The organism is Rhodococcus sp. IC4_135 (genome assembly GCF_011602025.1).
In the GTDB taxonomy this organism is placed as follows: Bacteria; Actinomycetota; Actinomycetes; order Mycobacteriales; family Mycobacteriaceae; genus Rhodococcus_F; species Rhodococcus_F baikonurensis.
On sequence record NZ_JAAOLG010000010.1, the window covers coordinates 170,181 to 227,851 of the forward strand.

Sequence of the window (57,671 nt, forward strand, 5' to 3'; positions counted from 1 at the left end):
GTCCTCGACGTGGTGTCCGCGAGTTTCGGCCGATTGCTGAGGGCGGCCGGAGTTTCCGCGTCACCGGCCGAGGTCATCGAAGTTCGGCGTGTGCTCGCGATGGTGGGCGCTTCGGATCGTGAGACGTTGCGAGCCTGCCTTCGGGCAGTGTGCGCCAAGTACTCTCACGAGCAGGCCGGTTTCGAGCGGGCGTTCGACGCGTTGTTCCGGCCGCCTGCGGAGAAGGCCCACGCCGAGCGGATGGCGTCGCGAGCCGAAGTGGCGGACGGTCTGCCCACCGCCCTCGGGATCGACGAGGATCAAGAAGTAGGCCGGTATGCCGAGTACAACGAGCGTGCAGCCGAGGTCGGCGACTACTTCGACACTCCGGAGGCGGAGAAGGGGTTCAACCCGCACAAGGACGACGACGATGTCTCGATGACATCCAGCGATGCGGAACTGTCGGTCGATACCGGTTCGGAGACAGGCCGGCGGGGAGTCAGTTACACGGTCGACGTTGATCGTGCCGCGTCGGCAGTGGTCGGTGACCTCAGCACCAGTGTTGCTGCAGCAGTGGTCGGCTCGTTGTCCTGGGACGATCCGACGTCCATCCTCGCCTGGTTGGATGCCTACGACCCGAGCAAAGCGTATGCGGACGTCTCCGACGACGGGCCGCTCACGCAAGCGCAATTGAACCGGCTCGTCGAGGCGGTCGAAGCGTTCGTGCAAGCACTTTCGGCCGCTGCACTCGCCGAATCCGCTCCCGACGCGCCCGACAGTGAATCTGCTGCAGGCGCAACGCACAACGACATCGAACTCGCGTGCCACGAGGTGCTTCGGCGGATGAGAGGACCGTCCAGGCCTCGTCCTCGGGAGCGCTCTCGAGGACATCTCGACATGCGACGCACGGTGCGTTCGAGCCTGCGCACCGACGGGATGCCCTTCCATCTGGTCGTGAAAGCTCCTCGCCCCGATCGAGTCCGACTACTTTTGATCGCAGACGTGTCGCTGTCCGTGCGCCCCATCACCGCGTTCACTCTGCGCTTGGCTCAGGCAATGCATCGTCGGGCTGATCGTTGTGAAGTTCTCGCGTTCGTCGATCGTCCGGTCGACGTGACCGACACCCTGCTCGCCAGTAGTGGTGACGGTGCATTGGCAGCGGTGCTCGCGCACCCGGGCCTGGATCTGGAAGCCAGCAGCGACTACGGGCGGGTGCTCACAGAATTGTTGGACGAACACGGAAACGCCTTGAACTCGAGGACTTCCGTCATCATCGTGGGCGACGGTCGGTGCAACGGGTTGCCCCCGCAGGTGGACAAGCTGGAAGAGGTGCGACGCAAGGTCCACCGTCTTGCTTGGATCACGCCGGAACCACAGCGCTACTGGAACCAGGCGGCGTGCGCGATGCCGGAGTATTCGGAGATCTGCGACGAGGTTGTTGTTGCCCGAGATGCCGCGCAACTGATGGCAAAGGCGGCCGAACTAGGGCATGCACTTCGCTGATGTCAACGCACTTCACTGATGTCACTGCACTTCACTGATATCACTGCGATCTGTCGTGAACTAGTTTGATCTCATGTCTGAAATCAGGGGATCGATCTGGCGACCGATCGCGGCACTGACCGTGCTCGGCGCCGTGTGCGGGCTGGTGGCGCTCGGCGTGTTTCAGTGGTGGTGGAACTCGTTGGCATCACCTCACATTCTGACCGGCGGATCCTGTCGGGAACCGTTTTCCGAACCGACGTTCACCGGACCCGATTTCATAGACCTCTTTCCGGCAGAGCCTGCCCCGTGGCTGTATTCGGGATTGGTTCTCGGTCCGACAGCGGTCGGCTTGCTTGCCGGGATCGTGTTCGTGGTGTTCGCCCGGCGTAATCGCGCGCAGGACCGCGCGATTACGCCGGACGATCGATCAGAGCGCTAGCAATGCTCGCGAGCCCAGTCGGGGATCCGCCAACGGGCGTAGCGCCAAGCGCAGCAGGACCAAGGCGTTGTCGTCGCCGGCGATCCTGTTGACTTTCAACGCATTGCACTCGACGCACTGGTGAACGAGCATCCATTCACCGTCTCGCCGGACCGACAAGCACAGCGCCGCCATGGCACCTCTGCACTGTTGTGCTCGGTCGCCCGGAACGCGACCATCCACGTGGCGGCTGGCCAGGCAGTTCGGGCAGTGGTTCCGATGAGCGGTACCCGGCGCCTCGGTGGAGATGTCCAAACGGCATGTGAGACAACGGAAACTCGATCCGTGCTCGCCACCTGTTCCGTGTAATACGTGTTTGGTGCGTTGCGGCGTCCGCCGGGACCGGGTGGTGGGGTTCCTACGTGGCATCTGCGGTTCACCCCTCACAGGTCGCCGAAGGCTTCGAGCGGGAAGGGCGGTTGCGCGAGAGGACGCACTGCCATTCTCATCAACAACAACTGGTTGTCGTCTCGGCTGACGGGGTTGGAGGTGAGCTCTAGGCACTGTGCGCAGCGGTGGATGATCATCCAATCGCCACTGCGCAGCACAGCGATCGAAATGGGAGCCATGCGCATGCCGCAGTCTGACGGCCCACCGTCCACCTGGTCGAACAGGTGTAAGGAATGCAGGCAACTGGGGCAATGGTTTCGGCGATCGCCCTCGGGGCCGTACGTCATGACGGTGAGTCCGCACTGTACGCAGGAGAAGGTGTCGGTTTTCGAGATGGATTTGTGTGATTGAGGCACTGGAGAACTCCTAGCTGAGTGAACAAGGCAGGTAGGAGCAGGCCGAGGGGCCTCGCGCTGTCAGTCCGTCGTCTCGGGGATCAGCAGGTGAGGGTCGAGGTCGCGGACTGTGCAAAGGCGGGAGGCGCGCTCGGCGCGGGCTGGGTCATAAACACCTTCTGGATCGGTACTGCGGACCGCTCTGGCCGCAACCGAAAGTACAACGCGACCCGATCGCCGCGCCATCTATTTTTCGGCGATGTGTACCTGCCCGAACGGGTAGGTAGGCGCCTCTCCTTCGGTGGGTGTGCGGCGACTGACGTCCGCGTAGGCTCGGGGCCAGCGATTGTAAGGTGAATCACACCTGTTGGTGCACGTGAGAGCTGATGCACTGAGAGCGACGGACGGAAAGTCCCGAGCGGAGATCTCAGGGCAGCGAGAGGAGAGTGGGGTCGTGTCCGTGGCATATCCGGATGCTGTGAACCACGGTGTTCATCGCCGCGGCACTGCTGCTCGACTGGTCAAATTTCACGCCCCCGAGATCGTCTTCGGTATCGGTTCCCTGGTCGAGGCAGCACACGCGACTCTGCGGTTCGGCGGGTTCCGCCCGTTTCTGGTCACCGATCCCGGCTTGATCGACGCGGGATGGGTCAGCGAACTCGAGGACCATCTCACGGAGCAGGGATTGACCGCGACGGTGTGGTCAGGGCTGACACCCAACCCCAAGGACTTCGAGATCGCGGCCGGATTCGAGGTGTACCAGGAAGGTGAGTGTGACGTCATCATCGCGCTCGGTGGCGGTTCCGTCATCGACGCGGCTAAAGGTGTCGCCGTCCTCGCTGCCAACGGCGGCAACATCCTCGACTACGAAGGCGTCGATCAGGCGACAAAACCGATCCCGCCGTTGGTGATGGTTCCCACCACGTCCGGCACCGGTGCGGACGTGTCGCAGTTCTGCATCGTCACGGACACGACCCGCGGCACCAAGATCACCATCATCGGCCGGGCGCTGGTGCCAGATGTGACGGTCATCGATCCGCGGTTGCTGACGACGATGCCCGAGTGGCTCAATGCGGCAACAGGATTGGACGCACTGACGCACGGAATCGAAGCCTTCGTATCGCTGGCGCACAATCCTTTGACCGATCATCACGCGCTCCGCGCTGTCGGCCTCGTGACGGAGAATCTGGTGCACACGATCCAGGACCCGATGGAGATGGAAGCGCGGTCTGTGATGGCGCAGGCCAGCCTCGAGGCCGGTTTGGCGTTCACCAACGCGATACTCGGCGCCGCGCACGCCATGAGTCATCAGGTGGGCGGCATGCTCGACCTGCCGCACGGCGTCATCAACGGGATTCTGTTGCCCCACGTCATCCGGTTCAATTCCACGACGGACGCCGCCCCCTTCGTTGCCATCGCTGCTGCGTTGAGTCTTCCCGAGCAGCGCGGCACCCCGGAGGAAGCAGCGCTGGCAGTGGCCGACCGGGTCGAACGGCTCGCGCGCGAGGTCGGCGTGCCGAAGGGGCTGGGGGAGTTGGGTGTTCGCGAGGAAGATCTGAGCAGGCTCGCCAGCTTCGCGTTGCTCGACGCCTGCATGTCCACCAATCCCAGGGAAGCGACGCAGGAGCAGATGGTGGCGTTGTTCCGAGGTGCCTTGTGAAGAAGAGGTGCGTTGTGAATCGGTGCGGACGATGACCGCGGACCTGTCCAGGCTCACCGGATTACGGTCGGGGAAGAGTTCGTTCTATCCGCAGTATCGCGGTGCGGCGGAGCGCCTCGAACGCGTCGTGCATGCGTTGGAGTTGATCTCGCGGGCTTTGGTGCGAACCGTCGAAGGGCCGGAAACCCTGGTCTGCGCGGTCGCGGAAGCTGCCCGCGCTCATCTGAGTGCCAACTGGATAGTGTTCGCCTTGGCCGACGGGACCTTGCCGGACGCCGGGCCACGCCGATTGGTTCTCGGTCCGGATGCGACGCCGTTCCTGGTCGACAACGTGGAGGGACCACCGCTTCCGGAGGACGTCGTCGAATGCCTCGACGACATTCGGTACGGGAGAATCGAGTCCAACTCGGTGATCGACGCACACTATGCGTTTGTGCCGATCGTGCTCGGCGGCGGCGTGGTCGGAGCTTTTGCAGCCTGGACACCGGCCAACCGGACGCTCGACACGACGGACGGAGCCGTGCTGAGCATTTTGGCCAGCCAAACTGCCGTGGCTCTGCAGAACTCGGCGCTCTATCAGCGCGGACAACTACTGCTCGAACGAGCCGAGGATGCGTACGCGGAGGCGAATCGCACTGCAGCCGACCTCGCGGTGCGCAACAGCGAATTGGAGTCCACGCAGCGTCAACTCGGTGTGGCGCACCGGCATCAGGTGGTCGACGACGAACGGCACCGGATCGCCCGCGAACTTCACGACAGCGTGACACAGGCCGTGTTGTCGGCCGGCATGCAGATCGAGGTCTGCCGCAGCGACATCCCGGAGGCGGAACGCAGTGAAAGACTGGACTTGGCCAAGGATTTGACCAGGCGTGCGGTCGAGCAGCTTCGCTCGGCGATCTACGCTCTCAATCATTCCTCGGACGCGGACCGGACGTCGCTGCCCGAGATGCTCGAGCAACTCGGCGTGGTTCACATGCCGGACGAGTTGGCGGTCAGCGTTCGCGTCGGCGGTACCCCGACGGAGCTTCCGGGCGATGCCGAACATGCCCTTCTCCGGATCGCCGGAGAAGCCCTGTTCAACGCAGCGGTTCATGCTCATGCGAATCGGGCGGTGCTTCGTCTGACCTATCGCGCGGACTCCGTGTTGCTGTCGGTCTCCGACGACGGTGACGGCGACCCCGCGCGAATGCGTCTGATCCTCAAACTCGCAGCCACCAACGATGTCGACGGTCGCCACCGCGGACTGGCGAACATGCAGGCGCGAACCTCGGAGTTGGGTGGCGCGTTGGAAGTGCGGCGGGCACGGATCGGCGGGATTCAGATTCTCGTGCGACTGCCACTACCGCTACCGCAGGCGCCGCCGCTGGACTCGGGCATGGAAAACCTTTGCTCTACACCTGAAATCGAGAGCGAGGAATCATGACCACTGCTCGTCCCGTCGTCACCCGTGGAACGTCGCCGGTTCAAAGTTCGGTTCGCATAATCCTGGTCGACGACCACGCGATACTTCGGCAAGGCCTCCGCTCGGTGCTCGAGCGCGAAAGCGACCTCGAGATCGTGGGGGAGGCGTCGTCCCTGGCCGAGGCGCTCGCGGTGGTCGACAAGGTCGGCCCGGACATCGTCCTGATGGATCTCAAACTCTCCGCCAGTTCCGATTACGAGGGGCTGACCCTCTGCGGTCAGCTGTCCTCGGCACATCCCGGACTGGGACTGTTGGTTCTCACCACCTTTCTCGATGATCAACTGGTGGTGCGAGCGGTGCACGCAGGCGCTCGTGGCTACGTCGTCAAGGACGTCGACACCACCGAACTGGTGCGTGCGATCAGGGCGGTCTCGCGGGGTGAGAGTGCGTTCGACTCTCGCAGCGCATCTGCTGTCGTCCGTTCGCTCAACGGGCAATCGGCAACCAAGGAACGGTTGACCGATCGCGAACTGGAAGTATTGCGGCTTCTCGCAAACGGTCTGTCCAACATCAAGATCGGTGAGCGATTGTTCATCTCACCGACCACCGTCAAGTTTCACGTCAGCAACATCATGCGCAAACTCGAGGTGAGCCGTCGAGCAGAGGCTGTCTACGCCGCGAGTAAGCAAGGTCTGATCTAGCTGCGCTCGGAGACGGTCCAGGCGCGCAGTGCCTGATGCTGTACGAGCAGCACTCTCGATCGAGTCGTGCGCAGAGTCGACGCGGTCATCTCGGCAGTCAGACCCACTGCGATTCGCAATATGAGAACCTCACGTTGGTCGTCGGTCAGGCGGCGCGGGCGTTTGAATCGCCCGTCGGTGTTGTGTGACTGGGGAATTGACGCAATCCGTCGAGAGGCCAACTCGTAAGCGAAGGTCTCGATGCGCGTGTCGGCGGAGATCGTGTCGGACATTCGTGTGACGACGTCCAGGGTGCATTGATGGGCGAGATCGTCGGCGAATGTTGCTACAGACGTCCCGAGGAGCCTGGCGCGATAGTAGAGAACGACGCGAGGGTGCACGCGGGCCAGGAGTTTCGCGAGCGCTCGGTGGTCGCCGGCGAATGCCTCGGCGGCGGTGCGGTTCAAGGAAATCGATCGTTCACAGATCTCGGGTGAAGCGGTACGTACTGACGGTGAAGTCGGTGAAGTGTTCGCGCCCCTGATCGACAGCTTCATCAGCAACTCCTCGAGTACGCCGCGCCTCACCATGCTGGAACGAGAATTGAGGTACCCCGCCGAAATTGCGGGTAAACCTGAAGTTACCTGCCAGGTGTCCGGTCTTTTCGCCGGGAGCGCCAGTCCGCGAGCATGCGCGGCATTTCCGCGGCCATGAAGTCGAAGAAGTCGCGCAGATCTGCCATACGATCGCCGGCCGTCGTTCCTTCACCGAGGACCCGAATGCCCTCGTCCGCCACTGCCGAGACCTGGTAGAGCGAGGACTGTTTCGTGACAAACGCGTCGGCCCACATGTCGACGCTGACGCAGTAGTGCTGACGCCTCGATCCGGGGACGGCCACACGCTCGATCAACCCGACTTGCTGGAGGTATCTGACGGCACCGGAAATGGCGGCGGGGCTCACACCCAACCGAGATCCTAGATCTCCTGGCGTGGACGAGGGCGTCTCGCTGGTCATCAATGCGGCCCAGACGCGGGCGGGCATCGGCGGAAAACCCATGTCGCTCAGTACGAGTGAGAGTCGCTCGACATAATGGCGGCTCTCGTCCGGTGCAACGGTATGGCTGGTGTCGGTCATCGGAACCCTTCGATCTTTCCTCTTTTTCTATCTTCACACATTTGTGAAATCGGCGTACGGTCAAGTTCATGGGTGCGGCGATTTCAGTGAAGAACCTCGTCAAGACGTTCGGTACCACCCGCGCGCTGGATGGCCTCGACCTCGACGTCTCGACGGGCGAAGTGCACGGATTCCTGGGGCCGAACGGCTCCGGAAAATCCACCACCATTCGGGTACTCCTCGGCCTGCTCCGCTCTGATTCCGGAGACGCAACCGTCCTCGGTGGCGATCCGTGGCGAGACGCCGTGACTTTGCATCGACGTCTCGCTTACGTGCCTGGTGACGTGAACCTGTGGCCCAATCTCACCGGCGGGGAGGCCATCGATCTGCTGGCCGGTCTGCGTGGTGGCCTCGACCGAAAACGTCGAAGCGAGTTGCTCGAGCGCTTCGAACTCGACCCGACCAAGAAAGCGCGGACGTACTCGAAAGGTAACCGGCAGAAGGTTGCACTCGTGGCGGCGTTCTCGTCCGACGTCGACCTTTACGTCCTCGACGAACCGACATCGGGGCTCGACCCGTTGATGGAAGCGGTGTTTCAGGATTGCGTCGAGGAGGTAGCTCACGCCGGGAAGACGGTCCTGCTGTCGAGCCATATCCTCGCCGAGGTCGAAGCGCTGTGCGATCGCGTGAGCATCATCCGCGACGGGCGGACGGTGGAAGAGGGAACGCTGTCCGAACTCAGACATCTCACGCGCACGTCTGTCTCGGCGGAGACGCAGCGACCGATCGGTAGCCTGGACGGGCTCGGCGGTGTCCACGACGCGGTGATCGACGGGAACCATGTCACCTGCGAAGCCGACAGCGCGCAACTCGGACCTCTCATGACGTACTTGGTCGGCTTCGGGATCGTTGCGCTCAGTTCCACTCCGCCGACACTCGAAGAACTCTTCTTGCGGCACTACGGTGACGAGCGGGCAAGGGAGACTTCGGTCCACCTGCGAGCCGAGACCGGAGTACGGCCGTGACCGTCGTCGAGGCCGCTCCACCGGTACCGGCGTCGGCGAGCCAATTCACCGGTACGCGCCGACTGGTCCGGCTCGCTTTGCGTCGGGACCGAATTCAGCTTTCCGTGTGGGTCATCTCGATCGTCTTGTTCATGTTGCTCGTCGTCGCCAGTGTGACCGGGCTGTATAAGACACCCGAGGAATTGCGAAACATCGCAGTCAGTTCCGCGGTCTCGCCGGTGGCGCTGGCGACCAACGGAATCGTGTCCGGCGATTCGCAGGGCGCGATAGTCGCCAGTCAGTCGGTGCTCGTGTTCGCGTTGGTGGCGGCATTGATGAGCACGCTTGCGGTGGTTCGTCATACGCGACAGAACGAGGAGACCGGCCGCGCCGAGATGATCGGTGCAGCGGTGGTTGGTAGACGAGCGCTCCTCACCTCCGCGCTGATCGTCACGGTCGGTGCGAACGTCGTTCTGGCACTGGGAATCGCGCTGGGGGCGATGGCCGTCGGTCTGCCGGTCGGTGGTTCGCTTGCGCTGGGTGCCTCGGTTGGCGGTACCGGAATCGCGTTTGCCGGTGTGGCGGCGGTGACTGCGCAGATCACCGACGGTGCTCGCACGGCCAACGGTCTGGCGGGTGCCGCGATCGGCGTTGCCTTCATGCTGCGCGCGATCGGTGACGTGAACAGTACGGTCGTCGACGACGGAACTCGCGTGGTGAGCGGTTGGTTGTCGTGGCTCTCGCCGATCGGATGGGCACAACAGATCAGACCGTTCGACGACGACGCCTGGTGGATCCTGTTGTTGCTGATCGGATTTGCGGCCGTACACGTGGTGGTGGCGTTCGTTCTCATCGGTCATCGCGATCAGGGAGCGGGACTCGTTCAGCCCCGTCCCGGCCCACCGACCGCGGCATCGTGGTTGCCTTCCGCCTGGGGCCTGGCCTGGCGGATGCAACGAATGACGATGTTCTGGTGGATCTTTGCCGTTGTCATTCTCGGGTTCGCGTACGGCGCCGTGGGCAACGAGATCGACGCGATGGTGGGATCGTCGCAGCAAACCGCGGAGATGTTCGAGAAACTTGGTGGCGGCGGAACGGATCTGGTGGATTCCTACCTGGCCACTGCTCTGGGGCTCACGTCGATAGTGATCGCGGCGTATTCGGTCCAGAGTCTTCTCCGGATGCGGGGCGAGGAAACATCGGGACGGCTCGAACCGTTGCTGGCAACCTCCCTGTCTCGGTGGAGGTGGATGCTTTCCCATCTGGGTGTGGTTGGTGGCGGTGTGGTTCTTGCGCACGTCCTGATGGGTGCCTTCACCGGATTTGCCTTCGGGCTCGTCACGGACGACATCGGCGGCAACACACTCCGAATGACCGGCGCTGCCTTGGCCTATCTGCCTGCGGTGCTCGTAGTCGTGGGGTTGGTGTCGTTGGCTTTCGGACTGTTTCCGGCCTTCGCATCGGCGCTCTCCTGGGGAATCCTGGCGGCATGCATCGTGCTCGGGCAACTCGGCACGTTGCTGAAGCTTCCGCAGGTAGTGCTGGATCTGTCGCCCTTCACCCACGTGCCGGGTGCCCCTGCCGAGCCGGTGACAGTTCTACCCCTGCTGGCAATGATCGTTGTGGCAGTATCACTTTCGACAGCATCGCTTGTTGCTTTCCGTCGTCGCGACATCCAGGTGTAGGAGAGCTGAACTCAACTCAGAATTCGACGAAGCTGGCGAGCCCGAGCAGCGAGCCGTCCTGCGGCGTCGAATAATTCGGTTTCGTCGACGCAGAGTGTGTCGGTTGCCCACACGGTGCCATGACGCAGGCGATACCACTGGGACGGTGAGTGATCTGCCGTGACGTACTCCGGCATGAAATGCGCGGTGAACTCGACGGTGGGAATGGCCACGGGCGTCGTCAGCGTCGCGAACAGTCCGGGCGGAAGCGCGTCGAGCAGAACGGCGGCGCGCTCCTGGGCCGTGAAATCGAGGTCGGTCAACAATCGGATCCAGACGTCGAATTCCGGGGAGTCGCCACCGGCGAACGGCCTCGCGGAATTGATCGGACGGATGTCGAGGTGCTGGGAGAACGGCACGAAGTCCACCGGGATCTCCAGCGGTGGCAGGGTTGCCGGGTCGACCGGACTCGGCTCGATTCCGGGGGCGGACAGCGTCGTGGCTCCTGTGTCGCGGGCCAACCGAACGAGGGCGGATCCCGCATCGGTCAGCGTGACGTGGCAACTGACAGTCCGCCCGCCCCGCATCTCGCCGACGGTCAACTCGGCCGGCCCCGGAGGGACGGGGCGGTCCAGGTGTGCCGTGACCGCCATAGGTTCGGCTCCGGACGCGTCGGCGGCAACTCGCAGCATCCGTGCTACGGCGAGTCCGCCCTGAATGCCGTCGAAACTTCGCCAGCTGGAGTCGAACTCGGTGTGATGACGCGCTGCGTCGATTGACGGCGCGGCCGTCACGGAGACCTGACTAGTAATTGTCATAGTCAGCACAGTAGATGCTGACTATGGCAATGGCAAGCTAGGGTCTACTCGGGAGTGCTGGACGACCCACCGAAGAGCATGTAGATGAGGATCTGAAGAATGCCGAGGGGATTGATCTCGCCGAGGCTGCTCATGTGTGAGGAACTCCTGTTTGCGGGGATGGGTATTGTTGCGTCGCAACGTCACTGAAAGTACGGCAATTCAGGCATTGCGGTGCGGAATTTACCGATAATTCACTGTCCGCGAGTCGGGCGACAGTGCAGGTAGGCGTCAGTGACCACGTCGAGAACGCGATTGCCGTGTGCATCGACCAATTTCGCTGTGATGGTGACCAATCCCCGCGCGCGATTGTCGAACACGACGTTGTCGACGGTGACCATTCCGCTGAGGGTGTCACCGGGGCGAAGTGGACGTAGGAAGCTCACGTCGCGCATGGTCTTTCCGGCGATCACGTTCCATTGGTCGTAGAGGCCGGCGACCACCAATTTCTGGCAGATCGACAGGGTGTGCAGCCCGCTGGCGATCAACCCGCCGAAGACACCGGACCCGGCGGCTTCCTTGTCGATGTGAAACCACTGGGGATCCCACTGGGTTGCGAACTCGACGATCTCCTCTTCGGTCACCGAATACGAGCCCAAAGGGATCACTTGGCCGATCTCGAGATCCTCGGCGAACACTGTGCGTTTGTGAAGGGCGGCCGAATCGTTCATGGTTGTGCAAATCTCCTGCGTGTTACGGGTGTACTCGGAACATACTCCCGCAGTGTGTTCGGCTCCTTCGCAAGTCCTTGTCCAGGGTCACTAGAATCGCCACATGGTTGACGACGCGAAGATCGAGCCGAGGGCGCTGGCAGGGACGTGGCACTTCGAGCGCGACATCGTCGACCGCCTTTCCGGTTCCACCAAGCAAGTCTTCGGCGAGACCACTATCTCCGACGCCGGTGACGGTCGGATGCGCTGGTACGAGAGTGGCACTCTGCGTGACGGCGATGTGGAACTGCCCGTGTTCCGGACTCTGTTCATCGCGAAGCGCGGCCTCGAGTGGGCCGTGACCTTCGAAGACGGCAGAGAGTTCCACGACTGGGCGCCGGGAGAGGAAGTCGAGCACCTGTGTGGTGCGGACACCTATCGCGGGCGGATCGACATCACTGCCGTGGATGGATCGGCTTGGGCTGTGGTCTGGACCGTGACGGGGCCGAGCAAGGACTACACGATGACCACGCATCTCACTCGGCCCTGAACGGCGGTCGTGCCAGTTATTCGACGCCGATCGTCACCTCTGTGGACTTCACGAATACCGTTGCAGCTTGGCCTGGTTCGAGGTCGAGATCCAGCGCGGCATCGCGGGTGATCGACGAAGTCACGATCTGGTTGCCGCCGTCCAATTTCACCTTTACCGTTGCCATGACGGTGCCGAGGTTGACCTCGGTGATGGTGCCGGTGAGTTGATTTCGTGTGGACAGTCGCATTGCTGAACTCCTGTGCTCTCGGGCGGGTGTACGTCGACCATAATCCGACGGTCGCGTATCTACCCAGCGATTCCGCAGGTGCGGACATGCGGTCGCCGTCGGTGCGCGAATATTGTCGGGCGGTGGAGGTAGATTCCGGTCATGACTGAACCCGTGAAAGGCCCGGCGTCGTATTTTCCGTCGATCGAGAAGAAGTACGGTCGGCCGATCGGTGAGTGGCAAGAGCTGATCAGAAGCTCAGACCTCACCAAGCACATGGAATTGGTGAATTGGTTGAAGTCGGAGCACGGTATGGGTCATGGACACGCGAATGCCCTTGTCGCGCATACCTTGAAAGAAGGGTGAGTCGCCTCAGGCGGCAGCAGCGTCCAGCACCAACCAGCCGCCGTGATGCTCGAATACCTCGAACGGCACACCGGTCTGCCGGCCGACCGCCTGCAGTGACTCGAGATCGAAAGTGCGGATGTGGCCGTGGCACGCGGTGGCTTCGTCCTCGAAGGGGACGGCTATGACGACCCGCTGACGTGCGATTCGGAGTGCCTGCGCGATCACGGCCTCGCCGACTGCGTCGTCGACGTGCTCGAGGAGATGAATCGCGGTGACGGTGTCGGCGCTGTTGTCCGGTGCCGGTACTTCACCCGCATCGCAGATCACCGTGTCGATCGTGATGCCGAGTTCGGGGGCTACCGCGTCGAGCAGGATCATCGTTCCGGGCAGGATGTCCGTGGCGGTCACGTCCATTCCGGCGCGCGCGAGCCGTAGTGGCAGGAAACCGAAGCAGGAACCCAGATCGAGCACGGAACCGCGAACCAGTTCTTCGGCTTTGTCGTGAATCGGCGCGAAATCTGCAGTGCCGTCCAGTAGTTCGGCAAGGGAGTTCCGGTAGTACGTGGTCCAGGATTCGAGAGCGCCGTCCACGGTGGAGCGAACCAGGCCGACCATCGTCAACTCGAATTCGTCCTGACCGAACTCCGCGTCCTGGATCGACGAGGTGACTCCGGCGACGAGTCGCTCACTCAGATCGGCGGGAGTAAGGGAGTGTCTGACGTGGAGGCGACCGCCCCGGCGATCCAGCGAGATCGGACCGGACTCGACGCGTTCGACGGTGACATGCCCGAACGACCACAAGCCCGGCGTCGACGGTGCCAGTGAATCCAGGACCGGTTCGTTCGTGGTGGTGGACATGATCGCCTTTCTCAGGTGGTGATGCTTTCTCAGGTGCTGATGCCGGTCCGCAGGGACTGCGTACCCGTTTTCAAGAGTTCCGGTAGCTCGAGTGAATCGTCGGTGAGCCACTGCTCGTACGCCGACATGGCCACCCCGAGCAGAAGATAGCCGACCGTGCGTGGGCCGTGATCGGTCGGCTCGAGATCCATTCGGCGTGCGACGTAGTCGGCGACCACCTGCCGCCAACCTTCGTACATCACCACAGAGTATGCCTGAAGTGTCGGAACTTCGAGGATCAATTCCATCCGTTTGCGATGTACCGCAGTCTCTTCCGGTGGGAAGGTGTTGAACGTCAGCAATGCGGATTCGAGTGCGTCTACCAACGGGATGTCGGCGGGCAGTGAGTCCAGGTGCTCGCGCATCTCGTCGAGATGCCCGTCGAAGTCTCCCCAGGGAACTGCGTTCTTGGACGGGAAGTAGCGAAAGAAGGTCCGACGCGCGATGCCGGCGGCGTCGGCTATCTGGTCGACGCTCACCTCGTTGAAGCCGACTGTGGAGAACAGTTCGATGCCGATCGTGCTGATTCCCTCCTTCGTTGTGGAGGGGCGACGACCTATCCGAGCGGACGGTTTCTTGCGGCTACGCATACTTTTTTCGCTCCATGTGTGTCATTCTGCACTCGATGCCATTACAGTGGTGAACCGAGTCACAGTGAAGTCCCACTAGTGACCACCAACTCCCAGGTTGGAAGTCTGATCTACAGACTTCCAGACGGAGTGCGACCGCAGGAGGAATCCATGTCAGATCGTGACAACAAGGCGCTCGAGAACGACCTCGTCGAGGAGTCCCTCGTGGAGGAAGTTTCCATCGACGGCATGTGCGGCGTGTACTGACCGTGTCTGCTTTGGATCTCGATGCGGGGTGGAAACTCCACCCGCAGGTAGCGCTTCGCCCCGAACCTTTCGGGGCGTTGCTCTACCACTTCGGAACGCGCAAGCTGTCGTTCCTGAAGAACACGACCATCGTTGCGGTGGTCAAGGCGTTGCCAGACCATCCTGATGTCCGGTCCGCACTACGTGCGCAGGGCATCGAAGATGACGCGGCTCCCCAATATGCCCGCGCGCTGAGCACTCTCGCCGATTCGCACATGATCGTGCCTGTCTGAGCCAGACGCTCGCCCCCACGTGCGGAACAGCCCTTCTGCACGTTCGCCCGCTTCATTTCTTCGCGAGGACACAGCCATGACCTCAGTTCTTGAACAGCCCTCCCCGCCCGCCAAGGTGGGTCGCCTCGTCGATCAGTTCGAACTCGGACTCGACGCCCCGATCTGCCTGACGTGGGAACTCACCTACGCCTGCAACCTGTCCTGCGTGCACTGCCTTTCGTCTTCGGGTCGTCGTGACCCCAACGAGCTGAGCACCGAACAGTGCAAGTCCATCATCGACGAGCTGCAGCGTATGCAGGTTTTCTACGTCAACATCGGTGGCGGCGAGCCGACGGTACGCTCCGACTTCTGGGAGCTCGTCGACTACGCGACGGACCACCAGGTCGGTGTGAAGTTCTCCACCAACGGAGTGAAGATCGACAAGAAGGTCGCGGCGCGCCTCGCCGCCAGTGACTACGTCGACGTGCAGATTTCCATCGACGGTGCCACCGCTGAGGTCAATGACGCTGTGCGCGGGCCTGGTTCGTTCGCGATGGCTGAGCGCGCTCTCGCGAACCTGAAGGAAGCCGGCTTCAAGGACGCCAAGATTTCGGTGGTCGTCACGCGGCACAATGTCAGTCAGCTCGACGAGTTCAAGGCTCTCGCGGACAAGTACGACGCGACCCTGCGCATCACTCGACTGCGTCCTTCGGGCCGCGGCGCCGACGTGTGGGACGACCTGCACCCGCGCCCCGAGCAGCAGCGTGAGCTCTACAACTGGCTGGTGGCCAATGGTGAAGGCGTCCTGACGGGCGACTCGTTCTTCCACCTCTCCGCCTTCGGCGATGCACTGCCTGGTCTCAATCTCTGTGGTGCGGGCCGAGTCGTGTGCCTGATCGATCCGGTCGGTGACGTGTACGCGTGCCCGTTCGCGATTCACGAGCAGTTCCTTGCCGGAAACATCGTGAAAGACGGTGGATTCCAGGAAGTCTGGCAGCACTCGGACCTGTTCGAGGAGCTGCGCTCGCCGCAGACCGGTGGCGCCTGCAGCAAGTGCAACCACTACGACTCCTGCCGCGGCGGCTGCATGGCGGCCAAGTTCTTCACCGGACTGCCGATGGACGGACCTGACCCCGAGTGCGTCATCGGCAACGGTGAAATGGCATTGGCGTCGGCTGGAGAGGTCCCGAAGTCCAGTGTCGATCACTCCCGTTCCGGTCAACGTAAGACCCCACGTGCATCGGTGCCCCTGACACTGATGATGCGTCCGCCCGCCAAGATTTGTGACGAAAACCCGCTTGCGGGAATGCAGTAACTACTGCGCGATACCGACAGTGCGGCGAAAGCTGCACCCCAGAGAGGTCAGTTCAATGGCTAAGAATGCTTTCTTCGAGACGGTGGCAGAAGCACAGCGCCGTGCGAAGAAGAGGTTGCCCAAGTCCGTGTACGCGGCGTTGGTGGCGGGATCCGAGAAAGGGCTGACTGTCGACGACAACGTCGCGGCATTCAGCGAACTGGGTTTCGCTCCCCACGCTGCGGGACTGTCGGACAAGCGCGAGATGTCCACCACCATTATGGGCCAGGACATTTCGTTGCCCGTCATGATTTCACCGACCGGTGTGCAGGCAGTGCACCCTGACGGTGAGGTAGCTGTAGCTCGTGCGGCTGCAGCACGGGGAACAGCCATCGGACTGAGTTCTTTCGCCAGCAAGTCCATCGAAGAAGTTGCCGCGGCCAACCCGCAGGTCTTCTTCCAGATGTATTGGGTCGGCAGCCGCGACGTGCTTCTCCAGCGTATGGAGCGCGCTCGCGCTGCCGGTGCCAAGGGCCTGATCATCACTACCGACTGGTCCTTCTCGTACGGTCGCGACTGGGGCAGCCCGTCCATCCCCGAGAAGATGGATCTCAAGGCGATGTTCCAGTTCGCCCCCGAGGGCATCATGCGTCCGAAGTGGTTGCTGGAGTTCGCCAAGACCGGCAAGATCCCGGATCTGACCACACCCAACCTCGCGGCTCCCGGCCAGCCGGCACCGACGTTCTTCGGCGCGTACGGCGAGTGGATGCAGACTCCGCTTCCGACGTGGGAAGACATCGCCTGGCTGCGTGAGCAGTGGGGTGGACCGTTCATGCTCAAGGGCATCATGCGCATCGACGACGCGAAGCGAGCTGTCGACGCCGGTGTCTCCGCTATTTCGGTCTCCAACCACGGTGGTAACAACCTCGACGGCACCCCGGCGCCGATCCGCGTGCTCCCGGGCATCGCCGAGGCCGTGGGCGATCAGGTGGAAGTTGTTCTCGACGGCGGTATTCGACGCGGCGGCGACGTCGTCAAGGCGCTCGCACTCGGAGCCAAGGCCGTCATGCTCGGGCGCGCCTACCTGTGGGGTCTCTCGGCAAACGGCCAGGCCGGTGTCGAGAACGTGCTCGACCTGATGCGGATGGGCATCGACTCGGGGCTGATGGGCCTCGGCCACTCGTCCATCACCGAGCTGAGTCCGGCGGATCTGGTGATCCCGGAAGGCTTCACCCGCACGCTGGGTGCGAGCTGAATCTCCGACTCTGATCGAGCTGTGAGTTGAGCCTTCACGAACACACAACCCTGGCTGGACGCAGAGTCCGGTCCAGGGTTGTTTTCGGTCCGCACGAGACCAATCTTGCTGTGGGGCGCTCGCTTTCCGATCGGCACCGGGCGTATTACCAGCGCCGCGCCGAAGGCGGTGCCGGGATCGTCGTCACCGAAGTGGCGTCGGTACTTGCCGACGACTGGCCGTACGAGCGGGCACCGCTGGCGTCGCAATGTGGCCCGGGGTGGCAGTCGATCGCGACTGCGTGCGCTCCGTACGGAGCGTTGGTTCTTGCCGGGCTGGGGCATACCGGGATGCAGGGTTCCAGTGCATACTCTCAATCTGTGCTGTGGGGACCGTCAAGAGTGGCCGACCCGGTGACTCGCGAATTGCCGATGGCAATGGGGCAGCCGGAAATCGACCAGCTGATCACCGGCTTCTGCGAAGCGTCGGCGCTGGCCGTCGCTTCGGGAATGGACGGAGTGGAACTCGATGCCGGCCCTCGAAGTATTCTGCGGCAATTCCTTTCGGGCCTGACCAACACTCGGCACGACCGATACGGTACTGATCGCGTTGCCCTTGTTCGCGAGATCCTTTCGGCCGTGCGTGACGAACTAGGACCGGATCGCGTTGTCTCCTTGCGGTTGTCCTGCGACGAGGAAGCGCCATGGGCGGGCCTGACGCCCGATCTTGCCATCGGTATTGCGCGTGAAGTGTCTCCGCTCCTCGATCTCCTTGTTGTCGTTCGTGGCGGACTCTATTCGTCTGACAGGTACCGCCCCGACTTTCACTGCCCGACGAACTTCAACCTCGACCTGTGCCGTGAGATCAAGGCCGCGGTGTCGATTCCCGTTGTCCTGCAGGGGAGCGTCGTGGACATCGCCGACGCTCACGCAGCGCTGGAAGTAGCCGAGTTCGTCGAGATGACCAGGGCCCAGATCGCAGACCCGGACCTGGTCGTGAAAGCTGAGCGCGGCGATCGCCCCCGGCCGTGTGTGCTCTGCAATCAGACGTGCCTCGTGCGTGATCCTCGAAATCCTGTCGTGACGTGCGTCGGGAATCCGAGCGCGGGTTTCGAGACGGTGGACCTCGATGAGCGAGAGCAGATTTCGACACCGGGAGCCGTGCTGGTCGTGGGGGGTGGCCCCGCCGGGATGGAGGCGGCGCGGATCTCGGCGGTGGCGGGACACTCGGTCACACTCGTCGAGAGTTCATCGCAGTTCGGCGGCATGATCCGAACTTTTGCGCGAGGTGACGGCCGCGGCCGGTTCGCACTCCTCGCGCAGTGGCTCGAGGACGAATGCCGTCGCAGCGGCGTGACGATGCGGACCGGGGCGGCGGTCGACTCGCAGGACCTGGGCGAGGCACGCCGTCGGGGCGAGCTGGTTGTGGTTGCCACCGGTAGTGCTGCGCGGCCGCCGACGTATCCGGTCGACGACTCGGTTCGGTGGCTGGATGCGTCGGAAACCTTCGAGAAGTTGAGCCCCGTGGGGCCGGGTCCGGTCGTGCTGATCGATCCGCTCGGTGGACCGGTCGCAGTGGCCCTCGCAGAAGCACTCGCGGCCCAGGGCGCTTCCGTCTCGATTGTCACCCCGGACAGCATCGTCGGCTCGCGGCTCGGCGCGAGTGGGGATCTGGTCGGCGCCAACACTCGCATCCAGCGGGCCGGGATCACCAGGGTGCTCGCGTCGCGTGTCGTCGAAATCGCCTCAGGGGCCGTCTGCGTCGAGCACGTTCATACCGGTGAGCGCTCACAGCTCGAGTGCGAAGTGGTGATCGACTGTTCGCCTCGTCTGCCGAACGAAACGCTGGGGGAGGCGGCCGACATCCAGGTGGGTGACTCGGTTGCTCCGAGAACTGTTCTCGAATCCATCCGCGAAGGGCGGTGTGCAGGGTTTACTACTAGAACGAGTTTCAATTCTGCAGAGAGGGCTATCTCATGACACAGGGTTCAGTTCGTTCGCTCGAAGGCCGAGTTGCTTTCATCACCGGCGCAGCGCGCGGTCAAGGACGTGCGCACGCGGTCAAGATGGCGCGCGAGGGAGCAGCGATTATCGCAGTCGACGTGTGCGCGTCGGTGGCGTCGGACAATTCTTACGACGCAGCAACTTCCGAGGACTTTGCCGAGACGATACGTCTGGTCGAAGCGGAGGGTGGGAAGATCCTCGCTCGCGAGGTCGATGTCCGTGACGGTGCAGCGCTCACCGCGGTGGTCAAGGACGGTGTCGAGCAGTTCGGACGTCTCGACATCGTGGTCGCCAATGCCGGGGTCTGTAACTGGAATCGATTCTGGGAAATGTCGGACGAGCAGTGGGAAACCCTGATCGACATCAACCTGACCGGAGTCTGGAAAACCCTCAAGGCCTCGGTACCGGCGATCATCGAAGGTGGGCGCGGTGGATCGATCATCGTGGTCAGTTCGGTGGCAGGACTCAAGGCGCTGCCCGGGCAAGCGCACTACGCGAGCGCCAAGTTCGGTCTCGTCGGTCTGACGCAGGCCGCGGCAAAGGAACTGGGGGAGTACAAGATCAGGGTCAACTCGATCCATCCTTACGGAGTCAATACGCCGATGGGTGTCGACCAGGGTGCGCTCGAGGTGTTTGCCAAGTTCCCGCAGTACCTTCCCAACTTCACTCCGATCCTCTCGGACATCGCGTTCGCCGAACCCGACGAGATCGCCGACACCGTCCTGTGGCTCGCCGGTGACGGTTCACGCACCGTCACGGCAAGTCATATCGCGCTCGATCAAGGAAACTCCAAGGTCTGATGACGCCGTACCCGCGCCTCTTCGCGCCACTGCGCCTGGGCAACCTGACACTCCGCAATCGGGTCGTGTTCTCCGCGCACCTGACCAATTACGCGGAGAGCGGGTTGCCGACGGAGCAGCACGCGAGCTACTACGAGGCGCGGGCACGCGGTGGTGCGGGTCTGATCATCACCGAGGAGCACTCGACGCATCCTTCGGATCGACCGTACGAGAAGATGATTGCGGGCTATCGGCCCGAAGCGATCGATGGATACCGGCGGATCACCGACGCCGTTCATGCACATGGTTCATCGATTCTCGCGCAGATCAACCACAATGGGGGTCAGGGCGCTGGAACCTACTCACGATTGCCGCTGTGGGCGCCGAGCGCCGTCGCCGATCCGTTGTTCCGCGAGGTGCCCAAGGCTGTCGACGACGCGGACATCGCCGAGATTCTCGAAGGGTTCGCCCTTGTTGCGCGCAACTGCGTCGCCGGTGGCTTCGACGGGGTGGAACTGCAGGCGTCGCAGTCGTCCATCGTGCGCGCGTTTCTCGCATCCTCGACCAACCTGCGCACCGATCGCTACGGCGGGGGCGTGGCACATCGTGCGCGTTTCCTTCTCGAAGTGCTCGGGGTACTGCGTGAGGCCATCGGTCCGGATCGTGTGCTCGGCGTGCGCCTCAGTGGGTACGAAGGAACGCGGGGTGGGATCGAACTGTCCGACGCAGTAGCCACCGCCCGACTCGTCGAAGCTGGCGGTCACGTCGACTACATCAACACCACCGTCGGAATGGCCACGGAAACATTGCATCTGGTCGAAGCGTCGATGGCGGTGCCCACTGGCTACGCCAACTTCGTCCCGTCTGCGATCAAGGAAGCGGTCGATCTTCCGGTCGTCGGTGTCGGCCGTTTCAAGACACCAGAGCACGCTGAAGCTGCGCTCGAGGACGGTGTGTGCGATCTGGTGGGCGTAGTTCGCGGGCAGATCGCCGATCCGGATTTTGTGAACAAGGCGCGTGCCGGACAATCGGCACAGGTGCGAACCTGCCTGTCCTGCAACCAGGAATGTGTCGGGCGGATGGGTCTGGGACGTTGGTTGGGGTGCACGGAAAACCCGCGCGCTGGTCGGGAATCGGTACCGCTGCCGATGCCGCGGCGACGAGGTCGCACTGTGCTGGTGGTCGGCGGAGGCCCGGCCGGCCTGCAAGCTGCGGCCACCGCGGCCCAGCGAGGTCATGCGGTGACGCTGTTCGAGCGTGAACGAAGACTTGGCGGACAGATTCTCACCGCCTCGGTGGTATCGGCTCGCCGCGAGCTCGCCGACCTCGTCCGGAATCTCGAATCGGAGTGTCGCCGAAGCAGTGTGACGATCGAGCTGGGTGCTGGAGCTGATCGCGCGATCGTGGAGGAGCAGGCGCCCGACGTGGTCGTGATTGCAACCGGAGCGCGGCCTGTGCGACCGGCCTGGGGGCGTGGATCAGAACGTGTGGTGAGTGTTCGAGACGTTCTCGACGGCAGGGTTCTGCCGAGTGGAACGGTGCTCGTGTACGACGAGTTGGGATTCCATCAAGGCACGTCGGTGGCGGAATTCCTCGCTGATCGAGGTTGCACTGTCACGATCGCGACCAACGGCATGGTGGTTGCCCAAGATCTGAGCATCACCCTGGATTTCGAGGGGTGGAACCGCCGGGCGTTCGAGAAGTCGATCATGCAACGGACGGATCTGATGGTGACGTCGGTGAGCGGTGGAGCTTCGCCGCTCGTGAGCTTGGTTCACCTTCCGACGGGGGTGGTCGAGGAAGTTGCGGTCGACTGGGTGGTCTTCGCGACACAGCAGGAACCTGTCGACGATTTGTGGAACACCTTGCAGGGATGTTCTTTCGAGATATTTCGCATCGGTGATGCGTTGTCCCCGAGACGTTCACATGCAGCCGTCATCGAGGGGCATCGGGCTGCGTTGGCGATATAAGTCGTCCGATATGTCCCTGGTTATCGAAAGTATGTTCGATTAAACTTTGGGTATGGACGGTCGGGATGCGTGGCAGCTGGATGGTGAGGACCTCAAGGGTGAGGTTCTGGATCTGGTGCGTGTCCGTCACGAGTTGCAGTCGCGGTTGGTGTTGTTGATCGTGGAGATGTTTTCCCGTGACGTTCTCGGTGGGAAGGGGTTTCGGGCGACCGCGCAGTGGTTGCATGGTTCGACGAATTTGGAGATCGGTGAGTGCAGTCTGTTGGTCGGGTTGGCGCGGTTGTTGATGCTCGAACCTGTGGTGGGCGATGCGTTTCATCGGGGTGATGTGGATGCGCTGAAGGCCCGGCAGGTGGCGTCGTTTTGTCAGCATCCGCCGAAGAACATGACGCCGGCGGATGTGGACAAGGCTCGCGGGATTTTGCTTGATCTGGCGTCGAAGAGTATTGCGGATTGTGATGCGGTGCGGGTTGCGATTCGGCGGATCGAGAAGCAGTACGGCAAGCGTGAGGACGGTGTTCCGGTCGGGGAAGATTCGGAGCGCAATGAGTTCTATGCCTCGAAAGGCTTGTACGGGCGTGTGTCTGTGAAGGGTGATTTGGATGCGGTGAACGGGGCGCGGTTGATCACGTTGTTGTCGAGCCTGTCGGCTCCGACACCGGAGAAGGACGGCGTCAAGGACACGCGTACTCCGGCTTTACGGCGTGCGGACGGGTTTTGTGAACTACTGCGCCGGTACGAGCGGGCGGGGTTGGGTCCGATCGAGGGTGGGGTGAAACCGCACGTCACGGTCACCGCCAGCGCAAAAGACATGACAGACCTCAAAGCATTGAAAGACCTCCTGCCGTCGACTCAGGAGTTGGGGTTCGCGTGGACGGATTGGGTGGGCCCGATCAGTATCGACACGGCCCGGATGCTCGCCTGCGACTGCACGGTCACGCGGATCTTGTTGGATGAGTATGGTGTTCCGCTCGACTGCGGTAAGGAAGCGAGAACAGCGACGGTGCCGCAGCGGCGGGCGTTGGCGGTGCGTGATGGTGGGTGTGCGTTTCCGGGGTGTGGGACTCCGTCGGGGTGGTGCGATGCCCATCATATTGTTCATTGGAATGATGGTGGCCCAACGGATCTCGACAATCTGATCTTGTTGTGCGGCCACCATCACCGGACGCTGCACCACACGCAGTGGAGAGTGGAAATCGGCCCCGATCGAAAGACGGTGTTCTATCCACCCATGTCGATCGATCCGTATCAGCACCCGATCAGTGGCAACAGTCCACCGGCAGCGGCCTGAACGGGCATATTTGAAAATGGCAGCGTGTGTACCGGGGACGAGTCATGCCCCGGAGCACACGCATGCTGTGTTTCGGGGTGGTAGAGCCGGGGTCAGGCTGTACATGAGCGATGAAACGCAAGGGGCCATTCTGGGATGTGGTCGATGGGCATTCCCGCCCTCTCCGGCAGCGACATACTCGGTTGGACACTTCGCGCGATAGATCCTGAGTCCTCCACGTTCGAAGTGGGATTCACTCATGGTCCCGCATCGGTAGCCACTCTCGAACCCGATTAGTTCGCGCCGACAGCGTCGTTGCATGTCAATTCCCCGAGCGTGCCCTCCCCGGCGCATACATCGGGCGTGGCCGTGTCGTGAGACGTGGTGCATCCCTCGCTTTTCTCGCAGGAGAACTTCTGACCGAAACCGGAACTGCCGTCGCAACAGTTAATGCCACCACCACAATCCAATCGATTCGGGTGGAGCCGAGTGCTTGAGGAGCTGTGCACAATACGATCGGGGGATGAGTTTTCTGCGTGACCTTGCTGCCATCCCGAGTCCTGCGCTCGAGGGCACTGCGCTCACCGTCGTGGTCCCGGTCGGTTCTTTCGAACAACACGGACCGCACCTGCCTCTCGATACCGACACGCGGATCGCGAGAGCAGTCGCACAGGCTCTGCCCGACGTCGTCGTTGCCCCGGCCGTCGAATACGGGGCGAGCGGCGAACACGAAGGGTTTGCCGGCACGATTTCGATCGGTGCCGAGGCCATGGAAACCCTCGTCGTGGAGTACGGAAGGTCGGCGTTCAGGTGGACGAAGCGGGTGTTGTTCGTCAACGGCCACGGCGGAAACGGTCCCGCGCTGGCCAAGGCTGTGGCACTTCTTCGATACGAGGGACGTGACGCCGCGTGGGTGCCGTGCGCTGTTGCGGGTGCCGATGCGCACGCGGGACACACTGAAACGAGCCTATTGCTGCACCTTTCGCCCGATTTGGTGCACATGAGCCTTGCTGAGACAGGAAATTTGTCTCCTATCGCGGACCTGATGCCAGGAATGCGTTCGGGCGGTATGGTCGCTGTGTCGCAAAACGGCGTTCTCGGCAATCCAGTCGGGGCTACCGCCGAAGACGGCGCATACATCTTCGGTGAGTTGGTAGGACGCGTGACGGATGGACTGGCCCGGTGGGAGCCTGGTCCAGATGGGAGGCTTCGGTGACGACCACGACCGAGTGGGGGCGGACGGTCCACCTGCGACGGCTTTCGAGGCTGCGACGAGTTGCAGCACGACGGGCTACGTCCCTTACGATCATCTGATGCGACCAGCAAGACTCCCCGACGGCTTCGGCATTCGGTTGGACCCCAAGGTGCGCACGTACTCGGGCGGCCGGGTGCTCATCGGCGGCTCTCCGACACGGATGCTCAAGCTGGCTCCGACGGCTGCGGCGATGATCGGCGACGGCTTCCTCGAGGTGGTCGATCAGCAGAGCGCTGCGGTTGCTCGACACCTTCTCGATTCAGGCGTTGCGAATCCTCGTCCGATGTCGACGCCGTCCGCTGCGGATGTCACCGTCGTGATTCCGGTCAAGGACAACCAGGCCGGCGTCGAGCGGTTGCTGCCCGTCCTCAAGGATCTGACCGTCATCGTCGTCGACGACGGTTCGGAAGTGCCGGTGGAGCCTCGTCGCGCCTGCCCGGGCACCGGCACCATCACGGTGGTGCGGCACGAGAGCGCCCGCGGACCATCGGCAGCGAGAAACTCGGGATTGCGTTCGGCCCAAACACGTTTCGTAGCTTTCCTCGACTCCGACGTCATACCGCGTGCCGGTTGGCTCGAGTTGATGTTGGGCCACTTCAGCGATCCAGGGGTTGCCCTTGTTGCACCCCGCATCGTCGCCCTCGATCCGTACGGGACGGCGCTGGCGCGGTACGAGAACATGCGATCGTCACTCGACCTCGGACGCAAGGAAGCTGCGGTGAAGTCGGGCAGTCCGGTCGCCTATGTCCCCAGCGCGGCCGTGATCGTCCGGCGCGACGTGGCGCTCGAATGCAACGGTTTCGACGAGAGTCTCGAAGTAGCCGAGGACGTCGATTTCTGCTGGCGACTGCAGGCTGCGGGTTGGCGACTGCGGTACGAACCGGTAGCGCATGTCGCCCACGATCATCGAGTTCAGTTCGACAAGTGGTTCGCCAGGAGAGCGTTCTACGGCACGGGTGCGGCGCCGTTGGCTGCAAGACACGAGGGTTCGGTTCCGCCGATGGCGATGTCGTTCTCGACGCTCTTCGCGTGCATCGCCGCCGCAACACTGACCCGTTCCGGTCTTGCGGGTGCGTTGGGCGCACTGCTCTTCACCGTGTATCGCCTGCGAAAGATGTTCAACGGCCTGAGTCAGCCCACCCGGATCGCAGCGATCCTCACTGCGCAAGGGTTTGTCGGAGGATTCTGGCAACTCGCCTCGGCGATGTGCCGTCACTACTGGCCCGTGACGCTCCTGGCGGTGATCGCCTCCCGTCGAATTCGGCGACTGGCGGTCGCTGCGGCCGTCACCGAAGGTGTGGTGGACTGGTATCGCCACCGTGAGCCGGGCGGGTTGGGTCCGGTTCGGTACGTCTTGTTCAAACGAGCAGACGACATCGCGTATGGAGCCGGACTCTGGCGGGGCGCGTTCGACGCCCGTGACTGGGCGGCACTGAAACCTCGAATCACCAAGTGACAGAAGCCGACTACGCAGATTTCCTGGTTGTCGGTGGTGGCACGTGTGGCTGCGTCGTCGCAGCCAGGCTCAGTGAAGATCCATCCGCCACGGTGATGCTCCTCGAATCGGGAAGTGGATATCGTTCGGCGCTCGAACTTCCGGACGTCCTGGGTGATCCGTACCGATTGCCGGTCGGACCTGCGAGCGAATACACGTGGACGTATCCGGTCGAACTGACACCGCGTCGGGCGTCCACGATTGCGCGCGGGCGGACACTCGGTGGGTCCGGCGCCGTCAACGGTGCGTACTTCACCCGCGCGACCCGTGCTGATTTCGAGAATTGGCCGAGCTCATGGGGATACGACGACGTCTTGCCGTACTTCAAGAAGTCTGAGACGGATCGTGATTTCGAGGGCGAGTTCCACGGGACGGCCGGTCCGATCCCGGTCGAGCGTCGAGCGTGGGACCAACTGCATCCACTGAGCGGCGAATTCCAGGCGGCAGCGCTCGCAGCGGGCTTTCCCGACGACGTCGACAAGAATGCGCCGGACTCGTTCGGCGTCGGCCGAGTGCCACTGAACGTGGCGGATCATCGTCGGATCAGTACTGCGATCGGGTATCTGATGCCGGCGTTGCACCGCCCGAATTTGCGGGTGGAATCCGGAGTGAACGTCATTCGCATCGTATTCTCGGGAACCCGTGCGATCGGCGTCGACGTTCTCGACGACGGCAACGTCCGACGCATTCGTGCCGACCGCGTGATCGTGTGTTCGGGTGCTGTGGCGACGCCGCACATTCTCTTGAATTCCGGCGTTGGTCCGGCGGAACAACTTGCAGAGCAAGGAGTTTCCGTCATTCTCGACCGACCTGGCGTCGGACAGAACTTCGTCGACCATCCGGAAGTGCTGCTGCCCTACCATTTTTCGACCCCTCGCGCGATTCGCTCGCAGACACCGGTGCTGGAGACTACTCTCAATCTCGCCGAGCTTGAAATCCGTCCGTACACCGCATCTTTCACGGATTTGGTTCCCGGTGTGCCTCGCATGGATCACGGCGTCGGAGTGGTCCTCATGGCGCCGCGCAGCCGGGGAAGTATCGAACTGGCATCGGGGGATCCCGCTGGGGCGCCGCGTATTCGATACAACTACGTCGCGTCGACGCACGATCGAGCAGCCATTCGGGAAGGAATGCAGATCGCCGAGGACCTTCTCGAGTCGATCGCCGAGACCGGGTTGATCGACCGCCCCGTCGTGGAGTACACCGACGAGTGGATCGAATCTCGCCTCGGCACGTCCTTGCACATGTCCGGTAGCTGCGTAATGGGCGCCGAATCGGACCCGTTCGCAGTCGTCGATGATCGGTGCCGTGTGATCGGCGCGGCAGGACTCAGTATTGTTGACACGTCAATCCTGCCGACGATTCCGACCCGCGGCCCACACGCGACCGCGGTGATGGTCGCGGAGCGGGCAGGCGCCATCCTGCTCGGTGACGAGTGACCGCGAGGGGCAGCGGGCTGGGTCGGCAGTCATACCGAATGGTCGTTCTCGCCTACGGGCTGTGATCGGCGTTACAGTGGTCCACGGAGCGGAGGAACGCAAAATATGGCAGGTGAACAGGCTGTGCCTGGCAACCCGTGGGTGGCGGTCAGGCCAGGCGATGACGTCGCGTTACTTGCGCGGCGACTTTCGTCTGCCCATCAGTCGTTCATCGATGCCCGCGGCGTGCCCGGCCAAGGGCTGACCGACGACTCCCATGTCCGTTCGGTCGTGCTCGAGTCCTGGATGCGGAGCCGCAACAAGGGAGTAAATCCTGATGTTGTCGGCAACCCTGAGATGCTCGAAGGGTTGGAGCTCGAAAAATATCGCTCCGCGCATCCCATGTCACTGATTCGTCCGGTGATTCGGAAACTCCTGGTGGAGGATGCTGCCGAGACCGGATTGCTGATCGCGATCAGCGACGCACATGGTCGATTGCTCTGGGTGGAGGGTGACAATTCGGCCAAGGACAAGGCGTTGTCCATGAACTTCGTCGAAGGCGCCGACTGGAGCGAAGATCGTGTCGGCACCAATGCGCCCGGAACGGCTCTTGCTCTCGATCACTCCGTACAGATATTCGGATCCGAGCATTTCAACCGAACCGTGCACGACTGGAGTTGTTCGGCCGCACCCGTCCACGATCCCACCACTGGGCAAATCCTCGGTGCCATCGACATCACCGGTGGTCCCAGGGTCGCGGTTCCCGAAGTGCTGTCACTGATCCGTGCAACTGTTGCGGCCGCCGAATCGGAATTGCGATTCCACCTCTTGAACTCGCCCATCCCGCTCAGCGCCACGACTCCGCGCCTCGAAACATTCGGAGCAGGCCGGCCGACGCTGGTTCGCGGCGGTGACCGCATCCCGATTTCGCAGCGTCACGCCGAGATTCTCCTTCTGCTCTCCGAACATCCGGAGGGTCTCAGCTCCGACCACCTTGCGGTCCTGCTCGACGAGGGTGAACTCGACGCAGTGACCATTCGTGCGGAAATGTCGCGTCTTCGTAAGGTTTTCGGTGCCGACCGTTTGGCTTCGCGTCCTTATCGGATCATCACGGAGTTCACGACAGACGTCGGCGACGTGCGGGCGGCGTTGGATCGCGGAGACGCGGCGACGGCGATGAAACTGTATTCGGGCCCGGTGCTGGCAGGCTCGGCCTCTCCCGGCATCGAAGAGGTGCGGGAAGAGCTACGCACCAGGGTTCAGGCGGCACTGCTGCGTGGAGGTGACGCCAACCTTCTGGCCCGGTGGACCACGTCCGTACACGGGCGCGAAGACTCCGTCGTGTGGGAGGCCTACCTGTCCACATTGGATCCTCAATCTCCGCTGTATTCACAGGTCCAGGCAAGAATTGATCTCCTCGACCGCCAATTGGGCATCTGAGAATCATCTGCGTTTCTCGCACGCAACGTACTTGCAACGTTGCAACTCCTAGTGTTGTGAATCACACCCCACCGGGGGGTGGGATTGCAGTCACCGATTTGGTGGGTGCGCCCAGGAAGATCACGTTTACATAGGAGCTTGCAATGACCGTGTACGCCCGCCCAGGTACCGCCGACGCGATCATGTCCTTCCAGTCTCGATACGACAACTGGATTGGCAACGAATGGGTTGCTCCGGTCAAGGGTCAGTACTTCGAGAACCCCACACCGGTGACCGGACAGAATTTCTGTGACGTGGCGCGTTCCACCGCAGAAGACATCGAACTCGCTCTCGACGCAGCGCACGCAGCAGCTCCGGCCTGGGGCAAGACCTCGGTCGCCGAGCGCGCGATCATCTTGAACAAGATCGCTGATCGCATGGAGGAGAACCTCGAATCGATCGCACTCGCCGAGTCGTGGGACAACGGCAAGCCGATCCGCGAGACCCTCAACGCCGACATTCCTCTCGCCATCGATCACTTCCGTTACTTCGCGGGAGCCATTCGCGCACAGGAAGGTTCGCTTTCGGAAATCAACTCCGACACCGTGGCGTACCACTTCCACGAGCCGCTCGGCGTAGTCGGCCAGATCATTCCGTGGAACTTCCCGATCCTCATGGCCGTGTGGAAGCTTGCTCCCGCCCTCGCTGCCGGCAATGCCATCGTGCTCAAGCCTGCCGAGCAGACACCCGTGTCGATCCTGCACCTCATCGGCATCATCGGTGACCTGCTGCCTGCCGGTGTTCTCAACATCGTCAACGGCTTCGGCGTCGAGGCCGGCAAGCCGCTGGCGTCGAGCCCGCGTATCAAGAAGATCGCGTTCACCGGTGAAACCACCACAGGTCGCCTGATCATGCAGTACGCGTCGCAGAACCTCATCCCCGTCACCCTCGAGCTCGGTGGCAAGAGCCCCAACATCTTCTTCTCCGACGTGCTCGCCTCCAACGACGACTACCAGGACAAGGCACTCGAGGGCTTCACGATGTTCGCCCTCAATCAGGGCGAGGTCTGCACCTGCCCGTCACGTTCGCTGATCCAGGAAGACATCTTCGACGAGTTCCTCGCGATGGCGGCCATCCGCACCAAGGCTGTGCGCCAAGGGGATCCGCTCGACACCGACACCATGATCGGTGCGCAGGCCAGCAACGACCAGCTCGAGAAGATCCTCTCGTACATCGAGATCGGCAAGGCCGAAGGCGCCAAGGTCATCACGGGCGGCGAGCGGGCCGAACTCGGCGGAGACCTGTCCGGCGGATACTACGTCCAGCCGACGGTGTTCACCGGCAACAACAAGATGCGCATCTTCCAGGAAGAGATCTTCGGACCCGTCGTCTCGGTCACCTCGTTCAAGGACTACGACGAGGCCATCGAAATCGCCAACGACACCCTCTACGGTTTGGGTGCCGGTGTCTGGTCCCGCGACGGCGGAGTTGCGTACCGCGCGGGCCGCGACATCCAGGCCGGTCGCGTCTGGACCAACACGTACCACCAGTACCCGGCACACGCCGCTTTCGGTGGATACAAGCAGTCCGGCATCGGCCGCGAGAACCACCTGATGATGCTCTCGCACTACCAGCAGACCAAGAACCTCCTGGTCAGCTACGCCCAGAAGGCTCAGGGCTTCTTCTGATCGACCCACCGGCACCCGTGAGCCCCTCGCTGCGGGTGCCGGTGAGCACGACTGCAACACGCGAAACCTGCACAAACACACGGAGGTTGGAATGAGCGCCACGGACACACCCGATACCGGCGCCGTTCCACCCCGGTTGGTGACCACCGCTGGGGCGGCTGACCTCCTGCGCCGCCTCAGCGGGACTCACGGCGAACTGATGATGCATCAATCCGGCGGATGCTGCGACGGCTCGGCCCCGATGTGTTATCCCTCAGGCGAATTCATCGTCGGGGACCGCGACGTACTACTCGGAATCGTCGATCTCCGACTTGCTGTCGGGGAGATTCCCGAAGACCTTCCCACCGGAACCGACGCAGTCCAGGTCTGGATTTCCGGATCACAGTTCGAAGCCTGGAAGCACACCCAGTTGGTGCTGGACGTCGTGCCCGGCCGCGGTAGTGGATTCAGCCTGGAGTCTCCTGAGGGATTCAGATTCCTCAGTCGAGCAAGGGCATTCACACCGGACGAAAACGAAGCACTCGGCGCGTCGAGCATTCTCGTAGGCGCTGACTGGGAAGCGGGCGTGCGACCTTTGCCTCCGACGGTTCCCCAGGTGGTCGCCGAGGCCGTCGATGCCTGCCCGGTGCCGGGCACGGCCGCCCGATCCTGAGAACGGCCGCCTGAAGAAGATCTGAACAGACTCGGGGCCGCGCACATGACAGCCAGTTAACAGCACGGTCATCTCCAGGCGACCTTCTCCGCACATCGCCCACATACCGTTCATTTCACGCGACGCATCCACCGTGCGTCGTCTCATTCTTGACCGATTCAGAGGATGGACATGTCTCTTTCCGACCACGCAACCGGCAAAAACGCCGGTGCCGCGGGTGCACACCACGACGGCGCAGACTTCCATGCGGAAGACAATTCGTATCTGGAGAAACGAACACTCCGAAAGGGAACAGCAGGGTGGGTGCTGCTTGCGGGGTTGGGCGTCAGCTATGTGATTTCCGGCGACTACGCCGGCTGGAACAACGGTCTGGCCGAAGGTGGTTTCGGTGGCCTTCTCATCGCGGCGGTTGTCATCGCGGGTATGTACCTGGCGATGGTGCTCGGTATGGCCGAGATGTCGTCGGCGCTTCCGGCCGCGGGTGGCGGATACACCTTCGCCAGACGGGCCATGGGGCCCTGGGGCGGATTTGCCACCGGCACAGCAATTCTTATCGAGTACTCGATCGCGCCCGCGGCGATCGCGACCTTCATCGGTGCATACGTCGAATCCCTGAACCTGTTCGGGATCACCGACGGGTGGTGGGTGTACCTCGCGGTGTACGCGATCTTCATCGGCATTCACCTCACCGGCGCCGGTGAGGCACTCAAGGCGATGTTCATCATCACCGCCATTGCACTCGTCGGCCTGGTCGTGTTCGCGGTTTCGGCTGTCGGCCTTTTCGATTCGTCCAACCTCACCGATATCGCCGTCGACACCAGCGCGGTCGGATCTTCGTCGTTCCTGCCGTTCGGTCTGCTCGGAATCTGGGCCGCCGTGCCCTTCGCGATCTGGTTCTTCCTTGCTGTCGAGGGTGTGCCACTGGCCGCCGAGGAAGCGCGTGAGCCGGAGAAGAACGTACCCCGCGGCATCATCATCAGCATGTTGATCCTGATCGTCACAGGCGCAACGGTTCTCTTCCTCGCCACCGGTGCGCTCGGCGCCGACGCCCTGTCCACCTCCGGAAATCCGCTCGTCGAGGCGCTGGGGGACAGCGGAGCGGCGAAGGCCGTCAATTACATCGGCCTCGCCGGTCTGGTCGCGAGCTTCTTCTCGATCATGTACGCGTACTCCCGTCAGACGTTTGCGCTCTCCCGCGCCGGTTACCTGCCGAAAAACCTGTCGGTGACCAACAAGCGCAAGGCACCCACTCTCGCTCTCGTCGTTCCCGGAATCATCGGCTTCGCGCTCTCACTCACCGGTGAAGGTGCCATGTTGCTCAACATGGCGGTCTTCGGCGCGGCAGTGAGCTACGTCCTGATGATGGTGAGTCACATCGTTCTTCGTAAGCGCGAGCCGAACATGCCGCGCCCGTACCGCACGCCCGGTGGTATCGCCACCACCTCGTTTGCGCTCGTGATCGCGGCAGTATCGGTGGTGGCCACCTTCCTGGTCGATCCCGTTGCAGCACTGTTGACCTTGGTCGCCTTCGGAGTTCTGATGGCGTACTTCGGTCTCTACAGTCGCCACCACCTTGTTGCCAACTCGCCGGACGAGGAGTTTGCTGTACTTGCACAGGCGGAAGAAGAATTGGGATGAGTCGCGGGATGGCCAAGTATCACCAGCAGGTATCCGGAACCAACTACTCGTTCGACGGTCTCGTCGATCTGATGGCAAAAGCGACACCGCTGCGCTCGGGCGACGAGCTCGCCGGATGCGCGGCAAGCTCCGACGCCGAACGTGCTGCTGCTCAATGGGTTCTGGCTGACCTTCCGCTGACCGTATTCCTCGAAGATCTGTTGGTTCCGTACGAGGACGACGAGGTAACTCGCCTCATCATCGACAGCCACGATCGCCTCGCGTTTGCGCCGGTGGCCCACCTGACGGTTGGCGGACTGCGGGACTGGCTGCTCGAGACTGCGTCGGCGCCGGAAGCTTCCGCACGCTTGTCCGCCGTGAGTCCCGGGCTCACCCCGGAAATGGTTGCCGCGGTCAGCAAGATCATGCGCAATCAGGACCTGATCGCCGTCGCGAAGGCCATCACGGTCACCGCGGGGTTCCGCACGACCATCGGGCTACCTGGACGGCTGAGCACTCGACTCCAGCCGAATCACCCGACGGACGATCCACGCGGCATTGCGGCGGCAACGCTGGACGGTCTCCTGATGGGATGTGGCGACGCCGTCATCGGTATCAACCCCGCGACGGACTCACCCCAGGCCACCTCGGATCTGCTCCACCTGCTCGACGACATCCGTCAGAGATTCGAGATCCCGACTCAGTCGTGCGTGCTCTCGCACGTGACCACCACGATCGGACTGATCGAATCGGGGGTGCCGGTCGATCTGGTCTTCCAATCGATTGCCGGTACCGAAGGCGCCAATTCCGGTTTCGGAGTGAATATTCCGCTCCTGCGTGAGGGCAACGAGGCCGGGCGCTCCTTGAACCGCGGAACGGTCGGCAACAACGTCATGTACCTCGAGACGGGGCAGGGATCCGCCCTCAGTTCAGGTGCCCACTACGGCACCGGAGGAGCCCCGGTCGATCAGCAGACGCTCGAAACCCGGGCATACGCGGTTGCACGTGATCTCGAACCGTTGCTGGTCAACACCGTGGTCGGCTTCATCGGTCCCGAGTATCTCTACGACGGCAAGCAGATCATTCGCGCGGGCTTGGAAGATCACTTCTGCGGGAAACTCCTCGGGCTGCCGATGGGAGTGGACGTCTGCTACACCAACCACGCCGAAGCTGATCAAGACGACATGGACAACCTGCTCACCTTGCTGGGCGTCGCCGGCGCGGCGTTCGTGATCGCGGTGCCCGGCGCCGACGACGTGATGCTCGGCTATCAAAGTCTGGCGTTCCACGACGCGCTGTACGTGCGTAAGGTTCTCGGCTTGCAGCCTGCCCCGGAGTTCGAGACCTGGCTCCACAATTTGGGGATGACCGACGCAAACGGTCGGGTTCTTCCGATCGATGCCGAGATGTCGCCGCTGCGGGCTCTGACGGTGAACTCATGACAGAAGATCAGGCACCGATCCTCGATTTCTGGGGTCCACTGCGCAAGACCACACAATCGCGCATCGGGTTGGGCCGCGCCGGTGATTCGTTGCCCACCAAGCGGGTTCTCGAATTCAAGGCGGCGCACGCCGCAGCTCGCGACGCGGTCCACGAGCCTCTCGATTCCGAGACTCTCGCCAGTCGGGTCGAAGGGGTGGGTATCGGGGCTCCGGTGGTGGTCGCGAGCAGCGTCTCCACCCGCAGCGAGTATCTCCGGAGGCCCGACCTAGGGCGCCGGCCCGCGGACCTGAGCGCGATCTCGAGTTCCGACAAGGAAATCGGGTTCATCCTCGCCGACGGACTCTCCCCGCGAGCACTGATGGACCACGGCGAGCAACTCCTGTCCGCGTTGGTCACGCTGTTGGGGGAGCGGTACTCCATCGCGCCGCCCGTGATTGCTACCAACGCCCGTGTGGCGCTGGGCGATCACATCGCCGCAGCGATGGGAGTGCAGACGGCGATCGTCCTGATCGGCGAACGTCCAGGGCTCTCCGTTGCGGACAGCGTCGGTATCTATCTGACTCACCTCCCTCGCGTCGGTCGCACCGACGCGGATCGAAACTGCATTTCCAATGTCCACCCACCCGAGGGTCTCGGATACGAGCAGGCTGCTCGTGTTGTCCTTGGGCTGGTGGCGGGAGCGCGCCAATTGGGCCGCTCCGGCGTCGACCTCAAGGACACCTCTCGCGCCGACGCCGTTGCGTCGGGAGAAGTGCTGACGCTCGATTAGTTGACAGCTGCACGGCATACCCGGGTCGATCGACACTCGGGTATGCCGTCGTACCCGAATCACGACGAAAATGAGGGAATCGATGTTCCGTTCGCTGCATGCCCGCGCCCTGTGCGCGTTGGCCGTAGGTAGTGTCCTGTTGAGTGCAACTGCATGTAGTTCGGCCGAGAGCGCTACGAAAGAGGATGCAGCGCAGAGTGGTTCATCCTGCGCGGCGTTGGATCCCAGTCTGGCGTGGTACGGCGACAACCGTGTGAGGTTGGATGCCATGATGACGGAGTTCGGAACGTGTGGAGCTGCGGGTGATGTCGATGACGGTGCTCCGTTGGCGCTCTTCGACTGGGACAACACAGTTGTCAAGAACGACATCGGAAGCGCCACTGCATTCTGGATGATCAAGAACAACAAGGTGTTACAGCCCGCCGGGGGCGACTGGGTAACCACCAGTCGCTTCATGACTCCAGCAGGCGCTGCCGCCCTTTCCGCCGCGTGTGGCTCGGAGACCGCCCCGGGTCAACCCCTGGCAACCAGCACCGACGTCGACTGCGCGGACGAGATCGTTGCGGTGCTCGAGGAGAAGACGCGCGACGGTCAGGCCGCATTCGACGGCTACGATCACCGCCGGACCAAGGCCGCGTATGCGTGGGCCGTGCAGTTGATGGCGGGGCACACCGAGGATGAGGTCACCGAGTACGCGCGCGCAGCGCGAGCCGAGAATCTCGCTGCTGCAGAAGGATCCGATCAGACCGTCGGTACCACGGAGGTCGACGGCTCGGTGCGCTACTACGCGCAGATCGAAGATTTGGTGAAGTCTCTCGGCGCTCATGGGTTCGACGTGCGGATCATCTCCGCCTCGGCTGAACCAGTTGTTCGAGTCTGGGCGGAACAGCTGGGATTGGACGCCGATCACGTGATGGGCGTGCGTCCCATCGTCGAGGGCGGGGTTCTGTCCGGGCGCCTGCGTGGATGTGGTGGCGTTGCGGACGGTGACGACTCGGTCATTCCGTACATCGACGGCAAGCGGTGCCAGGTCAACGAGGTTGTCTACGGGGTCCAAGGGCCTACGGCGTTCGAGCAGTTGCCTGCCGATCGGCGTCAGGTGTTTGCTGCCGGTGATTCCGTCACCGACGTGACTTTTCTCGGAGATGCGACCGGTGCGCGTCTGGTGATCAACCGGAACAATCCCGAACTGATGTGCAACGCCTACGACAACAGTGACGGGAAATGGCTGGTCAACCCCATGTTCATCGAACCGAAAGCACAGGCGGATGCTCCCTATCACTGCTCGACCGAGGCCTACACCGACGCGGCCGGGGCCAAAGGCGCCGTGACTCGTGCGGACGGCAGCGTGATCCCCGATCAGGTCGATTCCGTTGCCTGATAGGCGGCTTGTCGCAGTGACTTCACAACGATCGATCAGCGTGTGATCTGATTCTGTCGAGCCCTTTGTCGGGCTGCGGAGACCCAGGGGTGTCCGCTGACATGCTGGAGCCGCAGAGGCGGCACGTGAGTAGGAGAAATCGATGGCCTTCGCTGGCAACGTGGACGAATTGGCGCTGCTTCAAGCAGTACGTCTCAAGGAGCGGGTCGGAGCGGTGGTCCTGGCCGAGCACTTGGGCGTCAGCGCAGCGTCCGGTCAAGCTGCGTACGACGCACTTGTCGAGCAGGGCAAAGCGGTCGAATCGGACGACGCCATCAGCCTGACCGAGAAGGGCTTGTCAGAACTCGAAGATCAATTGGACGCTGAGCGGGTCTCGATCGACGAGGACTCCATCGGTGAGGTGTACGAGGCGTTCCTTCCCTTGGACGCCGAGTTCGTCGCACTCGTCGACGGCGCAGACGCGGATTCCCTTGCAGAGCTGGATCGCCGGGCGGCAAACCTGTTCGACGATCTGTCGGCTTTCGTTCCGCGGTTGTCTCGTTACCAGGATCTCTTCTCGGACGCTCTCGCGAAAGTTCAAGCGGGGGAGTCCAAGTGGATTTCGGAACCGATCATCGACTCCTATGCCACGGTGTGGGGGGAGATCCGTCAGGAGCTGTTCGGGGCTGCCGGTAAGGCTTGATCCGTAGCGTTCTACCCTGACGCCGTTCACAATGGGCCGTCCGATTCGTGAGAACGAATCGGACGGCCTGTGGCATGTCAGCGGCCGTGAAACTCGTTACCATTGCATACAAGTCGTGACTCAGATCACTTCACCCCCTTTCGGGGGTAGTGCGGGGGTGAGCCACATCACTACCTTTCCTCTTATCGACGGTGATGCCCACAGGGCGACACCACGGGACCACGGAGGAATCGAGTGACCACAGTCTCTCCCACGGGCGGCACCAGTGCCGCCGGCGCCGGGGGTGCGAGTGCCGCAGGTGCGACGCAACCCCCGCAGAACACCACCAGTGTGCGGCGCGTCGCGATCGCGAGCTGCATCGGCACGACCATCGAGTTCTACGACTTCTTCATCTACGGAACCGCTGCGGCACTTGTCTTTCCGACGGTATTCTTCCCCGCGCTCGGTGCCACTGCGGGAACCGTCGCATCGTTTGCGACCTTCGCAGTCGCATTCATCGCGCGGCCCGTCGGCGCAATGCTGTTCGGACACTTCGGTGATCGCATCGGTCGCAAGAAGACTCTGATCTCGACGCTCCTGCTCATGGGTATCTCGACGCTCCTGATCGGCTTGCTGCCCGGTGCGGCAACCATCGGTGTTGCGGCTCCGATCATCCTGGTGCTCTTGCGATTCGGCCAAGGCTTCGCGGTCGGTGGCGAATGGGCGGGCGCAACCCTGCTCACCGCGGAATACGCCCCACCGGGCAAACGTGGTCTGTATGCGATGTTCCCGCAGCTCGGCCCCGCAATCGCTTTCGTTCTCTCGAGCAGTACCTTCCTCATCACCGGCGCTGTTCTCGGCGATACCAATCAGGCCTTCCTCGACTACGGCTGGCGTATCCCGTTCCTGTTCTCCATCGTGTTGGTCGGCATCGGCCTCTACATGCGACTCGCTATCGAGGAGACCCCGGTCTTCAAGGCGGAGCAGGCAGAGCGCGTGGCCGAGCAGAAGAACGAAGCACCTCGCACCCTCCCGTTCCTGGATGCCTGGCGATTCCAGACCAAGGAAATCCTGCTCTCGGCCGGCGCCCTCGCTTGCCTGTTCGCGTTCTTCTACATGGGCACGGCTTTCCTCACGAGCTACGGAACCAAGACCCTCGGCTTCTCTCGTCCGTTCGTTCTGTCGGTCGGTATCGCGTCGGCCTTCGTCTTCGGTGCGGCGATCATCGTTTCCGCCTTGTACTCGGACCGCATCGGGCGTCGCAAGGTCATCATGATCTCTTGTGGTCTGGCTGTGGTGTGGGCGCTCGTTCTGTTCCCGCTCCTGGACACCGGAACACCGATCGCGTTCATCCTCGGAATGTTCGGCACGCTGATGATCTTCGGAATCGCGTACGGCCCCTGCGGTGCGCTGCTTCCGGAAATGTTCCAGACCCGCTACCGCTACACCGGTGCCGGCCTCGGCTACAACCTCGCCGGAGTGCTCGGCGGCGCAGTGCCGCCGCTGATCGCCGCACCGCTGGCCTCGGCCTACGGGAGCATGGCCATCGGAATCATGCTGGCAATCCTCGGTGTGGTGAGTCTGGTCTGCACCTGGGCGCTCGTCGAGACCAAGGATCACGCCCTGTAAACACTGTGCGCCTTTATTAACCGCCGGCGGTTGATAAAGGCGCACATTAGTCGGGTGGGGTGTCCGGACTTCGAACAGTTACGGACACCCTGCACCGGGAAGTATGTCGTGCATCACACCGAATCGAGTAAATTCGTAGATGAGAGGGTCCGCCGATGCGGCCCCTCTCATAGGTGCCTGAACAGGTAACCGGAGAGGACAGAACACATGAGTACGCCGCTGCCCAGCTATACGTCCGGAGTATGGGACGGTCCGATGCTGGGCGACACCATCGGAGACAACCTGGATCGCACGGTTGCCGCGCACGGTGACCGTGATGCGTTGATCGACCATGCCAGCGGTCGACGATGGACGTACCGAGAGTTCGCCGAACAGGTGAACGGGCTCGCTGCCGGACTCCTTTCCCGTGGTGTGGGGAAGGGTGATCGGGTGGGGATCTGGGCTCCCAACTGTCCGGAGTGGACGTTCACGCAGTACGCGACGGCAAAGATCGGGGCGATCCTGGTCAACATCAACCCGGCATACCGCTCGCACGAGTTGCAGTACGTGCTCGAGCAGGCCGGAATCTCGACCCTGGTGTCGGCGGCCAGCTTCAAGACCTCGGACTACGCGTCGATGATCGAGACAGTGCGGCCGCAGTGCCCGGATCTGACGTCGGTGCTCCTGCTCGGCTCACCCGAGTGGGACGCCGTGCTTGCAGACGGGTTGGCGGCGCAGGCCAGCGATCCGGCTCCGCTCGCAGCTGCCCAGGCTGCGCTGTCGGCGGACGATGCGATCAACATCCAATACACCTCGGGCACTACCGGTTTCCCGAAGGGTGCGACGCTCAGCCACCACAACATTCTCAACAACGGCTACTTCGTCGGCGAGTTGTGCCACTACAGCGAGATCGATCGGGTGTGCATCCCGGTACCGTTCTACCACTGCTTCGGCATGGTGATGGGCAACCTTGCGTGCACCAGTCACGGTGCTGCCATGGTCATTCCGGGCCCGGCATTCGATCCGCACGCTTCGCTCGAAGCCGTCCAGGCCGAAAAGTGCACATCTCTCTACGGCGTTCCGACGATGTTCATCGCAGAGTTGGCTTTGCCGGACTTCGAGAGCTTCGATCTGTCGAGCCTTCGTACCGGCATCATGGCTGGTTCGCCCTGCCCGGTAGAGGTGATGAAGCAGGTCATCGATCGGATGGGCATGGCAGAGGTGTCCATCTGCTACGGCATGACGGAGACGTCGCCGGTGTCGCTGCAGACTCGCTCTGACGATTCGATCGCGCAACGCACCGAAACGGTCGGGCGGGTGGGGCCGCACCTCGAGATCAAGATCGTCGATCCGGCAACAGGATTGACGGTGCCGCGCGGCGAACCTGGTGAGCTGTGCACGCGTGGTTACTCGGTCATGCTCGGCTACTGGGAGAACCCGGAGAAGACTGCCGAGGCGATCGACGCTGCCAGGTGGATGCACACCGGAGACATCGGAGTCATGGACGAGGCGGGGTACGTCGCCATCACCGGACGCATCAAGGACATGGTCATTCGCGGTGGTGAGAACGTCTATCCGCGTGAGATCGAGGAGTTCCTCTACACCCACCCCGACATTCTCGACGCGCAGGTCATCGGTGTGCCCGATGCTAAGTACGGCGAGGAATTGATGGTGTGGGTCCAGATGCGCGAAGGTGCAGACGATCTGGACGCCGATTCGGTCCGTGCCTTCTGCACCGGCAAACTCGCGCACTACAAGATTCCGCGTTACGTCCATGTCGTGGACGAGTTCCCGATGACAGTCACGGGCAAGGTTCGCAAGATCGCAATGCGAGAACAGGCGATCGAATTGATCGGTCAGGCCTGAGAGTATGTCCGCGAACCCAGGGGAGCGTGAGCCGGTACGCCCCGAGATCGCGCTCTCCTGGAAGCGCTCTCGACTCAGTGGCCTCGATCCGTCGTCGGCAATCGCCGTGGACACCGAGGAGCAGGACGGCGAGTCGCGTCTACTCCGGGCCGCCGCACCCGTGCTCGACGAGGTGTCGCAACAGATCGCGGGCACCGGGTTCTGTGTGCTGCTGGCCGATCGGGATTGCCGAGTGGTGGCCTCGGTGTACTCCGACAGCCGCGTCGAGCGGACGATCGAGCGGTTGGGTGTTGTCAACGGTTCACGCTTCGGTGAAGAGCACGCCGGCACCAATGCGCTCGGCACGCCGCTCGAGGTCGGACGAAGTGTCGTGATCCACGGTGACGAGCATTTTCTCGACAGCCTCAAGGGATTGAGTTGCTACGGCCAGCCGATCCTGCATCCCGTCACACGTCGCGTCGAAGGCATTCTCGACATGACCGGCGTTGTCTCGCAGGCTAACCCACTGTTCGCGCCCTTCCTTGCGCGTGCGGCAGCAGACATCGAGAAACGGCTGCTCGAAGGCTCCAAAGCGTCGGAGCAGCGGTTGGTCGACGCGTTTCAGCGAGTGTCACATCAACGCCACATCGCCGTCGCGGCCATCGGTGACGACATCCTGCTGAGCAACCGAACCGCCTTGGATCTGCTCGACACCGCCGACCACGTATCGCTGCGTTCCTTGATTGCCGACCTCAACCCGGACCAATCACGATTGGTGACAGTAGAATTGGCGTCCGGTGCGCTGGCGCGAGTTCAAGCCGACCGGATTTCCGGCGCCGACGGCGGTGCGCTCTTCCTGGTCGAACCGCTCCAGCGGGAACGGGCACCGATCCGCCGAACTCACGAGCGTGCACCGTCTCCGGGCGAGCGTCTGCGTCGAGACCTGTTGCGAGCGCGGGCGGGTTCTACCGCCGTGGCAATCTCGGGTGAAGCGGGTTCCGGCCGAAGCTCGGCAGCATCAGACGTCGTCGGCAGTGTTGATGCGAGTTGGCTCGACGCCACGCGAATCGCATTCGACGGCCGTGAGCAATGGGTCACCGATCTCGTGCGAGCCGCTCGTAAGCGTTCGGGCGTCGTGGTGATCGAACAGGTCCAACTCCTTCCGGACTCGGTGTTGCCGCTGGTCGCAGACCTGATCGATGCCAGCGCCGAGGGGCCGAGGATCGTACTGACCAGCGGCGCGGTCGCGGATCTACCGCCGGCAATCGCGTCGCTCATCTCGCGTTGTGCCTCCAGAATTGCCATCAGCCCACTGCGCGAGAGACAAGCCGAGATCGCCGAGTTGGCGCAGGCGATGTTGGAGGGGATCTCGCCCGAACTGAGGTTGACCGCCAGCGCCGCCGAAGCGCTCGCGGCGGCCAGCTGGCCGGGCAATCTGGCCGAATTGCGCGTCGTACTCCATCGCGCCTCGGGCGATCGCTCGAGCAATCGCATCGACGTCGCAGATCTGCCCGAGGACTATCGCACCACCACCAAGGTGTCGCGGTTGGCCGGGCGGGAGAAGGCCGAGCGTCAGGCGATCATCGGAGCGTTGAAAGACTGCGGCGGCAACAAGGTTCACGCGTCGGCACAGCTCGGAATCAGCCGAAGCACTCTCTACACACGCATGCGGGCTCTCGATATCACTGTGTAATTTTCTGTCCGATTCCAGTTGTACAAAGTTCGGACAGTTAGCACCCCTGGAAGCGCGGAAGTATGGCGTGCATCACATTCGCACCTCACTACTTCAGGGGAGTTTCCGATGACGGCAGTAGCCGAACACACCATCAGTTCCGCGGTACAGGGTTTCCTGAACGGATCGAAGAAGCTCTACATCGGCGGCGAATTCGTCGACGCCGCTTCGGGGCAGACCTTCGCGACGTACAACCCGGCTGACGGACAGAAGCTCGCAGACGTGGCGCACGGGCAAGCCGAAGACATCGACCGCGCGGTGCGCGCCGCTCGCACAGCCTTCGAAGACGGCCCCTGGTCACGTATGAAGGCAAACGAGCGCGAGCGGATGATCTGGCGTGTCGGCGACATTCTCACCGCCCGCGCCGAAGAATTCGGCCAGCTCGAAGCTCTCGACAACGGCAAGTCCGTTGCCATCGCCACTGCCGTCGACGTTGCATGGGCCGCAGACGTTTTCCGCTACTACGCTGGCTGGGCCACCAAGATCGAAGGCAGCACCGTCAACGTGTCGATGCCCTTCTCTCCGGGAGGCGAGTTCCACGCCTACACACTCCGTGAGGCAATCGGCGTCTGCGGACTGATCGTGCCGTGGAACTTCCCGCTGCTGATGTCGTCGTGGAAACTCGCCCCCGCTCTCGCTGCCGGCAACACGGTGATCCTCAAGCCCGCCGAGCAGACCCCGCTCACCGCGCTCCTTCTCGCAGAGGTCTTCGAAGAAGCCGGCTTCCCGCCGGGCGTCGTCAACATCGTTCCCGGCTTCGGTGATGCTGGTGCTGCACTGTCCGGCCACGACGACGTGGACAAGGTCGCGTTCACCGGTTCCACCGAGGTGGGCAAGAAGATCGTGGACGCCGCCAAGGGCAATCTGAAGAAGGTCACGCTCGAACTCGGTGGCAAGAGCCCCAATATCGTGTTCGCCGACGCGGATTTCGATTCCGCAGTGGAGGGTTCGCTCAACGCCTGGCTGTTCAACCACGGACAGTGCTGCGTTGCGGGCACACGCCTGTACGTCGAGGACACCATCTTCGAGAAGTTCACCGAGGCCGTCGCGCACGCAGCGAGCCAGGTCAAGATCGGACCCGGCCTCGATCCCACCACCCAGCTCGGACCGCTGGTCTCGCAGGAGCAGTTCGACAAGGTGACCGGCTACCTGCGTGAGGGAATCGCCGACGGCGCACGCGCACTCACCGGCGGTAACCGCTGGGGCGATCAGGGCTACTTCGTCGAGCCCACCGTCTTCGTCGACGTCAAGCCCGAATTCTCCATCGTTCAGGAGGAGATCTTCGGACCCGTCGTGGCGGCGCTGCCGTTCAACGCGGACGACGGACCGATCACTGCCGCAAACGATTCCATCTACGGCCTTGCCGCCGGCATCTGGACCCGGGACATTTCCAAGGCTCACCGCACGGCAAAGCGTCTGAAGGCCGGCTCGGTGTGGATCAATCAGTACAACGGATTCGACACCGCAATGCCCTTCGGTGGATACAAGCAGTCGGGTTGGGGCCGCGAGCTCGGCGCTTCCGCCATCGATCTCTACACCCAGACCAAGGCCGTCAACATCGCCCTCTGATCGACCCCATCGCTCATTCTCTCGTCCGACAATCAAGGAGATCACCAGTGAAGACTAAAGCTGCTGTACTGCTCGAGCCCGGAAAGCCTTTCGAGATCATGGAACTCGACCTCGACGGACCGGGCGTGGGTGAGGTACTCATCAAGTACACCGCTGCCGGATTGTGCCATTCGGATCTGCACCTGACCGACGGTGATCTCCCGCCGCGGTACCCGATCGTCGGCGGACATGAAGGCTCGGGCATCATCGAAGAGGTCGGACCCGGCGTCACGAAGGTCAAGCCGGGCGACCACGTCGTCTGCAGCTTCATTCCCAACTGTGGCACCTGTCGCTATTGCTCGACCGGTCGCCAGAACCTGTGCGACATGGGTGCCACCATCCTCGAAGGTTCCATGACGGACGGGTCCTTCCGTTTCCACGGCAACGGAATGGATTTCGGCGGAATGTGCATGCTCGGAACGTTCTCCGAGCGAGCGACCATCTCCCAGCACTCGGTAGTCAAGATCGACGACTGGCTTCCGTTGGAGACAGCAGTGGTGGTCGGCTGCGGCGTGCCGTCGGGTTGGGGAACGGCCGTCAACGCCGGTAACCTCCGCGCCGGTGACACTGCGGTGATCTACGGCATCGGTGGCCTCGGCATCAACGCCGTTCAGGGCGCCGTTTCGGCCGGCTGCAAGTACGTCGTGGTGGTCGACCCGGTTGCTCTCAAGCGTGAGACCGCGCTGAAGTTCGGTGCCACGCATGCCTTTGCGGATGCCGAGAGCGCTGCTGCCAAGGTCAACGAGCTGACCTGGGGACAGGGCGCCGACGCTGCGCTCATCCTTGTCGGCACCGTCGACGAGGACGTGGTCAGTGCAGCGACAGCAGTGATCGGCAAGGGCGGCACCGTGGTGATCACCGGTCTCGCCGATCCGGCCAAGTTGACTGTTCACGTGTCGGGAACCGATCTGACGCTGAATCAGAAGACGATCAAGGGCACGCTGTTCGGATCCATGAATCCGCAGTACGACATCGTGCGTCTGCTCCGTCTCTACGATGCCGGTCAGCTCAAGCTCGACGAACTGATCACCAATACCTACAGCCTTGAAGACGTCAACCAGGGCTACCAGGATCTGCGTGACGGCAAGAACATCCGTGGCGTGATCATTCACGACAAGTAGGACAACTGCTGTGCGCCTTTATTAACCGCGGGCGGTTAATAAAGGCGCACAGCGCTATTTCTTGGCTTTCGACAAAATCTGCATCAACTGAAGTAGTGCCGAGAACTTCGCGAACACCGAGCGCGAGACCACCGGGCCGAAAGCCGCGGTGTCTGTTGCGTCGAACGCGTCGAGCAGATCGCGGAAGCTTTCGACCTGCTTGACCGTCGCGTCGAGATCGACGTGCGTGACGGCGCCGGCATCACGCAGAGCGAGTAGGTACTGCGGCGCCGTCACCAAGGCGACTGCCGGTATCTTCCGCTCGAACAGTGGTTCACCCTCACCGAAGTGAATGACCGGTCCCGGCGCCACGATTCGGCGATCGCCCGCTCCGATGTCGCGCCACAGTGGTGCAACGATGTCGTGTACTTCCCGACTTGTTGCGTAAAGCAGTTCCGGCTCCGGACTGGTCTCCAAGGCATAGCTGCCGGTCGAGGTGTCTTCGGTATCGCCCAGTGCACCGAGGTGTTCGATCGCGATCCCGGCCACTGCTCGCGCCTGACCGGCTTCGCCCTTCCACATCTCGGGGTGCGCTTCGAGCCAGGTGGACGTTGCCTGCCCGTGCTTGGACACCGCCGGAATTCGAAGGTGGCCGGTCGTCAGGACGAAAACGTACGACCGTCGATGCGGCTGCGCGACGGCGTGCCGTGCCAAAGCCAACATTCCCAGATGCCCGTTCTCCTCGACGCCGTTGGTTCCGTCGCTGTGAGTGATGAGCAGAATTGTCTCTTCCGGTGATGTCCCCGGGGATACCGCCCACACGGTGTCGGTCCGGGTGCCTGGATGCAGAGTTGCATCCAGAACCAGAGTCGCCCGCTGGCCGGAACGCGCTGCAGCGACAACCTTCCTGCCCTCGTCGCCGGCCACCCAGACGGCGGGAATGTCGTGGTACGGCTGCGTGAACGGAAGATATTGTCCCAGCGCGTTGTCCGGAGCAATGTCTCGCCAAACTGCGATCACGCCGAGCACTCCGGCCTTGCGAGCCTTGTCGAGTTTCGGGCCCAGAAGAGTTGCGGAGAGAACCGGATTTCGAAGAGTCTCGTCGGTGGCGATCGGACCCCACTCGCTGACCAGGAGCTTGCGGGGAAGATCGATGTGCGGGACCTCGATCACTGCGATCGCGCCTTTGGCCGCGGACCATTTGGGGCGTCGCGCGCTGACGTAGACCAGGGGAGCGGAGATTCCCTGTGGTCCGGTCAATCCGGAGTAGGGGAATGCGGACGAAACGTTGATCGGCCCCGTCGGCAATTCGATGCGAAGTCCGTCAGATGTCGCCGGTAGATCCCAACGTTCGAAAGTGTGTGAATCACGCCGGACTTCGAGGCCCAGTTCGGTCAGTTCGTTCGCGACTTCTTCCACCACCGCGTGGTGTGCAGGCGATCCCGTCAATCGTGGGCCGAGCGCGTCGAGTCGCCGTTGGCCGGCAAGGAGGTGATCGCGATCGACGGCCTGGCCGTGATTCATGGGATTGCCTTTCGTACTGCGTGACGTCTGCTCTGGTGAGGCGCCTGCCCGTGTCGTGTCCACGGTACCGAGCGGTCTGAAAAGGAGAAGGAGAGCGCGCCGGATATGCCGTTTTCGCAGATATACCGGGTGCCAACGGGCCGATCGGTCCGTACCGTATGACCTTGGCACCGAAAGACCCCGTGTTCTTCGGACAGACCAGTCCACGGCGAGAGAGGCCTACGTTGGCTACGTATCTTTACAGGTTGGGGAAGTTCGCTTTCCGCCACAAGTATCTTGTGGTGGCCGCGTGGATTATCGTGATCGCGGTGGTGGGGGGCGCTATCAGCGCCACAAATCCGACGTTCTCCAAGGAATTCAATCTTCCGGGCACCGATTCACAGCGTGCGACCGAGTTGATGAACGAGAACTTTGCAGCTGCAGCGGAGCAGCAAACTCAGGCGTCGACCAGCATTCTCATCGCGGCAGACGACGGACTTGCCGCACACAGCGATCAGATCGACCAGTTGATCGCGCAGGCGAAGACGTTGCCGGACATCGTCGATCCCGAGAAGATCGTCAATCCGGTCACTCTCGCGGAGACCAATCCAGCGGTGGCGTCAGCCGTTCTCGGCGACAACGGCAAGGTCGGGCTGATCCAGCTCAATCAGTCGATTCGCATCGAGGATCAGACGCAGGCCAACAAGACTGCGTTCCTCGATTTGATGGCAAAATTCCGCTCCGGTGGTCTGCAAGTCGAAGGAACTGGTTCGATGATGCAGGTGCAGGCCGCGGGCGGCCTGTCGGAGATGCTCGGCTTCGCGGTGGCGTTCATCGTGATGATCGTGGCGTTCGGCGCCCTCATCGCGGCCTTCATTCCGTTGTTCACTGCAATTCTGGGAATTGCGCTGGCGACTCTGACGGTCACACTCGGCTCGGGCTTCTTCGACATCAACGAAGGCGTCACGGGAATCGTCACGATGATCGGCATCGCAGTCTCGATCGACTATGCGTTGTTCATCGTGTCGCGCTACCGCAGTGAGCTCAACCTGGGCGGAAGCAGGGAAGCGGCAGCCGGGCGGGCAGTAGGTACTGCCGGTTCGTCTGTCGTATTCGCAGGCCTGACAGTGGTGGTTGCGCTGGCAGCCCTGGCGGTGGTCGGGGTTCCGATGATCACGCAGATGGGAATCTCGGCAGCGGTTGCCGTCATCATCGCTGTGCTCGGCGCAATCACATTGATCCCAGCGGTTCTGGGTATCTTCGGTCGGTTCGCGTTCTCGCCTCGTATCCCCGGGCTGCGCCACGGTGACGAGCCCGAGACGATGGAATCCAACGGGCATCGCTGGGCCAAGATAGTCACCAAGTACCCGTGGCCGATCGCGGGTGCTGCGCTGGTGCTTCTGGTGATCGCGGCTATTCCGATGACGAAGCTCGAACTCGGACTCTCGTTCACTCAGGACGAAGAGCGACCGGCACTTGCCCTGCTGCAACGTGGGTTCGGTGAAGGCGTCAACGGCGAATTGTTCGTCGTGCTCGACGCTCCGGACGGCACCGACATCACCGCGATTGCCGAAGGCACTGTCGCGCACATCAAGGGCCTCGACAACGTCGCAACGCCGGATCAGTTGATGTGGGTCGGAAACGGACCCGACGCGGCAAACCCGATGGCGGGCGCCAACTCTGCGCTCATCGCGGTCACCCCACAGATGTCGCCGAGCGGTCCCGAAACCCACGAGCTGATGAATCAGATCCGGGATTACGGATCGACGGTGAAGTCGGAAGGCGCAGAACTCGGTGTAGCGGGTCAAACCGCGATCGTTGCCGACATGTCGTCGAAGCTCAGTTCCGCGCTCATCCCGTATCTCATCGTGGTGGTCGGGCTGGCGTTCATCATCATGATGGTCGTCTTCCGCTCGATCCTGGTGCCGCTGACCGCAACTCTCGGATTCCTGTTCTCCGTCTGCGCGACCTTCGGCGCCACGGTGGCCATTTTCCAGGAGGGCGACTTCGGGCTGATCGAGCACACACAACCGATCATCTCGTTCCTGCCGATCTTCATGATCGGTGTGGTTTTCGGGTTGGCGATGGACTATCAAGTGTTCCTCGTGACGCGAATGCGCGAGGAATACGTGCACGGATTGTCGGCCAAGGACGCCATCATCTCCGGCTACACCCATGGTGCTCGCGTGGTCGCGTCGGCGGCCATCATCATGATCTCCGTGTTCGGCGCATTCATGCTGTCCTCGGAGACGACAAGCAAGATGATGGGCTTCGGTCTCGCGGCGGCAGTCTTCTTCGACGCCTTCATCATCCGCATGATCGTGATCCCTGCGGTCATGTCGATTCTCGGTGATTCGGCGTGGAAGTTGCCGGCGTGGCTCGACAAGATCCTGCCGAACGTCGACATCGAGGGTGAAGCGATTCGGCGAATTCCGATCGAGCAGGATCCGGATTCCGATCCAGACCCGAATCAGGTGCCTGTGAGGGTGTAAGCACTCAGGTCGTCAGAACGGGGTGCCGGTTGCACAGCAACTGGCACCCCGTTCTTGTGCGTTCATACGGCGCGAGCGCGATAGGAAACCATCCGGTTGGTAACAAAAATCGCTGTGATCGCGACAGGACTTCCAGAGGCGACGCGCATCGGGGGCGAGCCGAGACGGTGACTGCGAGGGTACGTGTCGAAGGAGCAAACCGATTCGAGTCGGGCCGAGAAGTGGACCTTCGCGCTGACGGTCGTCTCCCTGATCGCCGGCGGGACAGTGGTTGCCGGGCTGGTGGATCGTTGGAGCAGTTCGCCGTCCGATGACATCTCGGTAGCTTCGTCTTCGTCGATCAGCATGACGTCCACACCGGACGAGATGGCGCCGGAGGACGTGCCTGAATTCTCGTACGTCACGCCGAGCGCGGTGTACCCGACAACCATTTCAGGTTGTGAGAGTGTCGAAGCGCCAGAGGAGGATTCGTTCTTCTCCTACATTCTGGACGGTTCTGACACGTACGACGATCCGCGCTTTCCGTGGTTCTCGAGCGCCAAGGCAGCCGCGATGTCCGACGCGGTCAAACAGGCGCTCCCGAAAGATGTCGAGCTGAAGTTCGCCAGCCCGGGTAATTCGCTGCAGTTCGGGCCGATCTCTGCACCTTCGAACACAGATGGGCTGCCCGAGGGATTCTCGCTCGAGGAGTTGGCGTCCACCACAGCGTCCGGGACGCTGATTCGGGACGGGAAGATCGGCGCGCTCAGCCTGATGCTGCACTCGAGTTCTGATCAGATCCCATCGTGTGTCGCGGGGTCGCTCGTCGAACGTCGGGTGCTGGCCGACCAGTCTGTGGTGGATCTGCAGGATACGTGGACCGAAACCAATGGTGTACGCACCCTTAATCGGTCGGCAATGTTGTACGGCGCCGACGGGACCCGGATTCAGGCGTATGTCAACGACACGAACAACGACGGAGGTAGGGACGCCGAGAGTTCCGGCGTGGTGCCACTGACGCTCGACGAACTTGCAACCCTTGTCGCCATGCCACAACTGCTGATCACGACGCCTGTTCCCCCGGGCACTGCCCCGCTTCAGACTGATTGCGGCGGTTGGGCGGACGAGTCATCTGGGCGGGAACTGGATCGAGGAATCGTCGACGCGCTCGGCGACGCGCTCCGATCGGGTTGGCACGCAGCTGCGCCAGGCGGGCCTGACCTCGGCAGTCAGCTGGGTGATCTGGTTCTGGCCGAAAACGACACCACCACCGCGTGCCAGGATCTCGTTGCGCGGTCGGACGGCAACGAGTCACGCCTCAGTATCTCGATTACCAGTGGGCAGCCGCTTCCTACGCCGCCGAACAAGTACGACCCTTCTTACGACGGGCATCCGCTCTCAATGGTGACCGCCGAGGACGGGTCCGTGATCGAACGTGATGAGAGTCGCTGGGAGAATGTCCACAGGTCTGTAGTAGTTACCCACCCCGGTGGGACGCAAGTAACGGTGAGCTCGTCGGCCGAGGCCCCGAACGTGCCGATGACGTTCGAGCAGTTGGAGTTTCTCGCGACGATCGACGGCCTGGAGATTCGATGACCACCAGATTCTCCCCGAAGACGCGCCTTCGGATCGCAGCCGCTGTAGCCGTAGTCACCGTCACTGCCGCCATCGCCACGGTGGTCACGTCGACGAGTTCCGAACCGACAGCGATCTCGTCGCCGCTATGGAGCGTCGAGGCCTCCGAGATTCTCGGGCGCGAGTTCGCGATATTTCGGAGCCCACTCGTGGGAACCGAATTCAACATGGACATGGGTGGATTCATCGACGCCGGATCACTTGTGGTCACGATGATCGGTATGCCTGATCGTCAGGCGTATTCGTTGGACGACGCGGAATTGGTCGGATTGGACGCCGAGGACGGCGCTGTCCGTTGGCGCACGTCGGCGGTCGACATCGGTGGTTGTTCCGAAACCTTGCTCGGCGACTCGTTGCTGTGTTTCTCCGGGCCGTACGTATCCGGTGGTTCGTACTCGCTGTTCGACATCGAGACTGGAGAGCGACGAGACATCAAGACGCCGTGGGCGCCGATCATTGCGGTTGTCTCGGGTGACACAGTCCTCGCGCTCGAAGGTGATATCGAGAGCAACGACGTTCGCGTGCACAGCGGAACGGTCGACGATCCGGAAGCGAACTGGTCCAAGGCGTTCGACATCGGTGGATCGTGGGAAGACGGATACGTCGATCGTATGATGTCAGTTCACGGTGATCTGGGTGTGATCACTCTCGACGAGTCTCTGGGATTCGATCTGAAGACGGGCGAACAGCGCTGGGTGCACGGTTACTCCACCTGCTCGACCGCGCACACATCGTCTGACGGCGTGACCTTGGTGTCGGATGGCGGTTGCGAAGGCAATGGCCGTCCGACAAGTGAGTACGCGCTCGATCCGCACGGGCGCGAGTTCGCCAGGACGGACGAACTCCCCTCGGAGTCCTCGTATTTCGGGGGGCGGTACAGCCGAGATGATCCCGCGGGAGGATCGACTCCGATTATATTGGGACACAGTGGTTTCGACCGGAAATCTGGCGAGAAACTATGGACCAACAGCGAGGTGTTCGATGCCGCGCAGTCGTTGGCGGTGATCGGCAACGTGGTCGCCGTGACTCGTTCCGGTTCCGAGCCCGAGGTCCAGTTCGTGGACCTCTTCACCGGTGAGGTCCTGTGGCGATCGAACGCCGAGCGCGCCGGAGAGATCGTCTGGCACGGGGATGTCGTCGTCGACGACGGCAATGTCTACGGAACAGATATCAGGACCGGCCAACGGAGTTGGGAGGTTCAAGTGGAGCGGGACGGGGACGACGAGTTCACCCCCTGGGCGATGCCGCGGGAGCTGTGGGCGGGGGACAAGGTGCTGTTGCGCTCGAGCGAAGATCGAATCACAGCGTTGAAACTGTCGTGAAATTCGGTGGCTGCGAATCTGTGGTGAGGAGCGGAACTCGATGGGCTACTGGTGAACTGGCATGATTCGACCTTTCGACATGCCGAACAAGCGCCTGAACTCCAGGCGCTCCTGCTCGAAATTGTAGATGCGGTAGACGGGCCACACGAGCGCGTGGAGCATCGAGTCGCCCCAGATGGTCAGTTTGAGGCGCCAATTCATGATGTTGTGAAGGTGCAGAACCGATTCGGATGCTTGGTTGTACTTCAGGTACTCCAACGGAGGGGTTTCACCGCGTCGACCGGACGTTTCTGCTCGCATGTCGGCGATCTGACCGATCGTCATCCCTTCCTCTCGAAGGCACAGTGAAAGGTCGATATCTTCGTGGATGTCCGGTCGGTCACTGACTTGCTCGCGGACGGACAGCCATGCGCTCTTTCTGATCGCCATGTTCGCTCCGGCGACAGCGAGTACTTGACGTTCGCAATCGAACTTCCCCTGCTTCACCTGCCTGTCCAGTGCGTAGCGGTGGATTCGAGCAAACGGCGATTCGAAGAGGTAGGTGAGTCCGGCAACCGCTGAATGAGCGGTGCTGCGTTGGAAGAAACTCTTGACCGCATCTGCCCATCCCGGTTGTACCCGTGTGTCCGCGTCGATACGACCGATGATGTTGCCGGTCGAGGCGTCGAAGCCCGCGTTCCGGGCGTGTACGACGCCTTGGCGGGCCTCGAAGACATATCTGACTTTGTCGTACTTCTCGGCGAACTCCTGGATGATCGATGCGGTACCGTCCGTCGAGTTGTTGTCGACAATCAGAATCTCATCGATTTCCGACTGGGTCAGTAGACGCTCGATGCAGCCGGAAACCGCGTTCTCTTCGTTGAATACCGGAACAACCACCGAAAGTCGATTAGTGGACAAGTGTTCAATATCCTGCATGGGTGCGGTCACTGTATTCCTTTGCTGGGCAATTGGGTCCAGTCCTTCGCAAAGGTTACGATAGCAATAGGTGACCATTCGGACAATTTGAACCGATGGCCATATGATCAATCCCGCAACAGCTTATTGCGGGAAACTATCAGCATAAGTGCAGCTGGCACGGCATAAATGCATGCAGAAGAAGGCTTTCAGAACTGATTGATTTTTACCCACTCGAGTCTATTCGTCGGTTGAACACCGGACTTTAGTCCTTTTAATTCCGGCAAATATAATGCTGCCCGTTCGCTGATTTGTGAATCGCCACTGCGGCAACCTCCTGGCAATATCTAGATGTCGCAAGTCGCTTTTCAGTGAAAGTGGAGTCGGTGCAGCGCAAGTGCCATATTTGTAGATTCAACGGACCCTTGACGGCAAGGTTGCCGCCATCTGCAAATATTTGCTTTTGTAGCTGTCGGTCTGGATTTTCCAGTGAAGTCTGCCCCCGCGACTCTTCAGCACCGATCTCCGATGTGCAAACAGCAGCCGGCACCTACCTATCGGGTCAGGATGCCTTCGGTTTCGGGTGCCGGAACGGTTTTCCCCGTGATCGGATCGACTTCCTCGAGCGGTGGAACGTCTTCTCCGTCGAGCACTCGGCGCATGCGCTCCTTATCGAGCTGCCCCTCCCAATTGGCGACCACGAAGGTTGCGACACAATTTCCGAGCAGGTTCACCGACACCCGCATCGAGTCCATGATTCGATCGGCGCCCAGTAGAAGAGCGACGGCGGCGACCGGAATTGCGCCGTGACCGATTGCGGCCACGGTGGCGGACAGTGCCAGGAATGACGATCCCGGCACGCCGGCCATTCCCTTCGACGTGAGCATCAGTACCAGGACGGCAGTGATCTGTTCACCGAGTGTCAGGTCCACGCCGAGTGCCTGAGCCAGAAACAGCATGCAGATCGACAGGTACAGCGTCGCGCCGTCGAGATTGAACGAGTAGCCGGTCGGCACCACCAATCCTGTTGTCGTGCGCGAGCATCCGGCGTTGGTGAGCTTGACCATGATTCGGGGCAGGACTACTTCGGTCGACGCCGTTCCCAACGCGAGGAAGAGTTCGTCCTTGATGTACCTGACGAACTTCCACAGGTTCACGCCCGCGAAGTACCTGACTATCGCGGCCAGGATGAGGATGAACAGGACGGCCGCGAGATAGCATGCGGCGATCAGCTTTCCGTAACTTCCGAGCGAAGCGATCCCGTACTGGCCGACGATGTACGCCATCGCGCCCAAAGCGCCCAACGGCGCCAGTCTCATGATCCAGCCGATGATCGTGAAGAACAAATGGCTCAGACGATCGACGAGTTCGAACACGATCGGTGGTCCACTCTCGCCTGCCTTGGCCAAGGCGAGCCCGAACAGTACGGCGAAGAAAAGGACTTGGAGGAGTGCGTTTTCGGCGAAGGCAGAGACGATAGACACCGGAATGATGTTGAGCAGGAATTCGACGGTGTGGGGTAGTTCGCCACTTCCGGTCTTGGCGGCCACGGCGGCCGCACCGTTCGCCAGCGTCTCCGGATCGATGTTGAATCCCGCACCTGGTTTCATCAGATTTCCGATGAGCAGTCCGAACAACAGGGCGAAAGTGGTGACGACCTCGAAGTAGATGAGAGCCTTGACGCCGATGCGCCCCACCGCTTTCAGATCGCCGACGTGGGCGATCCCGATCACTACGGTGCAGAAGATGATCGGCGCGATCAGCATTTTGATCAGCCTGATGAACCCGTCGGCAAGGGGTTTGAGATTCGCGCCAAATTCCGGCCACAACCAGCCGATGAGAACACCGATGACGATAGCGGCGATCAATTGCACGAACAGTGATCGGTACCAGGGAGGCTTGTTGGCAAGTCGCGCGAGCTCGCTGTTCGGCAGTTTTACGGAAGTGGGCATGGACGAGAACGGTAGGTCTGCTCGATTGCGAAAAAATAACTCGCGAATGTCGTAGATGTAACGCGTCGAGGTTGCATCTCGGACAACAATTCGGTCAACAAGCGACAGTTGTGTGTGACTGTGGTTATTGTTTCCCTGAGCGGTGATCTTCCGTCCGCGTGCATGCACGACGTGTGAGAGGGGCTGTCATGGGGCAAATTATCGGAACCATCATTTTCGGCGCAGTCATCGGAATCCTGGCTCGTCTCGTACTGCCAGGTAAGCAGCAGTACGGCATGATCGTGACCGTCGTGCTGGGTATCGCCGGAGCGCTTATCGGGTACTGGGTTTGGGGAGCGATCTCGGACAAGGGCGATACGGGTGGAATCGACTGGATCCGCTGGATCATCAGCATCGCCGCGGCGGCCGTGCTGTCGATCGGCTACAGCGCCGTCACTGGCAAGAAATAGCAAGCCAACGCAATTCTTTTTGTTTGCCCTAGTTTTCCGACCCCAGTTGTGAGCGAACGGCACTCTCGTCGCCTCAGGTGCGCCGAAAGGCGCGTTCGCTCAGGGGAGGGGTGCCTAAATTCAGAGCGCCCGTCGCTGCAGATGCAGCGCCTCGAGGAACTGGGCAGGCAGATCCTGCTCGAGGATTTCGTCGTCAGGATGCGGTAGCGCTTTGATCTTCGCGAACTCGTCGTTGAGGCGTTCCATCTTGACGTCGAGGCGGTGTGCCGCGGCAGCAGCCTCGGTGAGTTCGTCGAGGAGCTCGACGGGAACCTCGCGGTTGTACTTGTAGTAGATCTTGTGTTCGAGGCTCGCCCAGAAATCCATCGCGATGGTGCGGATCTGGAGTTCGATCGGAACGTGCCGGACGCGGTCACTCATGAAAACCGGGACCTCGACGATCAAGTGCAGGCTCTTGTAGCCGTTGGGTTTCGGATCGGCGATGTAGTCCTCGCGCTCGATCACCCGAAGGTCCGTCTGGCTGGTGAGCATCTCGGCGATGCGGTACGTGTCGGAAATGAAGCTGCAGGTGATGCGCACGCCGGCGATGTCGAAGATGTTCTTCGAGATGTCGTCGATCGTGAGCGGGATGTTCAGGCGTTGAGCCTTACGCAGGATGCTGTCCGGCGACTTGACTCGTGACGTCACGTGTTCGATGGGGCTGTACTGATTGATGTGAGTGAACTCGTCCTTGAGGATGTTCACCTTGGTCATCAGTTCGGAGATTCCGAATTGGTACAACATCATGAAGCGGGAGAACTCGGTCCGCAGTTCGGCGAAATCGGCCCGGCTGACCCCACTGCTGTCTTCCACGTTCGGCACCCTCATCTGTTAGCTGGTGTAACCAGTCTGCCACCGATTGTGCCGTGTCCGGTTTCAGTGGGTGCGCAGTGCGGCGAGTGTCATATCCCGCAGGACGCGGCGTGCGCGTGCCGGCGAAGCGGGGTTGGCGCTGTGAGGGGTCGAGTTGATCAGACCGAAGGTGGCGTGCGCTTTGATGCGCGCATCCGCCTGATCGAGTTGGGGATCGAGTTGCTCGAGCACACCGACCCAGACCTCGACGTACTTGCGCTGTGTTTGGCGTACTTGTCGACGCGCGTCGGCCGGCAGGCTTTCGAGGTCGCGGTCCTGGATGCGGATCAGGTCCGGCTCGCCGAGCGCGAAGTCGAGGTGGAACTCCACCAGTGCGTCGAGAGCAGCGCTCGGTGAGTCCGCTGCCTCTGCGGCCGCTGATCCGCCTTCGTGCAGTCGTGTGCTGATGCCGACGAGAAGTTCCACGAGGACGGCATCCTTGTTGGGGAAATGCCGGTACACGGCCGGGCCGCTGATGCCGACGGCCGCGCCGAGGTCTTCGAGTCGCACACTCACGAATCCGCGCTCGGCGATCAACCGGGCGGCGGCGTCCAAGAGTTGACGACGACGGTCGGCCTTCATCTGATCGCGTCGCGTCGGAGCTGCTACCTGCTCAGAGGTCATTCTCTCGATCTTTCTTCGCTTGTGTTCTGGACAACTCAGTTAATCATAGTTAATCTAGTTTCAGTTATCGAGCATTAACTCATGGCGAAGGCGGCGGGATGACTCCCAGTGGAATCACGCAAGGATCGGGCTACCGGTCCGATCACACCGTTCTGGTGGACGAACTGAAGAAGAAACTGGCGCAAGCAGCGCTGGGTGGCAACGAGCGCTCTCGCGAGCGGCACGTGAGCAGGGGGAAGCTGCTGCCGCGAGATCGCGTCGACTCGCTGCTCGATCAGGGCAGCCCGTTCCTCGAGCTGTCCCCGCTGGCGGCCAACGGCCTGTACGACGACGAGTGCCCCGGCGCCGGCGTCATCACCGGTATCGGCCGTGTGTCGGGCCGTGAGTGCGTCATCGTCGCCAACGACGCGACGGTCAAGGGCGGCACCTACTACCCGATGACGGTGAAGAAGCACCTGCGCGCGCAGGAAGTTGCGTTGCAGAACAACCTTCCCTGCATCTACCTCGTCGACTCCGGCGGCGCCTTCCTGCCGCGCCAGGACGAAGTCTTCCCGGACCGCGAGCACTTCGGCCGGATCTTCTACAACCAGGCGACCATGAGCGCCAAGGGGATTCCCCAGATCGCTGCAGTTCTCGGTTCGTGCACCGCGGGCGGCGCTTACGTGCCCGCGATGAGTGACGAAGCAGTGATCGTCCGCAACCAGGGCACGATCTTCCTCGGTGGTCCGCCGCTGGTGAAGGCGGCCACCGGTGAGATCGTCACGGCGGAAGAGCTCGGCGGCGGCGACCTGCACTCCAAGGTTTCCGGCGTCACCGACCACCTGGCCGAGGACGACCGCGACGCACTTCGCATCGTGCGCAACATCATTGCCACACTCGGCCCCCGCTCCGATCGCCC

Annotated in this window: 52 protein-coding genes (2 of these 52 cut by a window edge); 38 read left to right on the forward strand and 14 right to left on the reverse strand. The window is 62.1% G+C overall.

Annotated elements, in window-relative coordinates; translation table 11 throughout:
• Together G8767_RS19530 and G8767_RS19535 are read left to right on the forward strand one after the other, a co-directional pair.
• Positions 1–1,482 carry the 3' portion of a VWA domain-containing protein gene (locus G8767_RS19530; protein WP_166811245.1) on the forward strand. Its footprint begins 42 nt before the window's first position, so the window shows 1,482 of its 1,524 coding nt (coding positions 43–1,524); its start codon lies off the left edge, out of view; it ends in the stop codon at positions 1,480–1,482.
• A 73-nt stretch (positions 1,483–1,555) separates the two neighbouring features.
• A complete protein-coding gene (locus tag G8767_RS19535; RefSeq protein ID WP_166811247.1) occupies positions 1,556–1,903 on the forward strand; it encodes a hypothetical protein in 348 nt (115 codons plus the stop codon).
• Here G8767_RS19535 and G8767_RS19540 read toward each other — a convergent pair.
• Positions 1,892–2,311, reverse strand: coding sequence for an RNHCP domain-containing protein (locus tag G8767_RS19540; protein WP_166811249.1), 420 nt, complete (start codon positions 2,309–2,311; stop codon positions 1,892–1,894). The genes G8767_RS19535 and G8767_RS19540 overlap by 12 nt on opposite strands.
• Positions 2,312–2,325: 14 nt before the next feature.
• Positions 2,326–2,688: an RNHCP domain-containing protein gene (locus G8767_RS19545; RefSeq protein ID WP_166811251.1), complete on the reverse strand. Its 363-nt coding sequence runs from the start codon at positions 2,686–2,688 to the stop codon at positions 2,326–2,328.
• Positions 2,689–3,121: 433 nt separating this feature from the next.
• Here G8767_RS19545 and G8767_RS19550 point away from each other — a divergent pair, with 433 nt between their 5' ends.
• The 3 genes from G8767_RS19550 to G8767_RS19560 are packed head-to-tail and all read left to right on the forward strand — an operon-like array spanning position 3,122 to position 6,430.
• A complete protein-coding gene (locus G8767_RS19550) occupies positions 3,122–4,327 on the forward strand; it encodes an iron-containing alcohol dehydrogenase (protein WP_003942060.1) in 1,206 nt (401 codons plus the stop codon).
• 31 nt (positions 4,328–4,358) lie between these two features.
• The gene (locus G8767_RS19555; protein WP_095970300.1) at positions 4,359–5,750 is read left to right on the forward strand and encodes a GAF domain-containing sensor histidine kinase; all 1,392 of its coding nucleotides are present in this window, start codon (positions 4,359–4,361) and stop codon (positions 5,748–5,750) included.
• Entirely contained in the window at positions 5,747–6,430 is a 684-nt protein-coding gene (locus tag G8767_RS19560) for a response regulator transcription factor (RefSeq protein ID WP_166811253.1), read from the forward strand. The genes G8767_RS19555 and G8767_RS19560 overlap by 4 nt, the downstream gene beginning before the upstream one ends.
• Here the strand turns inward: G8767_RS19560 and G8767_RS19565 are convergent.
• Entirely contained in the window at positions 6,427–6,966 is a 540-nt protein-coding gene (locus G8767_RS19565; RefSeq protein WP_166811255.1) for an RNA polymerase subunit sigma, read from the reverse strand. The genes G8767_RS19560 and G8767_RS19565 overlap by 4 nt on opposite strands.
• A gap of 83 nt (positions 6,967–7,049) precedes the next feature.
• Positions 7,050–7,544 (reverse strand): helix-turn-helix domain-containing protein, encoded by a 495-nt coding sequence (locus tag G8767_RS19570; protein WP_007728322.1) that lies wholly within the window; start codon positions 7,542–7,544, stop codon positions 7,050–7,052.
• 68 nt (positions 7,545–7,612) lie between these two features.
• On the opposite strand from G8767_RS19570, the gene G8767_RS19575 reads away from it, so the two are divergent.
• Entirely contained in the window at positions 7,613–8,548 is a 936-nt protein-coding gene (locus G8767_RS19575) for an ABC transporter ATP-binding protein (RefSeq protein ID WP_166811257.1), read from the forward strand.
• On the forward strand, positions 8,545–10,212 hold the full coding sequence (locus G8767_RS19580) for an anibiotic ABC transporter (protein ID WP_166811259.1): 1,668 nt from the start codon (positions 8,545–8,547) through the stop codon (positions 10,210–10,212). The genes G8767_RS19575 and G8767_RS19580 overlap by 4 nt, the downstream gene beginning before the upstream one ends.
• 11 nt (positions 10,213–10,223) lie before the next feature.
• Here the strand turns inward: G8767_RS19580 and G8767_RS19585 are convergent, their stop codons facing one another.
• Complete coding sequence (locus G8767_RS19585) at positions 10,224–11,009, reverse strand: thioesterase family protein (RefSeq protein ID WP_166811261.1); 786 nt, start codon at positions 11,007–11,009, stop codon at positions 10,224–10,226.
• 233 nt (positions 11,010–11,242) lie between these two features.
• Entirely contained in the window at positions 11,243–11,719 is a 477-nt protein-coding gene (locus G8767_RS19590; RefSeq protein ID WP_166811264.1) for a MaoC/PaaZ C-terminal domain-containing protein, read from the reverse strand.
• Between the two features lie 103 nt (positions 11,720–11,822).
• On the opposite strand from G8767_RS19590, the gene G8767_RS19595 reads away from it, so the two are divergent.
• Positions 11,823–12,248 carry a DUF6314 family protein gene (locus G8767_RS19595; RefSeq protein ID WP_166811266.1) on the forward strand — a complete coding sequence of 142 codons (426 nt, stop codon included), beginning with the start codon at positions 11,823–11,825 and terminating at the stop codon, positions 12,246–12,248.
• Positions 12,249–12,264: 16 nt separating this feature from the next.
• Here the strand turns inward: G8767_RS19595 and G8767_RS19600 are convergent, their stop codons facing one another.
• Positions 12,265–12,477 (reverse strand): TOBE domain-containing protein, encoded by a 213-nt coding sequence (locus tag G8767_RS19600; RefSeq protein ID WP_003942061.1) that lies wholly within the window; start codon positions 12,475–12,477, stop codon positions 12,265–12,267.
• Positions 12,478–12,618: 141 nt separating this feature from the next.
• On the opposite strand from G8767_RS19600, the gene G8767_RS19605 reads away from it, so the two are divergent.
• Positions 12,619–12,822 carry a DUF4287 domain-containing protein gene (locus G8767_RS19605; protein WP_007728313.1) on the forward strand — a complete coding sequence of 68 codons (204 nt, stop codon included), beginning with the start codon at positions 12,619–12,621 and terminating at the stop codon, positions 12,820–12,822.
• A 6-nt stretch (positions 12,823–12,828) separates the two neighbouring features.
• Here G8767_RS19605 and mftM read toward each other — a convergent pair whose 3' ends face one another.
• Both mftM and mftR read right to left on the reverse strand, forming a co-directional pair.
• Positions 12,829–13,662 carry a mycofactocin oligosaccharide methyltransferase MftM gene (mftM, locus tag G8767_RS19610; RefSeq protein WP_095970293.1) on the reverse strand — a complete coding sequence of 278 codons (834 nt, stop codon included), beginning with the start codon at positions 13,660–13,662 and terminating at the stop codon, positions 12,829–12,831.
• A gap of 29 nt (positions 13,663–13,691) precedes the next feature.
• Entirely contained in the window at positions 13,692–14,291 is a 600-nt protein-coding gene (gene mftR, locus G8767_RS19615) for a mycofactocin system transcriptional regulator (protein ID WP_021343507.1), read from the reverse strand.
• Positions 14,292–14,441: 150 nt separating this feature from the next.
• Here mftR and mftA point away from each other — a divergent pair, with 150 nt between their 5' ends.
• From mftA to G8767_RS19740, 24 genes are all read left to right on the forward strand, one after another.
• On the forward strand, positions 14,442–14,537 hold the full coding sequence (gene mftA, locus G8767_RS19620) for a mycofactocin precursor MftA (RefSeq protein ID WP_063836238.1): 96 nt from the start codon (positions 14,442–14,444) through the stop codon (positions 14,535–14,537).
• On the forward strand, positions 14,522–14,809 hold the full coding sequence (gene mftB, locus G8767_RS19625) for a mycofactocin biosynthesis chaperone MftB (protein ID WP_007728309.1): 288 nt from the start codon (positions 14,522–14,524) through the stop codon (positions 14,807–14,809). The genes mftA and mftB overlap by 16 nt, the downstream gene beginning before the upstream one ends.
• Positions 14,810–14,885: 76 nt before the next feature.
• Positions 14,886–16,103: a mycofactocin radical SAM maturase gene (gene mftC, locus G8767_RS19630; protein ID WP_003942089.1), complete on the forward strand. Its 1,218-nt coding sequence runs from the start codon at positions 14,886–14,888 to the stop codon at positions 16,101–16,103.
• 55 nt (positions 16,104–16,158) lie between these two features.
• Positions 16,159–17,337 (forward strand): pre-mycofactocin synthase MftD, encoded by a 1,179-nt coding sequence (gene mftD / locus G8767_RS19635; protein WP_003942047.1) that lies wholly within the window; start codon positions 16,159–16,161, stop codon positions 17,335–17,337.
• Between the two features lie 26 nt (positions 17,338–17,363).
• On the forward strand, positions 17,364–19,295 hold the full coding sequence (locus G8767_RS19640) for a mycofactocin system FadH/OYE family oxidoreductase 1 (protein WP_166811268.1): 1,932 nt from the start codon (positions 17,364–17,366) through the stop codon (positions 19,293–19,295).
• The gene (locus G8767_RS19645) at positions 19,292–20,119 is read left to right on the forward strand and encodes a mycofactocin-coupled SDR family oxidoreductase (protein WP_003941966.1); all 828 of its coding nucleotides are present in this window, start codon (positions 19,292–19,294) and stop codon (positions 20,117–20,119) included. Before G8767_RS19640 ends, G8767_RS19645 begins: the two co-directional genes overlap by 4 nt.
• Positions 20,119–22,068 carry a mycofactocin system FadH/OYE family oxidoreductase 2 gene (locus tag G8767_RS19650; RefSeq protein ID WP_166811270.1) on the forward strand — a complete coding sequence of 650 codons (1,950 nt, stop codon included), beginning with the start codon at positions 20,119–20,121 and terminating at the stop codon, positions 22,066–22,068. The genes G8767_RS19645 and G8767_RS19650 overlap by 1 nt, the downstream gene beginning before the upstream one ends.
• A 52-nt stretch (positions 22,069–22,120) precedes the next feature.
• Positions 22,121–23,359: an HNH endonuclease signature motif containing protein gene (locus G8767_RS19655; protein WP_166811272.1), complete on the forward strand. Its 1,239-nt coding sequence runs from the start codon at positions 22,121–22,123 to the stop codon at positions 23,357–23,359.
• Between the two features lie 502 nt (positions 23,360–23,861).
• Positions 23,862–24,554 carry a mycofactocin biosynthesis peptidyl-dipeptidase MftE gene (mftE, locus tag G8767_RS19665; protein ID WP_166811274.1) on the forward strand — a complete coding sequence of 231 codons (693 nt, stop codon included), beginning with the start codon at positions 23,862–23,864 and terminating at the stop codon, positions 24,552–24,554.
• Between the two features lie 97 nt (positions 24,555–24,651).
• Entirely contained in the window at positions 24,652–26,049 is a 1,398-nt protein-coding gene (mftF, locus tag G8767_RS19670) for a mycofactocin biosynthesis glycosyltransferase MftF (protein ID WP_166811277.1), read from the forward strand.
• Positions 26,046–27,527: a mycofactocin system GMC family oxidoreductase MftG gene (gene mftG / locus G8767_RS19675; protein WP_166811278.1), complete on the forward strand. Its 1,482-nt coding sequence runs from the start codon at positions 26,046–26,048 to the stop codon at positions 27,525–27,527. Before mftF ends, mftG begins: the two co-directional genes overlap by 4 nt.
• A gap of 105 nt (positions 27,528–27,632) precedes the next feature.
• The gene (locus tag G8767_RS19680) at positions 27,633–28,946 is read left to right on the forward strand and encodes a helix-turn-helix domain-containing protein (RefSeq protein WP_166811280.1); all 1,314 of its coding nucleotides are present in this window, start codon (positions 27,633–27,635) and stop codon (positions 28,944–28,946) included.
• 143 nt (positions 28,947–29,089) lie between these two features.
• The gene (gene adh, locus G8767_RS19685; RefSeq protein WP_007730158.1) at positions 29,090–30,613 is read left to right on the forward strand and encodes an aldehyde dehydrogenase; all 1,524 of its coding nucleotides are present in this window, start codon (positions 29,090–29,092) and stop codon (positions 30,611–30,613) included.
• Positions 30,614–30,704: 91 nt separating this feature from the next.
• The gene (locus tag G8767_RS19690; RefSeq protein WP_021343525.1) at positions 30,705–31,265 is read left to right on the forward strand and encodes a DUF779 domain-containing protein; all 561 of its coding nucleotides are present in this window, start codon (positions 30,705–30,707) and stop codon (positions 31,263–31,265) included.
• A 165-nt stretch (positions 31,266–31,430) separates the two neighbouring features.
• Positions 31,431–32,903 carry an ethanolamine permease gene (eat, locus tag G8767_RS19695; protein ID WP_003941913.1) on the forward strand — a complete coding sequence of 491 codons (1,473 nt, stop codon included), beginning with the start codon at positions 31,431–31,433 and terminating at the stop codon, positions 32,901–32,903.
• Positions 32,900–34,324 carry an ethanolamine ammonia-lyase subunit EutB gene (locus G8767_RS19700; protein WP_019744243.1) on the forward strand — a complete coding sequence of 475 codons (1,425 nt, stop codon included), beginning with the start codon at positions 32,900–32,902 and terminating at the stop codon, positions 34,322–34,324. Before eat ends, G8767_RS19700 begins: the two co-directional genes overlap by 4 nt.
• The gene (gene eutC / locus G8767_RS19705; RefSeq protein ID WP_021343527.1) at positions 34,321–35,094 is read left to right on the forward strand and encodes an ethanolamine ammonia-lyase subunit EutC; all 774 of its coding nucleotides are present in this window, start codon (positions 34,321–34,323) and stop codon (positions 35,092–35,094) included. The genes G8767_RS19700 and eutC overlap by 4 nt, the downstream gene beginning before the upstream one ends.
• 82 nt (positions 35,095–35,176) lie before the next feature.
• Positions 35,177–36,475 carry a haloacid dehalogenase-like hydrolase gene (locus G8767_RS19710; RefSeq protein ID WP_166811282.1) on the forward strand — a complete coding sequence of 433 codons (1,299 nt, stop codon included), beginning with the start codon at positions 35,177–35,179 and terminating at the stop codon, positions 36,473–36,475.
• Positions 36,476–36,617: 142 nt separating this feature from the next.
• Complete coding sequence (locus G8767_RS19715; RefSeq protein ID WP_166811284.1) at positions 36,618–37,157, forward strand: hypothetical protein; 540 nt, start codon at positions 36,618–36,620, stop codon at positions 37,155–37,157.
• Positions 37,158–37,487: 330 nt separating this feature from the next.
• Positions 37,488–38,765: an MFS transporter gene (locus G8767_RS19720; protein WP_095970468.1), complete on the forward strand. Its 1,278-nt coding sequence runs from the start codon at positions 37,488–37,490 to the stop codon at positions 38,763–38,765.
• Positions 38,766–38,972: 207 nt separating this feature from the next.
• Positions 38,973–40,610, forward strand: coding sequence for an AMP-binding protein (locus G8767_RS19725; protein ID WP_166811286.1), 1,638 nt, complete (start codon positions 38,973–38,975; stop codon positions 40,608–40,610).
• Positions 40,611–40,614: 4 nt separating this feature from the next.
• Positions 40,615–42,282, forward strand: coding sequence for a helix-turn-helix domain-containing protein (locus G8767_RS19730; protein WP_166811288.1), 1,668 nt, complete (start codon positions 40,615–40,617; stop codon positions 42,280–42,282).
• Positions 42,283–42,390: 108 nt separating this feature from the next.
• Positions 42,391–43,890 (forward strand): aldehyde dehydrogenase family protein, encoded by a 1,500-nt coding sequence (locus G8767_RS19735; RefSeq protein WP_095970285.1) that lies wholly within the window; start codon positions 42,391–42,393, stop codon positions 43,888–43,890.
• Between the two features lie 47 nt (positions 43,891–43,937).
• Complete coding sequence (locus G8767_RS19740; protein ID WP_019744235.1) at positions 43,938–45,050, forward strand: NDMA-dependent alcohol dehydrogenase; 1,113 nt, start codon at positions 43,938–43,940, stop codon at positions 45,048–45,050.
• 54 nt (positions 45,051–45,104) lie between these two features.
• On the opposite strand, the gene G8767_RS19745 is transcribed toward G8767_RS19740, so the two are convergent.
• Positions 45,105–46,553 carry a hypothetical protein gene (locus G8767_RS19745; RefSeq protein WP_166811290.1) on the reverse strand — a complete coding sequence of 483 codons (1,449 nt, stop codon included), beginning with the start codon at positions 46,551–46,553 and terminating at the stop codon, positions 45,105–45,107.
• Positions 46,554–46,777: 224 nt separating this feature from the next.
• Here G8767_RS19745 and G8767_RS19750 point away from each other — a divergent pair, with 224 nt between their 5' ends.
• From G8767_RS19750 to G8767_RS19760, 3 genes are all read left to right on the forward strand, one after another.
• The gene (locus G8767_RS19750) at positions 46,778–49,024 is read left to right on the forward strand and encodes an MMPL family transporter (RefSeq protein WP_166811320.1); all 2,247 of its coding nucleotides are present in this window, start codon (positions 46,778–46,780) and stop codon (positions 49,022–49,024) included.
• Positions 49,025–49,207: 183 nt separating this feature from the next.
• The gene (locus G8767_RS19755) at positions 49,208–50,599 is read left to right on the forward strand and encodes a hypothetical protein (RefSeq protein WP_166811292.1); all 1,392 of its coding nucleotides are present in this window, start codon (positions 49,208–49,210) and stop codon (positions 50,597–50,599) included.
• Complete coding sequence (locus tag G8767_RS19760) at positions 50,596–51,960, forward strand: PQQ-binding-like beta-propeller repeat protein (RefSeq protein ID WP_166811294.1); 1,365 nt, start codon at positions 50,596–50,598, stop codon at positions 51,958–51,960. The genes G8767_RS19755 and G8767_RS19760 overlap by 4 nt, the downstream gene beginning before the upstream one ends.
• A 45-nt stretch (positions 51,961–52,005) precedes the next feature.
• Here the strand turns inward: G8767_RS19760 and G8767_RS19765 are convergent, their stop codons facing one another.
• On the reverse strand, positions 52,006–52,878 hold the full coding sequence (locus tag G8767_RS19765; RefSeq protein WP_235171711.1) for a glycosyltransferase family A protein: 873 nt from the start codon (positions 52,876–52,878) through the stop codon (positions 52,006–52,008).
• Between the two features lie 533 nt (positions 52,879–53,411).
• Positions 53,412–54,809, reverse strand: a complete 1,398-nt coding sequence (gene dctA, locus G8767_RS19770; protein ID WP_166811298.1) for a C4-dicarboxylate transporter DctA — start codon at positions 54,807–54,809, stop codon at positions 53,412–53,414.
• A 188-nt stretch (positions 54,810–54,997) separates the two neighbouring features.
• Between dctA and G8767_RS19775 the strand changes: the two genes are divergently transcribed.
• Positions 54,998–55,258, forward strand: coding sequence for a GlsB/YeaQ/YmgE family stress response membrane protein (locus tag G8767_RS19775; RefSeq protein ID WP_003942027.1), 261 nt, complete (start codon positions 54,998–55,000; stop codon positions 55,256–55,258).
• 120 nt (positions 55,259–55,378) lie between these two features.
• Here the strand turns inward: G8767_RS19775 and G8767_RS19780 are convergent, their stop codons facing one another.
• Together G8767_RS19780 and G8767_RS19785 are read right to left on the reverse strand one after the other, a co-directional pair.
• Complete coding sequence (locus G8767_RS19780; protein WP_007730187.1) at positions 55,379–56,110, reverse strand: GTP pyrophosphokinase family protein; 732 nt, start codon at positions 56,108–56,110, stop codon at positions 55,379–55,381.
• Positions 56,111–56,173: 63 nt separating this feature from the next.
• Complete coding sequence (locus tag G8767_RS19785) at positions 56,174–56,773, reverse strand: TetR/AcrR family transcriptional regulator (protein WP_003941968.1); 600 nt, start codon at positions 56,771–56,773, stop codon at positions 56,174–56,176.
• A gap of 98 nt (positions 56,774–56,871) precedes the next feature.
• On the opposite strand from G8767_RS19785, the gene G8767_RS19790 reads away from it, so the two are divergent.
• A protein-coding gene (locus tag G8767_RS19790; RefSeq protein ID WP_166811300.1) for a carboxyl transferase domain-containing protein crosses the window boundary here: on the forward strand, positions 56,872–57,671 show its 5' portion. It continues 790 nt past the right edge of the window; 800 of the gene's 1,590 nt are visible here — the first part of the coding sequence; its start codon is at positions 56,872–56,874; its stop codon lies beyond the right edge, outside the window.

Coding starts and splice junctions, on each gene's coding strand:
- G8767_RS19535 (WP_166811247.1), top strand. CDS start 1,556: ATGTCTGAAATCAGGGGATCGATCTGGCGACCGATCGCGGCACTGACC.
- G8767_RS19540 (WP_166811249.1), bottom strand. CDS start 2,311: ATGCCACGTAGGAACCCCACCACCCGGTCCCGGCGGACGCCGCAACGC.
- G8767_RS19555 (WP_095970300.1), top strand. CDS start 4,359: ATGACCGCGGACCTGTCCAGGCTCACCGGATTACGGTCGGGGAAGAGT.
- G8767_RS19560 (WP_166811253.1), top strand. CDS start 5,747: ATGACCACTGCTCGTCCCGTCGTCACCCGTGGAACGTCGCCGGTTCAA.
- G8767_RS19565 (WP_166811255.1), bottom strand. CDS start 6,966: ATGAAGCTGTCGATCAGGGGCGCGAACACTTCACCGACTTCACCGTCA.
- G8767_RS19570 (WP_007728322.1), bottom strand. CDS start 7,544: ATGACCGACACCAGCCATACCGTTGCACCGGACGAGAGCCGCCATTAT.
- G8767_RS19575 (WP_166811257.1), top strand. CDS start 7,613: ATGGGTGCGGCGATTTCAGTGAAGAACCTCGTCAAGACGTTCGGTACC.
- G8767_RS19585 (WP_166811261.1), bottom strand. CDS start 11,009: ATGACAATTACTAGTCAGGTCTCCGTGACGGCCGCGCCGTCAATCGAC.
- G8767_RS19590 (WP_166811264.1), bottom strand. CDS start 11,719: ATGAACGATTCGGCCGCCCTTCACAAACGCACAGTGTTCGCCGAGGAT.
- G8767_RS19595 (WP_166811266.1), top strand. CDS start 11,823: ATGGTTGACGACGCGAAGATCGAGCCGAGGGCGCTGGCAGGGACGTGG.
- G8767_RS19600 (WP_003942061.1), bottom strand. CDS start 12,477: ATGCGACTGTCCACACGAAATCAACTCACCGGCACCATCACCGAGGTC.
- G8767_RS19605 (WP_007728313.1), top strand. CDS start 12,619: ATGACTGAACCCGTGAAAGGCCCGGCGTCGTATTTTCCGTCGATCGAG.
- mftM (WP_095970293.1), bottom strand. CDS start 13,662: ATGTCCACCACCACGAACGAACCGGTCCTGGATTCACTGGCACCGTCG.
- mftR (WP_021343507.1), bottom strand. CDS start 14,291: ATGCGTAGCCGCAAGAAACCGTCCGCTCGGATAGGTCGTCGCCCCTCC.
- mftA (WP_063836238.1), top strand. CDS start 14,442: ATGTCAGATCGTGACAACAAGGCGCTCGAGAACGACCTCGTCGAGGAG.
- mftC (WP_003942089.1), top strand. CDS start 14,886: ATGACCTCAGTTCTTGAACAGCCCTCCCCGCCCGCCAAGGTGGGTCGC.
- mftD (WP_003942047.1), top strand. CDS start 16,159: ATGGCTAAGAATGCTTTCTTCGAGACGGTGGCAGAAGCACAGCGCCGT.
- G8767_RS19645 (WP_003941966.1), top strand. CDS start 19,292: ATGACACAGGGTTCAGTTCGTTCGCTCGAAGGCCGAGTTGCTTTCATC.
- G8767_RS19650 (WP_166811270.1), top strand. CDS start 20,119: ATGACGCCGTACCCGCGCCTCTTCGCGCCACTGCGCCTGGGCAACCTG.
- G8767_RS19655 (WP_166811272.1), top strand. CDS start 22,121: ATGGACGGTCGGGATGCGTGGCAGCTGGATGGTGAGGACCTCAAGGGT.
- mftE (WP_166811274.1), top strand. CDS start 23,862: ATGAGTTTTCTGCGTGACCTTGCTGCCATCCCGAGTCCTGCGCTCGAG.
- mftF (WP_166811277.1), top strand. CDS start 24,652: ATGCGACCAGCAAGACTCCCCGACGGCTTCGGCATTCGGTTGGACCCC.
- G8767_RS19680 (WP_166811280.1), top strand. CDS start 27,633: ATGGCAGGTGAACAGGCTGTGCCTGGCAACCCGTGGGTGGCGGTCAGG.
- adh (WP_007730158.1), top strand. CDS start 29,090: ATGACCGTGTACGCCCGCCCAGGTACCGCCGACGCGATCATGTCCTTC.
- G8767_RS19690 (WP_021343525.1), top strand. CDS start 30,705: ATGAGCGCCACGGACACACCCGATACCGGCGCCGTTCCACCCCGGTTG.
- eat (WP_003941913.1), top strand. CDS start 31,431: ATGGACATGTCTCTTTCCGACCACGCAACCGGCAAAAACGCCGGTGCC.
- G8767_RS19700 (WP_019744243.1), top strand. CDS start 32,900: ATGAGTCGCGGGATGGCCAAGTATCACCAGCAGGTATCCGGAACCAAC.
- eutC (WP_021343527.1), top strand. CDS start 34,321: ATGACAGAAGATCAGGCACCGATCCTCGATTTCTGGGGTCCACTGCGC.
- G8767_RS19710 (WP_166811282.1), top strand. CDS start 35,177: ATGTTCCGTTCGCTGCATGCCCGCGCCCTGTGCGCGTTGGCCGTAGGT.
- G8767_RS19715 (WP_166811284.1), top strand. CDS start 36,618: ATGGCCTTCGCTGGCAACGTGGACGAATTGGCGCTGCTTCAAGCAGTA.
- G8767_RS19725 (WP_166811286.1), top strand. CDS start 38,973: ATGAGTACGCCGCTGCCCAGCTATACGTCCGGAGTATGGGACGGTCCG.
- G8767_RS19730 (WP_166811288.1), top strand. CDS start 40,615: ATGTCCGCGAACCCAGGGGAGCGTGAGCCGGTACGCCCCGAGATCGCG.
- G8767_RS19735 (WP_095970285.1), top strand. CDS start 42,391: ATGACGGCAGTAGCCGAACACACCATCAGTTCCGCGGTACAGGGTTTC.
- G8767_RS19745 (WP_166811290.1), bottom strand. CDS start 46,553: ATGAATCACGGCCAGGCCGTCGATCGCGATCACCTCCTTGCCGGCCAA.
- G8767_RS19760 (WP_166811294.1), top strand. CDS start 50,596: ATGACCACCAGATTCTCCCCGAAGACGCGCCTTCGGATCGCAGCCGCT.
- G8767_RS19765 (WP_235171711.1), bottom strand. CDS start 52,878: ATGCAGGATATTGAACACTTGTCCACTAATCGACTTTCGGTGGTTGTT.
- dctA (WP_166811298.1), bottom strand. CDS start 54,809: ATGCCCACTTCCGTAAAACTGCCGAACAGCGAGCTCGCGCGACTTGCC.
- G8767_RS19775 (WP_003942027.1), top strand. CDS start 54,998: ATGGGGCAAATTATCGGAACCATCATTTTCGGCGCAGTCATCGGAATC.
- G8767_RS19785 (WP_003941968.1), bottom strand. CDS start 56,773: ATGACCTCTGAGCAGGTAGCAGCTCCGACGCGACGCGATCAGATGAAG.